This window comes from Bradyrhizobium brasilense (genome assembly GCF_029714345.1).
GTDB lineage: Bacteria > Pseudomonadota > Alphaproteobacteria > Rhizobiales > Xanthobacteraceae > Bradyrhizobium > Bradyrhizobium australafricanum.
Window position 1 is genome coordinate 4,906,902 of sequence record NZ_CP121669.1, and the last position, 56,129, is coordinate 4,963,030.

Below are 56,129 nucleotides of genomic sequence, written 5' to 3' on the forward strand. Positions count from 1 at the left end.
GCCTGAAAACACCAATGGAGCCACTCAGAGCGGCGCGATGGACACCACGGGGATGGATGTGAAGCGGGCCAACAAATCCGAGATGAAGAACACGGCAAAGGGCGCGGCAAAAAGGGACGACGCCAAAAAGTAGGTTCCCACGACCGAACGTCCGGGAAGCTGCGACCTTAAAAAACGACCTTAAAAAAAGACGCGACCATCAAAAAAAGGAAGGAACGAGTCTCTCGTTCCGCCGTTAGCTTGGCGAGCGGTACAACGAGGGAGAAATCCACCGGAAATATCAGCTCAACAAGCCCCGTCAGCTTACTTCGGTAACTGGCGGGGTTTTGTTTTGTGGAGGCGCCCATGTACGCCCTGTTCCGCGGCAAGACGCAGCTCGGAAGATCGTTCGCGACGGAAATGGAAGTTTGGGAGGCGGCGCTGATCGACGGCCTTGTCGAGGATGTTCCGGTCGCAGACGAACTGGGTGGCCAGATCCTGCCTGCCGGCTATCGCGTCGAGCGGGTCGATGAATACGAGGCGCAGCCCGATTGGAAACCCGGACGTTCCGGACGCCGATCGGCCAGCCAGCGGACCCCAGCCGGCCGGAACCGCGTTGAACAGCGCAACGGCACATCACGCGTGGTGCCGACAGTTCACCTCCCTGTCGGCTTTGAAAGATCCCGCCAATCCCCCTCGCGGGGTCTTTCTTTTGAACCTTTCGCGCGGCGCGAAGACATAAGGGGCGCTGGGGGATTTCAGGGCCCAGCATCCGGCGCAGCGCTGTGGGACGAACATACTCCGTCTACGCGGCGCTGTTGCATTTTACAAATTCAACCTTAAGTTTGGTGCCCAACAGTTGACGGCTCACGCCCTGAGAGATCCCCAGTCCGTCAGCTGGGAAAGCCCCGCATCCAGCCTGCGGGGCTTTCTATTTTCCGGACCCAGGAACCTTCCGCGCGCAGCGACATTGTATGCCCGGTTGCCGGCACGATCTCCCCAAGGCCGGTCGGCATCAACCTCGCGAGCCCACTCGCGGGGTTTTGCGCTTTAAAGGCCGTCCAACCTCGCGCGTCCTTGATTGGCCGTGATCGCCAATCGGTGCGATAGAGGCCGCGCCTCCAAGGCTCGACCACAAGCCCCGTCCCAGAAATTTTGCTGGGCGGGGCTTGCTTGGATCCGCTGCCGCGCAAGCGTGTCGCGGCACGTCCCTTCCATACCTGGCTGCGCGATCGCGCGGCGCAACGGGAGCCAGCGCTCGCGAAGGCGTGAGCATGCAAAGGCGAAATGCGATCGGCAAAACTCGCGCAAACCCCTGCCCCGCGTCGCGTTTTGCTGCTATTCCTTGCCCCGTCTCGCCCGAGCCCAAACAAAATCTCTGAATCTGCAGGAGGATAAGAAAATGCGCTATCTGCACACCATGCTGCGCGTCCGCAATCTCGATGTCGCGATGAAATTCTATCAGGACGCGCTGGGGCTGAAGGAAGTGCGCCGCATCGACAATGAGAAGGGCCGCTTCACGCTGGTGTTTCTCTGCGCGGAGGAAGACCTCCATCTGCTCAAGTCCCTGCCGCAGACCCGCGGTGCTCCGCTGGTCGAGCTGACCTACAATTGGGATGAGGAGAAATACGGCGAGGACCGCCATTTCGGCCATCTCGCCTACGAGGTCGACGACATCTACGCGACCTGCGCGAAGCTGATGAAGATGGGCGTCACCATCAATCGTCCGCCGCGCGACGGCAACATGGCGTTCGTGCGTTCGCCCGACCTGCACTCGATCGAGATCCTGCAAAAGGGCGAGCCGAAAGCCCCGGCCGAGCCGTGGGCATCGATGCCGAACACCGGCCATTGGTAAACACCGCGCCCGCACCTACGTTCCTGTCGGCGTTTCGCCCTTGCTGAAGCGCCGAGCGATCACGAGGAACGCGACACGATCGTTGACGTTGCTCCCTCACAAGCATGCGAGGAGACAACGATGGGAAGAGGAATTTTGCTTTGGCTGTTGGGTGTGCCGATCCCGGTGATCATCGTGTTGTGGTTGTTGTTCGGTCACTGACGGCGTCTTGATGCATAGCGATCAGCGAGGCTCTGCCGCTATGCGGCGGAGCCTCTTTTTTTGCTCTCGGTACAATTCACCCCGCGCTTTTCTCCGACGCTTCAGCTATGAACGCGCGCAAAGCACAACAGCGGGAAGAAACGCGTGATGGACAGCAAGCCGCAACTGACGATCTGGGGTCGGGCCAACTCGGTCAACGTGCAGAAGGTGCTCTGGTGTCTCGCCGAGCTCGACCTCCCCTATCAGCGCATCGATGCCGGCATGCAGTTCGGCAAGAACGATCAGCCCGACTATCTCGCGATGAATCCGAATGGCCGCGTCCCGACGCTGGTCGACGGTGACTTTGTGCTGTGGGAATCCAATTCGGTGATGCGCTATCTCTGCATGGCCTATGGTCATGGCGCGCCGCTCTATCCGCAAGCGCCGACAGCGCGCGCCGCCGTCGACCGCTGGCTCGACTGGACGCTGTCGACGCTGCAGCCGGTCGACCGGCCGGTGTTCTGGGGCCTGGTGCGCACGCCTCCGGAGAAGCGCGACATGGTCCAGATCCAGAAGGACGCCGATGCCGAGGGCGTGGCGTGGCGCGTCGTCGAGGCGCAGCTTGCAAGGCGCCGCTTCATCGAGGGCGATCAGTTCACGATCGCCGACGTCGCGCTCGGCGCCTTTGCGCGGCGCTGGCTCGGCGTCGAGGGCGTCACCAAGCCGAAGCTGCCGCATCTCGAACGCTGGTTCGGTGAGATCGCGGGGCGGCCGGCCTTCGTGCGGTTCATCGCGCCGCCGATGTCGTGAGCGCGGGCGGCAAGCCGCTCAACGCCCGCCGCTGGACATCCCGCCACCGACGCTGACGGCGCCACCGAGCTTCACGCAGGTGTCGGAGCCCTCCACCTTGACGAAGCCGGGTCCGTACGACGCGCATGGATTGCTCCGCGTCGCGGATTTCGACGGCAAGGTTTTGCCGGCGTCGGTGGGCGTCTGGAAATTGCGGCGGTCGCCCTGCTGCGCGAACGCGGCGGCGGGAAGCAGGACGGCGATGATGGCAATGCAGGTCTTGCGCATCCGGCCTTTTATCCCACGCCACCGGACGAGGCTAGCTCATGATGCGATCGGGAAGGATCGCAGCATGAGCTAGCTCTTTTCTTGAGCATGATCTGTTCGGAAAACCGGATCCACTTTTTCGGATCGTGCTCTACCGCACGAACTTGACGCCGAACGTCCTGCCCTCGCGCCACACCACTTCGCAGGCGCGCCCGGTGCGGGCGTCGCGCGAGAACGCCAGCCGCAGCTTTGCCGGCAGCGTGTTGTTGTCCTCGACCGTGATCTTGGCGCCCGACGAGGACATGTCCTCGACCACGCAGGGCCGCGCGGCGAATCCGCCGTCGAGCGTGATCCAGCCGGATTGCCGCAGCGATTTGCGCGTTTCGCGCTTCTTGGTCCCTGAAGCCATCACATGATCCCGAGCCCAGCCGTATCGCCGTTGGCTTTACAAAGGGTTGCCAAAGAAGGGCAGATTGCAGCGATCTCGGGATTGTTCACATCTACATCTGCCAGCGCGGCACGGCAAAGCGCCCCCCTGACTGTGATCGTGCTCGCTGCTCCAGGCGGCTCCCAATGCCCAGGAACCTCAGCAAGTCGTCACCAGCCGAAGCACCGAGCGCCGACGTGCACAGATTGTGGGCGGCCATCTGCGCAAGTTTGTCGGCAATCTTGCCGAGCGCGTTCGGGCCTGCAGTCTTGAGCGCGTCCATTGCGGAAGCGCCGTTGCAAATCCGGGTTTCAAAGTCGGTTAGGACTCCGCGAGTGACATCCTGGCTGACTTGGCTGATCTGCAGCATGGTTTGTACCAAGCGGAGCGCGCGGCTGCCTGGCTGCTGCCAAGTGCTGCGGTGTCGTCGTTGCCGTAAATGCCCGCCAGCGTTCGCGCGATACTCACATCGTCGCTCATCAAGAAAGCGGTCCTGGCACCGAACTTTCCATTTGCTGGGGCTCAGTTCGATATTTGCAATACGGTAGTGTGCCACCTTCAAAGGAAAAACAATGGACGGTCTCTCGCCAACCACCATTCGGCAACTTTACGAACACGCTCTCGACGCGCCTGGTCCAAAGACGTGGTAGATCACGCGCCTCGCGATGTACAAAGCGCTGCATCGCGCTCTATCAGAGTATGACGGAAACGAAAAAACGTGCCTCGCGATATCCGGATCGAAAGGACTCGGTCTTGTGGAGAATGGGGCAACCGCGAGGTGATCGGCTTGATGGCATCCCCGCTTCGGATGAAACCCATCCCGGACGACCCGGCCAATCCAATTTACCAATTGGCATTACGAAATGAGCCGAGCTGGCCGATCGTCGTTTGGATTATTTCCAGGCGAAATTGATCCAGCAATTCGCACAGTCGCGCAGCAGCCCGAAAAAGTCATCGGTCTGCCCTGACGTCATGCTCCGAGCAGCGCCAATCTTGTAAGCCCCAATCAAGAAGCAGTTGCGGCAATTGCCGGTCTGACGGCAGAGCAAAGACCAGCGCCAGTTCACCCTGGACCGTTCCGGCCCCAAGCGCGGCGATCGCTCGCGCTTGGGGATCACTTCCCGAAGTTGCTGATAGAACTGTCGTCGCGAGATCGACCGGGTGATGCGCCGAAAATGTCAATCTGGACGCTTAAATGTCTGATCTTGTGGAGTGTTCACTTTGGCCGTGATGGCGCTCCCTAGCGGAATCGAACCGCTCTCTCCACCGTGAAAGGGTGGCGTCCTAACCGATAGACGAAGGGAGCAAAACTCCCGGCAAATCAATACGTTAGACGTGAGATGCGCCGGACTGGCCACAGCCCTCAAGCCGCGACCGGCGAACGTATAGTGGCGATTGGCCGGGCGGGCAAGCGTTCAGAACGCTTTTCCCGGGTTGCCGCTGGGATCACCGGAAGGACATCACCTGCAGGACAATCCGGCCTCGATCGAGGTCCAGAAGCCGCAATGCGTCGGCACATGCGCATGCGCCCGCGAGCCCCCGACGTGAATCAGGATTGCGGCGGCAAGCGCGACGACGACGACGGGAACAATGAATCTTCGGATCGACATGGGCCTGCGCATCGACCGACATCGTGGCCTAACTAAGGCCTGCGAGCCGGCTCGATGTCCAGCAACAGCGCTCAGCGCCAGCCGCTAGTGATTGCTGGCGACGTCCTGACGATTATTCGGCTGCGCCGCCACAGGCGTCCGCTTGATGCAGGTGCTGCAGATCACGAGCTTGCGCGCCAGCCGGTCGTCGGCATCCGCTTCCGACAGTTGCGCAGGCGATGTCTCCGCCACCGCGGGCGACGCATTCCGCGCATGGCGCCGCGGCTGCGGGAGATTGGGGTCCTGTCCAGCACCGTCCCAGGCCAGCGGACCTGTCCCCGGCGGGGGCGTGGTCATGCTGTATTGCTGCGAGACCTGCGCGCAGGCGCCGACAGCGATCGGAAGAAACAGCACAGCGGCCTTGCGAGCCCAGTTCCGGAATGCAGACATGATCACACTCTCACGCTATTCGTACTGCGACCTAAGAGCAGAACCGCTAAGAAATCGTTTGCCCTGATTGTTCCGTCGCATCCAACCGCGTCGGCATCAAGACGGGATTGAGGCGCCAAGGCGCACATCAAGACGTAAAATCAAGACGGCAATCCGGAGTCCAATCATGCCAGGCATCAACGGTCGCTTCGACGGCAAGCGCGTGCTCGCCGATCTCAACGCGCTGCGCGCGATCGGCGCCTACAAGACCGGCGTGCACAAGCCGACATTCTCGGAACCGCATCTGCGCTCGCTCGACTGGCTCGCGACGCGTTTGCCCGACGCCGATCTCACCGCAACGATCGACGGCATCGGCAATGTGCTCGGCTCCAGCGCGAAGGCGGGGCCAAAGCTGCTCGCCGGCTCGCATCTGGAGAGCCAGAACCATGCGGGCTGGCTCGATGGGCCGCTCGGCGTGATCTACGCGCTCGAGGCGGCGCGCGTCATCAACACCGATCCGGACGCGAACGGCGCGGTCGAGGTCGCCGCGTGGTGCGACGAGGAAGGACATTTCGGCAGTTTCCTCGGTAGCCGGTCGTTTGTCGGCGCGGTGACCGAAGGCGACATCGACGCAGCCCGCGACCGCTCCAGCGATCGCACCATGCGCGATGCATTGCGCGACGCAGGCTTCGCCGGCCGCCCGCGCCTCAATGCCGAGGCCGGCCGCCATATCGGCTATCTCGAAGCGCATATCGAGCAAGGCGACACGCTGGAAAGCAGCGGGCTCAAGATCGGCGTCGTCACCTCGATCGTCGGCATCTGGCAGTATCGCATCACGTTCAACGGCGAGCAGAACCACGCCGGCACCACGCGGATGGCGGTGCGCAGGGACGCCGGCCTTGCGCTGGCGCGGTTCTGCGTCGCGATCGACGACAGCTTCCCTGCCCTGTCGGGACCGCGCACGGTGTGGACCACCGGCCGCATCACGCTCGACCCAGGCGCACCGAGCATCATTCCAGGCGGCGCCGAGATGCTATTCCAGATTCGTGACGACAATCCCGAGGTGATCGCACGTCTCGAGGAGCAGCTGCATCGCCTGGCGGCCGAGGCCACCGCTCAGGGCCGTTGCGGCGTGAAGGTTGAGCGCATCCGCACCGGGGTGCCCGCGATGATGACGCCTGCATTCCAGGATGCGATCGAAGCCGCGAGCGCAACTTGCGCCGGCGGCAAATCGATCCGCATGCCGAGCGGCGCCGGCCATGACGCCCAGGTCCTCGCCACCATCATGCCGGCGGCGATGCTGTTCGTGCCGTCGATCGGCGGCATCAGCCATCACTGGAGCGAGAACACTGACGACGCCGATATCGTCACGGGCGCCGAGGTGTTTGTCGAAACCTGCCGGCGCCTGCTCGCAGGTTAGAGCACCTTCAGGTCGGGCCGCCCCGGTTGCCCGACTTCAGCGAAGCCAACGCGTGCGAGTCCTGCACGGTGCTTCTCCTCGCGGTGAAGAAGACGTACAGCAAGCAGATGTCGATCAGGATCGTGCCGGCCATGACGCTGTAGGCCCACGGGCTTTCCATCAGCTTCACTTCGATCAATACGCGCGACAGGCCGAATCCCACGACCCACGCGTCAAAGCTCATGCAGATCCGGCGAAACGTCTCGGCGTCCAGCCGCCGGATCAGCCAGGCACCGAGCGGTATGCCGAGGACAACGCAGGGAACGAGCACGAACAAGAGGCTCCGGCTCTCGTCGATGAACAGACCGAGCTTGTAGTACGCGATTGCAGTCAGGCTGGACTCCGTCACCCGAACCAGTGCGAGACCGGCCCGAAATTCATCTTTGACGAGGCCCTGATTGTTGAAGAGGATCGCCAGCGGCGGGCCCGAAATGGTCGTGACCGAGTACAAGATCCCGAGCATCGTTCCGAAAGGCAAACCGACCAGCCATTTCGACTGGATCGGCCTCCGCCAACCGGCCGCCTGCAGCAGAATGAGCGGCAGAATGATCGAGTAGGTGGCGAACTTGGTCCAGCCGGGCTGAAGCGACGTCAGCGCAAAGGCTCCGACCGCGATGCCGGGCAGCATGCCGATGAGAATAGGCAGCACGCGCCGCCACACGGCCGGAACGCCGCTCAGGTTGATGCACAGGACATACAGATTGACGAAGACTTCGACGATGACCACCGCGGGATTGAGGACGCGGTTGGTGTAGAAGACGAGTGCGACCGGCACCGTGAGCGACGAAAACCCGTAACCAAGCGCGCCATTTACAAACGCCGCAAACAGCGCGATCACGGCAAGAACGATCACAGCAGAATCAATCGAAAGCATCTCTGGCTTTTACCGGATCAGTCGCCTTGCCCACGGCATTATAACCCAACGAAGGGGACGCGGTGCCGAAAGCTGATCGGACCCACAGGTCGCGATCCCGGAATCGTCGGGCTACCAAAGCCCCTGGAACGCCATGGACCTGGCGCCCGACAGGAACCTGTCCGGGAGCCGCCCTCGGCCCCTTAGCTGATCAAGGCCCGCAACGGCACCTTTCCAACCCGCTTTCGTAAGGCACCGTGGCATATTGGTCACGAGAACGGCATCAGACCGATTTGCAATCCGCTGAACTTGCTGCCATTTCTTCGGCACGCATCGCTTTGGTGCCATTAAAGGGGCCCGTCCGGCTCATGTTGTTGCTTGAGTCGCTTCCAACCGTCATCGGCGCCGCCGCCATTGCCCCCGCATTGCTGGTGTTGTGGCTGGTCATCGCCGCCGACGAGCGGCCCGGACCGCCGGTTCAGGTGTGGCTCGCCTTCGTGCTCGGCGCGGCCAGCATCTCGCTGCTCGGCCTGGCGCGAATTCCGTTCAATGCGCTGCTCGCCATTCCCGACAATCCCTGGGCGACGCAGGCGGTGCGTGCAGCTTTCGGAGTCGCGGCACCGGAGGAGATCGTCAAGGTGCTCGTCATCGTCGTCATCTCGACGCGGCGCCGCGCCTTCGCCGATCCGATGGATACGGTGGTCTATGGCGCGGCCGCCGGACTTGGGTTTGCCGCCTATGAGAACCTCGCCTATCTGGTCCAGCACAAGGACATGTGGCGCGCGCTCGCGGCATTGCGCAGCGTGCTCACGGTGCCGTTCCACGGCGCGCTCGGCATCATCGCCGGCGCCTATCTTGCGATCGCGCGCTCCGGCGGCGCGCTCGGCGCTTACCGGGGTCACCGCGACTGGGCGCGCATGACGAATTGGGCGCTGGTGCTGGTCGCGCCGGTCGCGCTGCACGCGGCGTTCGATTTTCCGCTACTCGCGCTCCAGCGCATCCCCGATCTCGGCTCGACCACGCGGCTGCTGCTCGGCTCGGCCAGCGTGCTGATCGGCTTCTCCTCGATCGGCTTTGCAATCCGCCTGGTGCGACGCCTCGGCAAGCATCATGCGCCGCGCACCGACGTTGCGCGCGAGCGGCTCAGCCAGTTGCGGCGGATGTGGGCGCTGCTGCTGATCGGCGGCGGCGCCGGCTTTGCCGGTGTCTCCTTCCTGCTCACCTCGCTGCATCATTGGTACGTCAATCCCGAGCGCAATGCGTCGTTCATCCTGGTCCCGATCGGCTTCACCTCGATCCTGATCGGACTGGCGCTGCTCATCGCGACCACCGCCGTCTACTTCCTCGGCCGCAACCGGATGCGGACCGCCTCGGAGGGCTTTCCGTCCGCTCCCGGTCAAAGCTAGCGCCCCGGCCGGCACCGCTCCCCTTGCAAAACAACCTCGGCGGGTTCAGGGAGAGACACAGAACAGGCGCGAGAGGACGATGGGGCACAACTACAAGAATTATCGGCCGGATATCGACGGCCTGCGGGCCGTTGCCGTCTCGTTGGTCGTGCTCGGCCACGCGTTCCCGCAATATGTTCCCGGGGGTTTCGTCGGGGTCGACATCTTCTTCGTCATTTCCGGCTACCTGATCACCGGGATCATCTATGGCGACATTCAGAACGGGAGCTTCAGCCTTGCGACGTTCTATGCGCGTCGCATTCGCAGGATTTTTCCCGCTCTGATCGTCGTCTTGATCGCCGCCGTCATCGCCGGATGGCAACTTCTGATGCCGAGCGAGTTGGTGGCCCTCGGAAAGGAGATTGCGGCAGGCGCGGGTTTCTCGGCAAACCTGCTGTTCTATTCGGAGGGTGGCTATTTCGATGCGGCCGCGCAAACGAAGCCGCTGCTCCATCTCTGGTCGCTCGGCATCGAGGAACAGTTCTATCTTGTCTGGCCTTTGCTGCTGTGGGCGCTGATGCGATGGCGGATCGCCGCCGCCGCCCCCCTTGCCCTGATCTTCATCGCATCGCTTGTCGCAAATATCCTGGTCGTTCGAACCAACCCTGAAGCCGCATTCTACCAGCCGTTCACGCGGGCGTGGGAGCTCGCGGCCGGAGCATTGGTGGCCGTCTGCCTGCCCAGCGGATTCTCCGCGGCACGCGACCTTCTCGGATGGTCCGCGCTCGCAGTGATCGCGGCGGTAACCGCGTTCTATTCGCCCTCCATGACCTACCCCGGGATCGCAGCGGTGGCGCCGGTCGCCGCAGCCGCCGCCCTCATCATGTCAGGTCGCAATCGATTTCTCTCGACCCGTACCGCGGTCGCGATCGGGCTGATCAGCTATCCGCTCTACCTCTGGCATTGGCCGATCCTGGTTTTTGCGGCGAGCTTCAAAGGTCGTCCCCTGACTTTGGCCGAGAACGGGCTGGCCGTTGGGGCCAGCTTCATTCTGGCCTGGGCAACCTATCGCTACGTCGAGCGCCCGATCAGGTTCGGGCAGTGGCGGGTGGCGCCGGTCCTTGCGGCATCGATGGTGGCCGTTGCATCGGTGGGAGCGTTAGCGATCGTCGACGGCTTTGCCTTTCGGCTTCCGGCGATCGTTCGCGAAGCCGGCGCCATGACCGTATCCAGGGACTTCCTGAGATACGGCGAATGCCATATCTCCGCTTCCGCCGATCCCGCATTTGATCCGAGTTGCGTTGACGCCAGCAAGCGCCCGCTTGTTTTCGTATGGGGCGATTCGACCGCCGGCATGCTTGCCGCCGGGCTGCGGCAAGTCCAGGGCGATCAATTCGGGTTAGCCCAGTTCACCGTCAATTCCTGCCCGCCGCTCTTCACCGCGCAGGCCGAGACCATTCCGTTTTGTGTTCAAACCAACCGCCACATCGTTGCTGCGGTTACCCGCTCGCACCCCGATGTCGTGCTCCTGCACCTGGTGTGGAGCAGAGAACCCACCGCCGACGATCTCCGCCCGACGATTGCCGCCCTTAGACAGGCCGGCGCCGTCCGCGTCATCCTGGTCGGCCCTGTCCCGGTCTGGACCGACACGGTGCCCCATCTGACGGTGCAATATTTCCTGCGTCATCATGCGTTGATCCCGGAACGCAGCCGCGACGTGCGATCGACCAAGCAGGCTGACGACAGGGTTGGGCAGATCGCCGCCGATCTCGGGATCGAATATCTGTCGCTCTATGACGAACTGTGCAACGCGGACGGATGTCTGACCAGGGTCGGGACCAGCGCAAACGACCTGGTATCGGCCGACTTCCTGCATCTGTCGCCGCGCGCCTCGCGATATCTGGCGGCCAGGCTTGTGCCAAGGATTCTGGCGGTCGAAAATCGCCATGCGGAAAGATGAGCGCACAGCTATTGCCGCCGCAACTGACGGGCTGACCATTTATAACCGGTTAGGATAGACTGCACACGCGCAGATCCGGAGAGCCGCGATGACCCTGTCCAACGACCTCGACAAGCTGCGATCGGAAATGCAGGCCGCGGTGAAGGCGCACTGGAAGGCGTTCCTGTTCGAAGGCATCCTGCTCGTGATCCTCGGCATCGCCGCGATGATCGTGCCGACCTTCGCGAGCCTCGCCGTCACCATCTTCCTCGGCTGGATGTTCCTGATCTCAGGCATCGGCGGGCTGATCGTGACGTTCTGGGCGCGCAACATGCCGGGCTTCTGGTGGTCGCTGATTTCGGCCGCGCTCGCCGTGCTGGCCGGCATGGTGCTGCTCGCCCGTCCGATGCAGGGCGTGCTGACGCTGACCATCGTGGTCGGCGCCTATTTCGTCGCCGAGGGCGTCGCCACCGTCATGTACGCGCTGGAGCACCGCCGCGAATTGTCGGGACGCTGGTCGTGGCTGCTGATCGCCGGCCTGATGGACATCGTGATCGCCTTCTTCATCATCGCGGGCTTGCCGGAATCCGCGGGATGGGCGATTGGCCTCCTCGTCGGCCTCAATCTGATGTTCGGCGGGGCGACCCTGATTGGCATGGCGTTGGCGGCGCGCAACACCTGACGCCGAACCGCGGGGGGCTTGCATTTGGGGGGTGACAGCCCCAAATCCCTGCGCTATAGAGCCGCCCCATGATCACCGTCGCCACCAGCTATTTTTGGTACTTTAGCTACGACAGCTCGCTGGCGGCAGGAGGATCGCGCTCAATCTGAAGAATTGCAGCAAACGTCCAAAACAAGCCGCCAGACCTGGCGGCTTTTTTGTGTGCCGGCAGGTCCCGAAATCCAAAGGAGCCAGCCGTGTTGAGTACGACAGACGATCTTCGCATCAAGGAATTGAAAGAGCTCAGTACGCCGGAAGAGGTGATGCGGGAGGTCCCGCGCACCCTGACGGCGACCCGGGTGGTGATGGGCGCCCGCAACGCCGTCCACGCGATCCTGAACGGCACCGATGACCGCCTGCTGGTCGTCGTCGGCCCCTGCTCCATCCACGATCCCGCGGCGGCCGTCGATTACGCCGAGCGCCTCGCCAGCCTGCGCGAACAGCTCGCCGACCGCCTCGAGATCGTGATGCGGGTCTATTTCGAGAAGCCGCGCACCACCGTCGGCTGGAAGGGGCTGATCAACGATCCCGATCTCGACGGCAGCTTCGACATCAACAAGGGCCTGCGGCTCGCCCGCAACGTGCTGTCGGCGGTGAACAATCTCGGCCTGCCGGCCGGCACCGAATTCCTCGACATGACGACGCCGCAATACATCGCTGACCTGGTCTCCTGGGCCGCGATCGGCGCGCGCACCACCGAGAGCCAGATCCATCGCGAGCTGGCTTCCGGCCTGTCCTGCCCGGTCGGCTTCAAGAACAGCACCGACGGCGGTGTGCGGATCGCGGCGGACGCGGTGAAGTCGGCCTCGCACCCGCATCATTTCATGGCGGTCACCAAGGGCGGCCGTTCGGCGATCGCCGCCACCAGCGGCAACGAAGACTGCCACGTCATCCTGCGTGGCGGCCGGGCGCCGAATTATGATGCCGCGAGCGTCGATGCTGCCGCCGCCGAGCTCGGCCGCGCCGGTGTCGCGGCGCGGCTGATGGTCGACACCAGCCACGCCAACAGCAGCAAGAAGCCGGAGAACCAGCCGGCGGTTGCCGCCGACATCGCGCGCCAGGTCGCAGGCGGCGAACAGCGCATCATCGGCGTGATGATCGAGAGCAATCTTGTTGCGGGACGCCAGGACGTCGTGCCGGGCAAGGCGCTGACCTACGGCCAGAGCATCACGGACGGCTGCGTCGACCTCGGGACGACGGCTGACGTGTTGAAGCAGCTGGCCGATGCCGTCGACGCAAGGCGCAGCGTGCGGCGTGACGGCCTGCAGGAGCGTTCGGCCTGATTCGGCCGAACGGATTGAGCGTTGCCGGCGGGGCGGATATCGCGCCTCGCCGGTCAGCTGCGTGGGTTAGCAACCGCGGCAGATGCTCTTGATCTTCCTGTCGAGCGCCGCGTCTTCCTTGTTGGCCTGACTGTTCGGATCGCTGATATTCTTCTCGTTGCCAACGTCGCCGCGGCGCGGCTGACGATGTCCGATCGGCGCCTCCGGGACCGTCCCGCCCTTCTGCATGGAGGACGATCCACCCTGTTGCTGCGCCCAGGCTTGGGAGATGCCAAGCTGGGGCGCTCCGGCCGCAACCATCATCAGAGCCATCAACAAAACTGTCTTCCGCATCTCGCGTCTCCGCTTCTCAACCCTATCGCGCCCGTTCCGGCACCTCGACGGTAGCACAGTTGCGTCGCCCCTGCGCTGCGCAATCCTGTACCTTCCGTATATCGGCCATCGTGCCAAGGAGCCAGATTCCCGCGGCGACCAGCACCACAAAGAAGCCGAACATCACAGCATTTTCGATGCTGCGTTTGCCCCCGTCCTCGGGCGGCTCCTGCTGTCCGTCCCCGGCCCCGCTCATCGCCGCCTCAGGATTGCGGCGGGTAAAGATGAACGTCGCCACAATAATCGACGATACGGTAGCGCCGTTCCATCGGATCTTCACGTTCGCGGGAAGCCGGCTGCGACAAATAGCTCGGGCCGATCGGCGCCTTGCCGTGGCCGCCGGGGATGTCGAGCACATAATCCGGCTGACAAAGTCCGGACACACGCCCGCGCAACGCCCGCATCAGTTCCTGCCCGGCTTCGATCGTGGTGCGCAAATGCGCTGTGCCGGGCGCAAGGTCACCGTGATGCAGATAATAGGGTTTGATCCGGCACTCGACGAAGCCGCGCATCAGCGCCTCGAGCGTCGCAGCGTCATCATTGACGCCGTGCAGCAGGACGGACTGGCTCACCAGGGGAACGCCGGCGTCGGCAAGGCGCGCGCACGCTTCGCGGGCATTGTTGCTCAGCTCACGCGGATGGTTGGCATGGATCGCAATCCAGGTCGTCGCGCCTTCGACCCGCAGTGCCGCGATCATCTCGGGATTGATACGGCCCGGATCGGCGATCGGAACACGGGTGTGGAGGCGGACGATCTTCACATGATCGATGTCGGCGAGATCGGCCATGATCTCGGTCAGCCTGCGCGGCGACAGCATCAGGGGATCGCCGCCGGTCAGGATGACTTCCCAGATCTCCGGATGGCTGCGGATGTAATCCAGCGCCGCACGGTAGGCGTCATCGGACAAGGCCGAGGCTTTTCCCGGCCCGACCATTTCGCGCCGGAAACAGAACCGGCAATACACAGCGCAGACATGGACGAGCTTGAACAACACCCTATCGGGATAGCGATGCACGATTCCGGCGACCGGCGAATGCGCATCGTCGCCGATCGGATCGGCGTTCTCGCCCGGCTGCTCGACGAGTTCGTCGGCGCTCGGGATGAACTGCCGCGCGATCGGGTCGGCGGGATCGGCCGGGTCAATCAGCACGGCGAGTTCCGGCGTCACCGCGACCGCGTAGCGCGCAGCGACCCGCTCGAGCTCGGCAAGTGCTGCGACCGGCGCGAGCCCGGCATCGACCAGCTCGCGCGGCTGTCGCAGCGTCGACGCCAGTTTTGGATCGATCCTGTTCATGTCTCTCCCGCAGGCGGCGTCCAGACCACCTGATCAATTCGTGGCGCGCCGCTCGCCAGCATCACCAGCCGGTCGAAGCCGAGCGCGACCCCGCTGGCCTCCGGCATCTGGCTGACCGCGGCAAGGAAGTCGTCGTCGAGCGGATAGCGCTCGCCATAGCGGCGGGCCTTCTCGTCCATCGCTGCGGTGAAACGATGGCGCTGTTCGGCCGCGTCGGTCAGCTCGCCGAAGCCGTTGGCGAGCTCGACGCCGCAGGCATAGACCTCGAAACGCTCGGCGACCCGCGGATCGCCGGCCTTGGTGCGCGCCAGCGCGGCCTCTGGCGACGGATATTCGAACAGCACCGTCAGACGGCCCTGTCCCAGATGAGGCTCGATATGCTCGACCAGCACCTTGCTGAAGATATCGGACCAGGTGTCGTCATCTGCAACCCGCACCCGCGCTGCTGCAGCCGCCGCAAGCGCCTCACGGTCGCCTTCGCCGCCTGAGATCGTCGCCAGGAGGTCGATGCCGGCGAAGCGCTCGAAACCCGCCGCGACCGTCAGCAGCTCCGGCTCGGCAAACGGATCGGCCGTCCTGCCGCGGAATGAAAACCGCCCGATCCCGGTCGCCTGCGCCGCATGGGCGATCACCACGATCGTGTCGGCCATGATGGCGTCATAGCCGGCATTGGCGCGGTACCATTCCAGCATCGTGAATTCGGGCAGATGCAGGTCGCCGCGCTCGCGGTCGCGGAACACCCGCGCGAACTCGTAAATCTTCGGCTCGCCGGCCGCGAGCAGCTTCTTGCAGGCGAACTCCGGCGAGGTGCGCAGATAGCGCGGCGCATGTGAGCCATCGGCCTGCCTGAGCTCGGTGCGGGGAGCGTGCAGATGGGTCTCGTTGCCCGGCGAGATCTGCAGGATCGCGGTCTCGACCTCGGCAAACCCCTGCTCCTCGAACCAAGCGCGCACCGCTCGCGTGATCGCGGTCCGCGCCTGCAGGAACGGCCTGCGGTCGGCATAGCGCTGCGGCGTCCACCAGGGCGACGGCCGGTCATGAGCTGTCATCGCCAGAGCATCCTCATGGATTCAACATCAACGAGCCGCCATCCACACTCAAGAGTCCCGCGCAACCGATTGATTCCACACAAATTCATAAGCCTACAAAGCCCGAGCCTCCGCGGAACGCAGCGAGGCTGATCCCTTCTTGTCGAAAGACGCGCACCTTGTCCATGCGCGCGCGTGGCTGAACCTGAACGACGGCTCGCGCGTCCCATCGGCAGATTCGCTGAAACGGATGAGCCCATGGCCGAAAAATAGGGCCGATCGGGACGGCCGGGACGGTTGGCAACCTTGCGAATTCGGCCGCAAAAGACTGGCATCTCAAGGACAAATCAGTATGTTGCAGCCCGAAATCGCCGCCATGGCCTAGGGGCTGCCGATCCGGTTGGCGCCGCCCTTAGGCTCTCAAATTCAGGAAAACACCTTTGAAAGTCATCGCCAGTTCCATCCGCAAGGGCAACGTCATCGAGCAGGACGGCAAGCTCTATGTGGTCCTTTCCGCCGAGAACATTCATCCCGGCAAGGGCACCCCGGTCAGCCAGATCGAAATGCGCCGCATCGGCGACGGCGTGAAGGTCTCGGAGCGCTACAAGACCACCGACCAGGTCGAGAAGGCCACCGTCGAGGACCACAACTACAACTACCTCTATGAGGATGGCGACGGCTTCCACTTCATGAACAACGACAACTACGACCAGGTCCAGGTCTCCAAGGAGATCGTCGGCTCGTCCGCGCCGTATCTGCAGGAGAACATGACCGTGAAGCTCTCGATGCACGAGGGCAACCCGGTCGCGATCCAGCTGCCGCAGCGCGTGACGCTGGAAGTGGTCGAGACCGAGCCCGTGACCAAGGGCCAGACCGCCTCCTCGTCCTACAAGCCGGCCATGCTGTCCAACGGCCTGCGCACCGGCGTGCCGCCGCACATCACCACGGGCACGCGCATCGTGGTCATGACCGAAGACGGTTCCTACGTCGAACGCGCCAAGGACTGAGCGCTTGAGGCGCGGTGGGATTTGAAATGAATCGTCACCGCGCCTCAACTTGTTGGTTAAGCGTCAACTTTACCGAAAACCGCTACACACTTTTCCGGAACTTGCTTTAGTCTTACGGGCGATCAGACATGAGCCCGGGGTGTGCAGTGAACAGGAAGGTGGTCAGCTTCGTCAGTTGCTGGCTGGCAGCCCTGCTCTCGCCTCTTCCCGGCGCCCATGCCGACGAATTCCGAACGCCATCGATCTCGGCCATGCGAGTCGAATGGCGCGCCGTGCTCGACCAGCTGCGGCAGGAGATCGGCAGCCGCCCGGCCATCGCCGCCGACTTCACTTTCGCAGGCCAGCGCCGCGTGCCCGCCACCGATCCGCGGGCGACGCCTGCGCTGGTGCAGTTGAACGCGGTGACAGCGCCGCTGTTTCCCGGCATTGCGCAGAGCCCGATCCCGGTGCTGCTGCCGCTCGACCCCGCAAGCTATCTCGAAGCGCGGCAAAACGGTGCGCCGGACAGCCTGTCGATCGCGCGCTACCAGGCCGACTTCCGCGCGGTCGATTTCTTCCATGCCGGTGCATCGGGCTACGATGCCGTGTTCTCGCTCGACCCCGGCGCCGGCGACGGCCTGCCGCCGCGGACATTTGCCAAGCCGGTCGAGGTGCAGATTTCCGGCTCGATCCTCGTCTACGACCTCGCCGACCGGCTCGGCGGCAAGGGCGAGCCGGTCAGGACGCTGGCCGCGCAGTTTCCGGACCTGCGCCGCTTCATTCGCGAGGGCTATGTCCGCTACGCCTTCACTCGCTTCGGGATTCCCTATGTCGTATCGATCCAGTGCCTCGACAGCGCGCCGCGGCCGAAGCGGCTGGCCTGCCGCGAGGCCTATCCGGTCGCCGAGCGGTTTCTGAAGGCCCTGCGCATCGCCGGCGGCCAACCGTCACGGCCGCGCAGCGACGTCGCCTCCGACATCGCCGAGCGCCCAGCCGCGCAATCCGCCGACTTCACCTACCACCCGAGCGGCGACATCGTCGCGGGCAGCGGCGGCCGCAGGCAACAAGGCGGCCACGCCGACTTCACCGTCTATTCACAGATCCGCTTTCCGCTCGAGAAGGCGCCGGCTTTCGCCCACTCGCAATCCTTCGCCAAGCGCAAGCCCGGCGCGGCCATCGACACGTATCCCTGGCAAGACAATTTCTGCGAGGCGCGCAGCTTCGAGGTCGGCCAATGCGCCAGCGGCTACGGCCATCAGGGCCAGGACATCCGCCCCGGCGCATGTCCTGTCGACAGCAACAATGGCTGCGACCCCAAGCAGCAGGCGGTCGTTGCGGTGCGCGACAGTATCGTGATCCGCTCGGCGCAGCAGCAGGCCGCCACGTTGCAGGTCAACACCCGCACCGAGCATGTCCGCTTCCGCTACATGCACATGAACCCGTCAGTGATGGATGCCGACGGCCTGCTCAACGGGCGCCGCGTCAGCGAGGGCGAGAAGATCGGCGTGGTCTCGAATTATCTCGACCACCCCAACGGCACATCGCGGCATCTGCATTTCGACGTCCAGCTGTTCACGCGCGACGGCTGGCTGTGGGTCAATCCCTACACCACGCTGGTGTCGGCCTATGAGCGGCTGATCCGCGGCCGCGGCCGCGAGATCGGACCGGAGCCCGGGCTTGCAGCCGCCGTGGCCCATGCCCTGCCCGACGACGTCGTGCACCGCATCGACACCCAGGAAGGCGGCGGCAATTAGAGTGTTGTCGAGCGAACGGGACACCGGTTCGGGGCGCACTGCCAAAATATCGAAAACAACCCCATGCAAAGTAGCCGGCGGCTGCCGTCGTTCGACACGACAACTTGACACGTCGGGCAAATCAGCGGCATTATTCCATTATTCCATTATTCCGAAATTGTGCAAACGCCCCGCAGGTTCCATTCGGAATCGCATCGATGCGCGCCATGTCACGGCGACAATTGCCAGCTTGAATGATCATGATGGAAGCAGCAAACCGCGGGAACCTGTCCCGCTTTGACCGTCGGACTCAAGTCTGTATCAGATGCCCATTCAGGCTGGACCATAACCAAGCATGCTCTCGACCTTCAGCTGGTTCTTTCTGTCGGTGAAAGGCCGCATCAGCCGGCAGGAATTCGGCCTGGGATTTTTTGGCCTCGTGCTGGTCGACATGCTCGTCATTCGCATCGGCGTAAGGCTCGACCCCGGTCCACGGTATTACGACAGCAGCCCGCCCGCCGACGAATTGTCCGTCCTGCGCTTGCTGCTCATGCTGTCATTGTGGCCGTTCGCCGCGATCCTGGTGAAGCGGCTGCACGACCTCAACGTCTCGGGTTGGTGGGCGCTGACGATCCTCGCCGTTCCCCACCTCGCCGCGGCGCTGCACGTCAAATACTGGATCCCCTATCTGGCGCTAATCGCAACGCTGAGCGTGCTGCCGGGATCGAAAGGCGACAACCGGTTCGGCCGCGACCCGTTGGCGCGCGCCGGCATCTAGCGCCCTCCGCCGTGGTTGCGATCAGTCGATCTCCATCGCAGCCAACGTCTCCCTGACCCGCCTCTGAGCGTCCGCGGGCAGCGGCAATATCGGACGTGGAGGCTCAGCCGTGCAGACCCCTCTGAGATTGGCAAGTGCGTAGACAACACGCAGACTGGAATATGTCCTGAACAGATCCCAAATCGGCTGCAGACGCGCGTTGAGCTCTCGCGCCCGAGCCGCATCGCCGCTCGTCGCGGCGCGAACGATGTCCACGCAGACCTTCGGGAAGATTCCTGCGACAACGCTGTACCAGGTATCTCCGCCCGCCAGCAGCGCCTCGGTGCAATTCCAGTCGGCGCTGTAACCCAACGCAACGCCGTCCGGAACCACAGCCCGCAATTCCCTGAGATGGCCCGCCACGGTCGAAGCATCCAGCGCCGGACTTTTCACCGCGACGATTCCCTCGACCCGGCTCAGACGGCCGATGAGAGCCGGCGTGAATTGAAAATGAGTCGTTCCGGGATTGTCGTAGATGCAGATCGGCAACCCGCTCTCGCGGGCCACGGTTTGGAAGTGCTCAAAGACCTCGTCATCGGTCAGCGGCGTATAGGAAACCGCTGCCAACAGCCCTGCCGTCGCGCCGGCATCACGCGCATCTTGAGCCAGCCGCACCGCATCGTCGGTGCGCAGTGCGCCGATGCCAACCAGTATTGGTGTGTTGCCGTCTGCCAGGGCGGTGGCCGCCTGCACGGCGCGCCGCCGCTCATCGCGGCTGAAATACGGATATGAGCCGGTACTTCCGAGCAGCCCGACCGAATCCACCTTCGCCGCAATCAAGGGGTCGAGCAAGGCGCGGAGCGCACCCACGTCGACCTGCCCATCCCGGTTCGAAGGCGTTATCGGGAAGGCAGAGAGCCCCTTCAGACTGATCATCGATTTATCCCTCGTCGGCAATCATCGCCGCAACGTGTCGTGCAATCAATCGACACGCCCCGTTGCGCGCAAGGTCCAGTTTCACGCGAACTGGGCACCAAACTGGTCCAGTGCGCACGTCTTGCGGAACGAGCGCCCACCGATCGCTATTCGAGCATCGTGGTCAGCTGCGCGCCCTCGTCGGCCACGAACACCGCGATCAGTTCCGCCGGCTCCGTGGTGCTCGCATTAGCCGAGACCATGTGGGTCGAGCCCGGTGGCTCGAAGAAGGACTGGCCGACCTTGAAGGTCTCGACCGGCCCGCCGCCAAGCTGGGAGCGGATTTCACCCTTGGTGATGTAGGCCGTCACCGAACCGGAATGGCGGTGCGGCGGCGTGAAGCCGCCGGGACCATAGAACACACGCACCACCGTGACACGCTTGCCCGCCACATTGGGCAGCGCGTGCGAGGTGATGACCTCGACCTTGTCGAGCGGCGACGCCGCATTGGCGCTGGCGCACAGCGGAGCGATGACGGAGGAGATCGCGTCCATCGGGGTCGGCACTGCCTTGCCGATCACGAAGGCGGCGGCCAGTCCCGCGATCACGGCCAGCGCGACCGGCCGCGCGAATGGAAGGGATGGTGTCATCGCCATCGAGGTCATTGTTTTGCTCCCTGTCAGTTGCCGTTTGATCCGTCTCGACGTTACGAAGCCGCCGCGTCCGCACGCTGCCGGCGCGGCGGCGGCGTCCAGCGATAGGCCGCGCCGAACCGGTTCCAGACATTGATCGATGCGATCGCCGAGGTGAGGTAAGTCAGCTCCTGCTCGGAGAATTCGGCGGTGGCCTCGGCATAGACCTCGTCGCTGACGCCGTTCGGCAGGGTCGTCAGCGCTTCGGTCCAAGCCAGCGCGGCGCGCTCGCGCGGCGTGAACTGCGGCGCCTCGCGCCACACCACGACGAGGTTCAGCTTGTCGGCGGGCACGCCGAGGCTCTCGCCCTGCAGGATGTGATACTGCACGCAGAACGCACAGCCGTTGATCTGCGAGGCGCGCAGCTTGACGAGTTCGAGCAGCTGCTTGTCGAGGCCGGCCTTCGCCGCGAACTGGCCGAGCGCGCGCACCGCGGCGAAGACGTCGGGCGCGAGCTTCTCGAAGTCGGTGTATTCCTTGCGGGCATGTGACATTGGCCTGGCCTCATGTTATCAGTGTACTGATATATTATCAGAGCTCTGATATCATCGGCAAGATGCGGACATCGGCAAAGGCGGCAGCACGCGACATGGCGGCAATGCAGAAACGAGGCAAATCCGGCACCGCCGAGCGGCGTCCGGTCAGAAAAGCCGCCGGCCGAAGGGCCGCAGCGAATGCGGGATCGAGCACTGGCGACGTCCTGCTCGCCCCTTCCGTTCCGGCGCCGGGCGAAGGCAAGCGCGGCGAGCAGGGCTATCTCGCCTATCTGCTGCGTCAGGCCCACGCGGCCTCGCGGCTGTCGATGGAGCGCCAGCTGGGACGGCTCGGCGTCACCTCGCCGCAATTCGTCGTGCTGACGATGTTGAAAGCCTATCCGGGGCTCTCAGGCGCCGATCTGGCTCGCGTCGCGCTGCTGACGCCGCAGACCGTGAGCGTAATCATCCGCAACCTCGAGCGCGACGGCGCGATCGGCAAGACGCCGCACCCGGTCCACGGCCGCGTGTTGCAATGGACCCTGACCAGCCATGGAACCGCGCTGCTGGAGAAATGCCGGCAGATCGCCCAGGCCCAGGAACGCCGGCTCGCCGCCGGCCTCGATGCCAGGTCGGAACAGATGGTGCGCCGCTGGCTGTCAAAAATCGCCACAGATTTGCAGGATAGCTAGAGCATGCCCCGGAAAGGTGGGAACCGGTTTTCCGATGAGGTCATGCTTAAAACAATGGCTCCTGCGGCGGCGTGGCTTTTGGCTCACCCGATCGGCGCCGCTAGACTAGCCCGATGAAACAGCCTGATTCTCCGAAATCCCCTGCCCGCCGCGCCGTCCTGAAGGCCGGGCTCGCGGCCGGCGTGGTGCTCGTCAATCCGCTCGGCGCACTCGCGGCCGCCCCTCCGGGCTTCGACCAGTGGCGTGACAATTTTCGCGCCCGCGCGCTCGCAAAAGGCATTTCGGAGGCAACCTGGAATCGCTGCATGGGGCGGATCGAGCCCGACATGAGCGTGTTCAGGCAGATGCGCAACCAGCCTGAATTCCACGAGCAGATCTGGCAGTACATCAACCGCCGCGTCTCCGACTGGCGGGTCATTCACGGCAAGGAGGCGCTGAAGAAGAACGAGGCGCTGTTCGGCCGGATCGAACGCGATTTCGGCGTCGAGCGCGGCACGCTGCTCGCGCTGTGGGGCGTCGAATCCGCCTATGGCGATCCGCTGGTGCAGCAGAACCACATGACGCCGGTGTTTCCCTCGCTGGCTGCGCTCGCCTGGAACGAGCCGCGTCGCAAGGCCTATTGGGAGACCGAGCTGATCAACGCGATGAAGATCGTGCAGCGCGGCTGGAGCACGCCCCAGGAGATGAACGGCTCCTGGGCCGGCGCGATGGGTCATTCACAGTGGATGCCGGAAGTCTGGCTCAATGTCGGCTTCGACTATGACGGCGACGGCAAGGTCTCGCCGTTCGGCCGGCCCGACGATGCGCTGGGCTCGACCGCAAAGTATCTCGTCAAACGCGGCAAGTGGCACCGCGGCGAGCATTGGGGCTACGAGGTCCGCGCGCCCGGCGGCGGCGCCGGCGGCAGCCGCACCTATGCGGCCTGGGCCAGCGCCGGCGTCGTCAGAGCCGACGGCCAGCCGTTTCCGCAGCCGAACGCATCTGCGCAACTGTGGATCCCGGTCGCGGGTGGCCCGGCCTTCCTGCTCGGTCCGAACTTCAATTCGGTGAAGAGCTACAACCCGTCGATGAACTACGCGCTGGCGATCTGCCATCTCGGCGACCGCTGCCTCGGCGGGCCGCCCTTCATCCAGCCCTTCCCGGGCTCGGAGCGCGCGCTGACACTGGCCGAGGTGCAGGAGATGCAGACGCGGCTGACCAAGGCCGGCTTCGACACCGGCGGCACCGACGGCCGCGTCGGCAACGACACCATGAAGGCGATCAAGGATTTTCAGATCAAGATGGGCCTGTTGCCCGCCGACGGCTACGGCGGGCTCAAGGTGCTGGCGCGGTTACGGCAAGGCGGCTAGCCATCATGCGATCCGCGTAGCCCGGGTGAGCGAAAGCGATACCCGGGGACGCATTTCCCGCATATCGCTCCGCTCATGCGGGCTACGACAGTTCGCTCCTACCGGCTCGCAGGCTGCCGCACCACGCCGCCGGCATTCATGCCGCCGTCGATCACAAGCTCGCTGCCCGTGACGTAACGCGATGCGTCCGAAGCGAGATACAGCACGCCCTGGGCGATCTCGATGGCCTGGCCGGCGCGACCGAGCGGCGTGGCGAACCTTGCCCGTTCCTCCGGATCGATCGGCGCGTTCTGGCCGGCACCGGTCGCGCCGGTCGGGATCTTGCCCCAGATCGGCGTGTCGATGATGCCGGGATGCACCGAGTTGACGCGGATGCCGTCGTTGACCTGCGCGCACTCCATCGCGATCGACTTGGCAAACAAGCGGACCGCGCCCTTCGTGGCGCTGTAGCCGGAAAGGGTCGCCGCACCACGCAGGCCGGCCAGCGACGACATCATGATGATGGAGCCGCCGCCATGCTTGCGCATCAGCGGCAGCGAGTGCTTCACCGACAGGAATACGCCATCGATATTGATGGCGGTCTGGCGGCGCCAGTCGTCGAGCGACATCTCGACAATCGAGGGCGCTCCGATGCCGACGCCGGCATTCGAGACCATGATATCGAGGCGGCCATGGCGCTTGCCGATCTCACTGATGATTTCGATCCAGCGCTCCTCGCTGGTAACGTCCTGCGGCAAGAAGGTCACGTTCCGCCCGGCCTTGGTGAGCCGCGCGGCGAGCTCGGGTCCCCTCAACTCATCGATATCGGTCGCAATAACGGTCGCGCCTTCCTGCGCGAACAATTCGACGATGGCCTCGCCAATGCCCGATGCGCCGCCGGTCACCAGCGCGACCTTGCCTTCAACCTGTCCTGACATGTCCTCTCCAAACGTTTCTTATCGGATCACCGTCGGGCCCTGATCCGGCACCGCGACGTCGAGGACACGGAATTGCACACGTTCGGTGCCTTGCCAACGGTCGACCGCAAGAGAGCCCGCCACGTGCAATTGTTGGCCGCGATTTTGCGTCAAGGCGCTGCCGAGCTTCTGTCCGACGGAACGGAATGCGATACCGTTGACGATGGACCCGTCGCCGGACTTGAAGCGCAGCCGCAGATGCGCCTGCCCGACCTCGTCCGCATAGACCAACTGATGTGACGGCAGCGCGATCACCGGTTCCGGATTGGCGCTGCCGAACGGGCCAGCGCGATTGAGCGTCGCAGCGAATTCCGGCGTCACCGCGCGCGCGGTCACGGCGCCGTCGACGAACAGCTCGTTCTCGTGCCGCGAATTGGCGACGTCGGCCGCCAGCGCGCTCTCCATGTAAGCGCGGAATTCGGCGAGCTTCTCCTTGCGCAGCGTGACGCCGGCCGCCATCGCGTGCCCGCCGCCCTTCATCAAAAGGCCGTCGTGCACCGCCTGCCGCACCGCCTTGCCGAGATCGACGCCGCCGATCGAGCGGCCCGATCCGGTGCCGATGCCGCCGGGCTCCAACGCGATCGCGAACGCAGGACGCGCGAACTTCTCCTTCAGCCGCGCCGCAACCAGCCCGACCACGCCGGGATGCCAGCCTTCCGCCGCGGTGACGATGACAGCGCCCTTGTCCTCGAGCCCGAGCGAAGCCAGCGCCTCGGCCTCGGCCTGCGCCTCGGCCGCCTGCTCGATCACGCGCCGTTCGGCATTGAGGCGATCGAGCTCGGCCGCGATCCGCGCAGCTTTTGAGATATCGCCTTCGAGCAATAGCCGCACGCCGAGATCGGCGCGCCCGATCCGGCCGCCGGCATTGATGCGCGGTCCCAGCATGAAGCCGAGATGCCAGGCCTCCGGCGGGCCGTTCAGGCGCGCGACATCCATCAGCGCGGTGTGGCCGACATGGTCGCGGCGGCGCATCGCGATCAGGCCCTTGGCGACGAAGGCCCGGTTGAGCCCGATCAGCGGCGCGACGTCGGCAACGGTGCCGAGCGCGACGTGATGCAGCACGCTGAGCAGGTCGGGCTCCGGCATCTCGCCGGTCCAGAAGCCGCGCTGGCGCAGTTCGCGATTCACCGCGACCAAGGTCACCAGCACGAGGCCGACCGCTGCGAGATGGCCGAGCCCCGAGAGATCGTCGGGCCGGTTCGGATTCACCAGTGCGTCGACCTCGGGCAACACATCGCCGGTCTGGTGATGATCGATCACGACGACCGACATCCCGAGCTTCCTGGCTTCCGCCAGCGGCTCGATGCTGGTGGTGCCGCAATCGACCGTGACCAGCAGCGTCGCGCCCTTCGCCGCCAGCGCACGCACGGCGTCGACGTTCGGCCCGTAGCCTTCGAAAATGCGGTCGGGAATGTGGATCAGCGGGTCCAGCCCGCAATGGCGCAGATGCCAGGTCAGCAGCGCGGCCGAGGTCGCACCGTCGACGTCGTAGTCGCCGAAGATCGCAACCTTCTCGCCGCGCACCGCGGCATCCGCGATGCGCTTGGCCGCGTGCTCCATCTCGGTGACCGTGTGAGGATCCGGCATCAGCTTGCGGATGGTCGGGTCGAGGAAGTCGGGAACCTCGTCGATCCCGACGTCGCGCCCCGCCAGCACGCGCGCCAGCATTTCCGGCAATTGATAGCGCTGCACGATCGCGAGCGCCCGCGCCGCCCCGCGCGCATCCAGCCGGTCGCGCCAGAGTTTTCCGGTCAGCGACCGCGTCACGCCGAGGAACGCCTGTGGCGCCTCGACGGGCAGTGCGGATGCGTGCAGCGTCATGAGCCCTTCCCAATCAGGCAGGAATCGTAACGCTTCGATGATTTGTGGACCAGTTCTAGCAGCCCATTCGGCTGGCGATTTCCCCGAAATCCTTGGCCACGATGTCCCACTCGCCGGTGGCCTCGAAATCGTACTTTTGCAGCGGACCGTATTCGGTCGGACGCGCCACGAAGGCGGTCTTCAGGCCGAGCTTCTGCGCGTGCTTCAGGTCGTAATTGTGCGCGGCGACCATCATCACCTGCTCCGGCGGCAGGCAGAGCAGCTTCGCGGCGCCGAGATAGGTCTCCGGATCGGGCTTGTAGTGCTCGAACAGTTCGGCCGACATCACGAGGTCCCAGGGGAGGCCTGCGAACTTCGCCATGTTGGTGAGCAGCGCGACGTTGCCGTTGGAGAGCGGCGAGATGATGTATTTGGTCTTCAGCCGGGCCAGACCGGCGACGCTGTCGGGCCACGCGTGCAGGCGATGCCAGCCCAGCGTCAGATGCTGCAGATCCGCCTCGCTCAGCCCCTTGATGTCGAATTGCGCAACCAGTTTTTCCAGCGAGCGGCGGTGCAAGACGTCCAGGATGACGTAGCCGTTCTGCGGGTTCTTGCGCACCTCGTCCATCGAGGCCGCATAGACCGCGCGCCAGCCGTCGACCAGCGCCGTCCAATCGGCCTTGATACCGCGCGTCTCGCCCCATCTGGTGAAGTCGTTGATCAGGCTGGTGCGCCAGTCGACCACGGTCCCGAACACGTCGAACACCAGCGCCTTGACCCCGGACAGATCGGACATGCGCGTCTCCCTGTTTTTTGTTGTTTGTTTAGCGCGTCGTTCCGGGATGGTGCGCAGCACCAGACCCGGAACCTCGAGATTCCGGTTCTGGTCCTTCGGACGCCCCGGAATGACAGCGGATATTAATCCAGGTGGAATTTCTCGAGCTGCCGATGCTCGGCCTTGATGTAGCGCACGGTGCCGGTGACCGAGCGCATCACGACCGTCTCGGTCTCGATCACGTCCTTCTTGAACTTCACGCCGGTCAGCAGCGAGCCGGTGGTGACGCCGGTAGCGGCGAACAGGCAGTCGCCCTTGGCCATGTCCTCGATGCCGTAGATCATCTTCGGATCGGTGACGCCCATCTTGTGCGCGCGCTCGCGCTTCTCCTCGGTGTCGAGGATCAGGCGGCACTGCATCTGGCCGCCGATGCAGCGCAGCGCGACTGCCGCGAGCACGCCCTCGGGGGCGCCGCCGGTGCCGATATACATGTCGACGCCGGTCTCATCGGGTTTGGCGCAGTGAATGACGCCGGCGACGTCGCCGTCGGTGATCAGCTGCACGGCAGCGCCGGTCGAACGCACGCTGTTGATGATGTCGGCATGGCGCGGACGATCGAGCACCAGCACGTTGATGGCGGTCGGGTCGACGCCCTTGGCCTTGGCGAGCCGGCGGACATTGTCGGCCGGCGGCGCGTCGAGCTCGATCACGTTCTTGGCGTAGCCCGGGCCGATCGCAATCTTCTGCATGTAGACGTCGGGCGCGTGCAGGAGCGTGCCGCCGTCGGCCATCGCCATGGTAGCGATCGAGCCCGGCATGTTCTTGGCGCACAACGTGGTGCCCTCGAGCGGGTCGACCGCGATGTCGACCTTGGGGCCGGCATTGAGGCCGACCTTCTCACCGATGAACAGCATCGGCGCCTCGTCGCGCTCGCCCTCGCCGATTACGACCGTGCCCTCGATCGGCAGCTTGTTGAGCTCGCGCCGCATCGCGTCGACCGCGGCCTTGTCGGCGGCCTTCTCCTGGCCGTGGCCGCGCAGCCGCGCGGCCGACACGGCAGCGCGCTCCGTCACGCGCACGATTTCGAGCGTCAGGATGCGCTCGAGCAGCATCTGCGGCGGAACGGAAATATGGGTCGACATCGGCGTACTCCTTAAGCCTCTGGGACAGGCCAGCCTGCCCGCATCAATCGTCTCACGCCCGACCCGTTCAGGCCATGCGCTAGTTTTTCTCGATCCGGATCACCTGCGGCCGGCCGCTGATGACCTTATCGCGCTGCACTGCGGCCAGCGCACGATGCACGGCATCCTCGCTGGTCGCATAGGTAATCAGAATGACCGGGACCGGTGAAGGTTTTTTGGCCGCACCGTTCACATCGACGCCATCGGGGTGCCGTTGCACGATGGATTCCAGAGATATCTTCTGTTCCGCCAGCCGGGTGGCGATTGTTGCGGCAGTGCCTGCAAGATCGCGCGCCATCAGGCGGATATAATAGCCACCCTCATGGCGTTCCATCGGCGCCTTGGTGGTGTCGCGCAACCGCTCCACCGGACGGCCGAACGGCTTGGCGCGGATGCCGCGGGCGACGTCAGCGATGTCGGCGACCACGGCCGAAGCGGTCGCGCCGCCGCCGGCGCCGGGTCCCACCAGCGTAATCGGCGGAATCCCCTCGCCGTCGATCGCGACCGCATTGGTGACGCCCATCACCTGCGCGATCGAGGATGATTTCGGCACCATGGTCGGATGCACGCGCTGCTCAATGCCCTTTGCCGTGCGCACCGCGACGCCGAGCAGCTTGACGCGGTAACCGAGTTCCGCGGCGGCCTTGAGGTCTTCCGGCGTGATCGAGGAGATGCCTTCGACGTAAACCGCGCTTTCCGCAACCTTGGTTCCGAAGGCGAGGCTGGCCAGGATCGCGAGCTTCTGCGCGGTGTCATGACCATCGACGTCGAACGACGGGTTGGCTTCGGCATAGCCGAGACGCTGGGCGTCCTTCAGACACTCCTCGAACGACAGGCCCTCCTGCTCCATCCGGGTCAGGATGTAATTGCAGGTGCCGTTGAGGATGCCGTAGACGCGGTTGACGCTGGTGCCGGCGAGGCCCTCGCGCAGCGTCTTGATGACCGGGATCGCCGCACCGACCGCCGCCTCGAAATTCAGCGCGCCGCCGTGCTTCTCGGCAGCCGCGGCGAGACGCAGTCCATGCTTGGCGATCAGCGCCTTGTTGGCGGTGACGACCGACTTGCCGGCCTTCAGCGCGGTCTCGATCGCGGACAGCGCGGGATCGCCGGCGCCGCCCATCAATTCGACGAAGCAGTCGATATCGGGATCCTCGGCGAGCGCCTCGGGGCTCTTCGCCCAGGCGATGCCACGCAGGTCGAGGCCGCGCTTCTTGGCTTTCGAGCGCGCCGTGACTGCGACGACGCGAACGCCGCGGCCGCTGCGCTCGGCCAGCGCCCGTCCTTGCGTTTCGATGAGGCGGACGACATCGGCACCGACGGTGCCGAGCCCCGCTATGCCCACGTTCAGGGGTGCGACCATGGATTTAAGGGACCTGGAGATTAAGCAACCTGGAAGGATTAGCGTCGGTTGGCGAGAGGAACGACGTTGTGCAACGTTTCGATGCCGCTTTCAAGGAAGCGGCGCACGCCGCGCGCGGCCTGCCGGATGCGCTGCTCGTTCTCCACCATCGCGATGCGGACATAGCCCTCGCCATGCTCGCCGAACGCCACGCCGGGCGACACCACGACGCCGGATTTCTCCACCATGAGGGTCGCGAACTGCATGCTGCCGACCGCCTCGAACGCCTTGGGCAGCGGCGCCCAAGCGAACATCGAGGCCTGCGGCGGCGGAATGTCCCAACCGGCGCGGCCAAATGACTCGACCAGCGCATCGCGGCGCTTGCGGTAGGTGTCGCGCATCTCGCGGATGCAGTCGTCGGGACCGTTCAGCGCCGCGGTCGCCGCCACCTGGACCGGCGTGAAGGCACCGTAATCGAGATAGGATTTGACCCGCGCCAGCGCCGCGATGATCCGCTCATTGCCGACCGCAAAGCCCATGCGCCAGCCGGCCATCGAGAACGTCTTCGACATCGAGGTGAACTCGACGGTGACGTCGATCGCACCGGGCACCTGCAGCACCGATGGCGGCGGATTGCTCTCGTCGAAATAAACTTCGGCGTAGGCGAGATCGGACAGGATGAAGATGTCGTGCTTCTTCGCGAACGCGACGAGGTCCTTGTAGAAGTCGAGGTCCGCGACATAGGCGGTCGGGTTCGACGGGTAGCAGACGATCAGCGCGATCGGCTTCGGAATCGAATGGATGATCGCCCGCTCGACCGCCTCGAAGAACTGCGGCGTCGGCTCCGAGGGCACCGAGCGGATCACGCCGCCCGCCATCAGGAAGCCGAAGGCATGGATCGGGTAGCTCGGATTGGGGCACAGCACGACGTCGCCGGGCGCCGTGATCGCCTGCGCGACGTTGGCAAACCCCTCCTTCGAGCCGAGCGTCGCAACCACCTGGGTGTCGGGGTTGAGCTTGACGCCGAAGCGGCGCGCATAATACGCGGCCTGGGCCTTGCGCAGGCCGTTGATGCCGCGCGAGGCCGAGTAGCGGTCGGTCCGCGGCTTGCCCAGCGTCTCCTTGAGCTTCTCGATCACATGCGGCGGGGTCGGCAGGTCCGGGTTCCCCATGCCCATGTCGATGATGTCGGCCCCGGCGTTGCGCGCGGCCGCCTTGGCCTGGTTGACCTTCTCAAAGACGTAAGGCGGCAGACGGCGAATGCGGTAAAAATCTTCCATGGGACCCTTGCTCCGACAACCGCGATGCCAGAATCGACCCCCTTGGTGCAGTTTGCGGAAGCCGGCTCGGCCTCTGACAGAAATCGCACTGAATCAATGACTTAGAGCGAATTCAGGCGCACGATCTGGGGGCTGCGGCCGGATCTGCGGTTGAACTGGGTTTCTTTTAGCACGGACACCGGGCGGCGCCAGCGCTGATCGGCCGTTCGTCGGGCGCTACTTCCCGCTTTGGGCGGCCGTCGAGGCCTGGCGCGCGCGCGCGGCAATCAGCTCCTGCTCGATCTTGGCCTGGTCCGCCGGCTTGATCGTCGGATCGGCGCGGTCGGGCGGAAGATCATGGACCGGCAGGTAGCCGCCGGCGTCCTTCTCCCGCGCCGGCGCATCGGCCGGCATCGTCATATCGGCGATCGTGCTCGAGCACCCGCTCAGCGCCACCAACGACGCGAGCAGCACTGCGGCCGCGAGCCCCCTGTTCATTCGATCGATCGGCATGCGCCGAATTGTCCCCAACAAGCTAGCGCGCACGTCGCACGTTGCCGACACGGGTCGCACTGGTACGAGCCTTGCAGCGTCCCCGCTGCGTTAATTTCGACTTTAGCGTTTCAAACCATTGTCGCCCGAAACGCTTAAAGCGGGAACACCAAAAGCGACCCCTGAGGCTTCAATATGACGGAACAAAGATTTTTTCTCGCACCGCAACAGAGCGAAATGCTGGATTTTGACTGATTTGCGTTGCCGCACCGCGCGATGACGCCCTCCAAACGACGCGATATTGTACCTCAGATGAGCAACGTTAGTACCCACACCCAGGCCACCCCGAAATTCAACGCCGAAGCCTTCGCCATGAACATCGCGCGGGCGATGGAGAGCAGCGGCCAGGCGCTGGCTGCCTATCTCAAGCCGCGCCAGACCGGAGAAGTCCGCGACAAGCCGCCGAATGAGCTCGGTGAGGTCATCAAGACCTTCAGCGTGATCGCCGAATACTGGCTGTCCGACAAGGAGCGCGCCTCGTCGCTGCAGATGCAGCTCGGCAAGGACTATCTCGATCTCTGGGGCTCGGCGGTGCGCCGCATGGCCGGTGAGGCCGATGCCAAGCCGGCGATCGCCCCGGCCCCGCGCGACAAGCGCTTCCAGGATCCGGAATGGAAGTCGAACCAGTTCTTCGACTTCATCCTGCAGCTCTATTTGCTGACCTCGAAATGGGCGCAGCAGCTGGTCCATGACGCCGACGGGATCGATCCCCACACCCGCAAGAAGGCCGAATTCTACGTCCAGCAGATCACCAACGCGCTGGCGCCGTCGAATTTCGTGCTGACCAATCCGGAGGTGCTGCGCGCCACCGTCGAGACCAACGGCGACAATCTGGTGCGCGGCATGAAGATGCTGGCCGAGGATATCGAGGCCGGCCACGGCACGCTGCGGATCCGCCAGTCCGACTCGAGCAATCTCGAGGTCGGCGTCAACATGGCGACGACGCCGGGCAAGGTGATCTTCCAGAACGAACTGATGCAGCTGATCCAGTATTCGCCGGCGACCGAGAACGTGCTGCGCACGCCGCTGCTGATCGTGCCGCCCTGGATCAACAAGTTCTACATCCTCGATCTGCGCCCCGAGAAATCCTACATCAAATGGTGCGTCGACCAGGGCATCACGGTGTTCGTGATCTCCTGGGTCAATCCGGACAGGGAGCTCGGCAAGAAGACTTGGGCCGACTACATGACCGAAGGCCCGCTGACGGCGATGGACGTCATCGAGAAGGTCACCGGCGAGATGAAGGTGCATACCGCCGGCTATTGCGTCGGCGGCACCCTGCTCGCCTCGACGCTCGCCTATCTCGCCGAGAAGCGCCGCCAGCGCGTGACATCGGCGACGTTCTTTGCCGCGCAGGTCGACTTCACTCATGCCGGCGATCTCCTGGTGTTCGTCGACGAAGACCAGATCTCGGCGCTCGAACGCGACATGCAGGAATCCGGCGTGCTCGAGGGCAGCAAGATGGCGATGGCCTTCAACATGCTGCGCTCGAACGACCTGATCTGGTCGTATGTCGTGAACAATTATCTGAAGGGCCAGACGCCCTCCTCGTTCGACCTGCTGCACTGGAATTCAGACGCGACGCGGATGCCGTCGTCGAACCACTCCTACTACCTGCGCAACTGCTATCTGGAGAACCGCCTGTCGACCGGCACCATGGTGCTGGACAACACGCTGCTCGATCTGTCGAAGGTGAAGGTGCCGGTCTACAACCTCGCCGCCCGCGAGGATCACATCGCGCCGGCGGAATCGGTGCTCTACGGTTCGCAGTTCTTCGGCGGCCCGGTGAGATATGTGCTGTCCGGCTCCGGTCATATCGCCGGCGTGGTCAATCCGCCCGCGTCGAAGAAGTACCAGTACTGGACCAACGACAACATCAAGGACATGAAGCTCGCCGACTGGCTGAAGGGCGCCGAGGAGCACAAGGGCTCGTGGTGGCCCGACTGGCGCGGCTGGCTGGAAAGCCATGATCCGGAGACGGTCCCGGCGCGCATGGTCGGCTCCAGCGGGACGCCGGTGCTCGAGGATGCCCCGGGCAGCTTTGTCCGCGTCCGTGCGTAGCGCGCGCTCTTCCGCTCAGCTATAAATGGACGGTCCCGGCGGTCGGGAATCGAATTCACGTGAGGGGGAGACGATGACGCGCGAACTGTTTTGGCTGTCGCTGACAGTGATCCTGACCGGACTGCTGTGGGTTCCCTACTCGATCAACCGCACGCAGGTGCGCGGCCTCTCCGGCGCCATGGCCAACCCGTCGCGCAACGACAAGCCGCAAGCGGAATGGGCCAACCGGCTGATGTTCGCCCACGACAACGCGATCGAAAACCTCGCGATCTTCGCGCCGCTGGTGTTGATCCTGAACGCCGCCGACTATTCCACCAAATGGACCGTGCTGGCCTGCGCCGTCTATTTCTGGGCCCGCGTCGCGCACCTGATCGTCTACACGCTCGGCATCCCGGTGTTCCGCACATTGGCCTTCACCGTCGGCTTCCTTGCACAGGCCGTGCTGGCGCTCGCGATCTTCAAGATCGTCTGACGACAATCGGCGCCGGCAATCGTGCCGGCGCTACTCCTCGGCCTTCCGCACGACGATATGCAGCATCGTCGCCGGCGCCGCATCGAAGCTCTTGATCTCGCTGGTGTCGGACGAGACTTGCGTCCACGCCCCTGACGCGGCGTAGGTGGCAGCGAGCCAGTCTGCCGCGGGATAATTGTAGTAGCGGCCGATGCTGTCGCGGCCATCGCCATGGCCGATCTTGTAGCTCGCGTAGAAAACGCCACCGGGTTTCAGCGCCCGATGGATGCGGCCGATGATGCCCGCCAATTCGTCGCGCGGCACGTGCAGCAGGCAGGCGCTGGCCCAGACGCCGTCATAGGCTTCGCGGTCCTCGAGCTCATCGAACAGCATCGCCTCGACGGGATGATTGATGCGGCGCGCCGCGGCCTCGGCCATCTCGGGCGACCCGTCGGTCGCACGCAACACGAAGCCTTCGGCGAGCATGACAGCGGCATGATTGCCGGCGCCGCAGCCGAGTTCGAGGATCGCGCCGCCCGGCGGCAGCAGCTTCAGAAAGCCGATCAGCCGGGTGGACGGGGCTTTCGCCCACCCGGCATAGGCCTCGGCATTGCGCCGATAGAACTGCAGCGTGGCGTCGTCCACGATCCGCGTCGCCGTCAGCTGTCGGCCAGCCCGAGCATCAGCCGCATGTTCTGGACCGCGGCACCCGAGGCGCCCTTGCCCAGATTGTCGAGCCGCGCGACCAGCACCGCCTGGTGGTGCTTGTCGCTGGCGAAGACATAAAGCTCGAGCTGGTTGGTCTCGTTGAGCGCCTCCGGCTCGAGCCGCCCGCCCTTGGCGGCCTCGTTCTGCAGCGGCATCACCGAGACATATTTGCTGCCGGCGTACCATTTCGCCAGAACCGCTTGCAGATCGGTACCATCAGGCTTGCCCGGCAGCGCGTCGAGTTGCAGCGGCACCGAGACCAGCATGCCCTGCCGGTAGTTGCCGACCGACGGGATGAAGATCGGCCTTCGCGTCAGGTGCGAATAGAGCTGCATCTCCGGCACGTGCTTGTGCTCGAAGCCGAGGCCGTAGAGTTCGAAGGCCGGCGCCGAGCCGTCCTCGAAGCTGGCGATCATCGACTTGCCGCCGCCCGAATAGCCGCTCACCGCGTTGACGGTGACGGGATAATCCGCCGGCAGCACGCCGGCATCGACGATCGGCCGCAGCAGCGCGATCGCGCCGGTCGGATAGCAACCCGGATTGGAGACCTTCTTCGCGTTACGGATCTTGTCGGCCTGGTCGGGCGCGAGCTCAGGAAAACCGTAGGCCCAGTCGGGCGCAACGCGATAGGCCGTCGAGGCGTCGAGCACTTTCGGAGCGGCATTGCCCATCGTGTCGATCAACGCCACGGTCTCCTTGGCGGCCTCGTCAGGCAGGCAGAGGATCACGAGATCCACCTCCTCCATCAGCGCGCGCTTGGCACCGGCGTCCTTCCGCTTGTCCTCGGCGATATGCTTCACCGCGACGTCGCCGATCGAGAGCAGCCGCTCCTGGATGCCGAGGCCGGTCGTGCCGGACGCGCCATCGACGAACACGGTGGCCTTGGTCGCGCCGCTCCTAGATTTCGGTTGGTTGGTGTCGGTGAGGGTCATGGCACGTTCCTTTCGAGCTCGTTCGTTTCGTTTAACACATCTGGCCGCGCCTGCGCCGCCAACGGGGACGGGCAGTTATCCCTAGATTGAGCGCCCCTCGCCAGCGACAACAACCCCTGCTCATGGAAACAGCGCGATCTGCTCCAGCCCGGTGGTTTCAGGCAAGCCGAACATCAGGTTCATGTTCTGGATCGCCTGTCCGGCCGAACCCTTCACAAGATTATCGAGCGTCGAGAGCACGATGGCGCGGTTCTTGATCCGGTCGGCGACGACGCCGATCTGAACGTAATTCGAACCACGCACGTTCTGCGTCTGTGGCAGCACACCCTTCTTCGTCACATATACGAACGGCTCGTTGGCGTAGGCCCTTTCCAGCTCGGCGCGCAAATCGTCCGGCGTAGCCCCGTTGAGCTTGACATAGGATGTGCAGAACTCACCCCGCGCCATCGGAATGAGATGCGGGGTGAAGTTCACCGTCACAGCCGAGCCAGCGGCCGCGCCAATCTCCTGCTCAATCTCCGCCGAGTGTCGATGGCTTCCGATCGAATAGGGCGACAACCCTTCGCCGGCCTCGCTGAACAGCGTGTTCTGCTTCAGTCCGCGTCCGGCGCCGGTGACGCCCGACTTTGCGTCGATGATGATGTCGTCGACGTCAATCAGCTTTGCCTTCGCCAGCGGAACAAGCGCCAGCAGCACCGCCGTCGGATAGCAGCCGGGACAGGCTACCAGCCGCGCGGCCGTGACCTCCTCCCGGTAGAGTTCGGTCAGCCCATAGACCGCCTCGTCCTGCAATTCGAGCGCCCGGTGCTCATGGCCGTACCATTGCGCATAGCTGTCTTTGTTGCGCAGCCGGAAATCCGCGGACATATCGAGGATCTTGATTCTGGGATTGGCTTTCAGCACCGCGGCGATGATCTCTTGGGTCGTCCCGTGCGGCAGTCCGCAGAACACGGCATCGAGCCGCGTCCAGTCGACCTTTTCCCATTCCACGAGTTTTGGCAGGTCGAGCATGAAGAAGTGAAGAAACACCTCGCTCATCGTCTTGCCGGCATGGGTGTTAGCGGTAAGCGCGGTGATTTCGGCATTCGGGTGCCTCGCCAACAGGCGCACCGCGTCGGCGCCGGTGTAGCCGGACGCGCCCAAAATTCCGATTTTCTTCTTCGTCATTGCTCGCTCCTCGGAAGCGTAGTCATCTCGGTCTGTATCATCGCGAAAGCGTGCGGGCGCACCTCGCGCATCAAGGCCGCGATGTCTTGGGCACCGGCTTCGGCCTGCAAAGCGAGCGTGTTGCCGACCGCTGCGAAATCGGTTTCAGACTTGTGCTGGTTCAGCTTGAAGCTGCCCTCCACCTCTTCCACCATCATCTCGAGACCCACGATGGCCTTCTTCATGGTTTCCAGCCTCGCGGCGGTCATCTTGCCCGACACCCACGGCTTTTTCGGCAGCAGCCGGTCCTCGAACTTGGCGCTCAGTGCGTCGATCTGAACGGCAAGCTCGTCATCCGACAACGTCCGCACCGGCCCGGTCAGATGCACCGCCTGATAGAGCCAGGTCGGCACCTGATCGGGTGACACGTACCAGTCCGGCGAAACATAGGCGTCGGCGCCGGTAACGGCCAGCAGCCAAGGTGACCCGCCCGCCAGCTTTACCAGCGGATTGTGACGGGCAACATGAAACAGCGCCCGCGGCGTCCCGTCGGCGGTATAGGTCAAATAGAACGGCAGCGCGGAGGCGATCGGCTTGGCGCCGTCCCACGCGCAGGCCATGCCGAAACCGCGCGCTTCCGCGAAGGCAAGGCTCGCGGCGCGGTCAGGCTTGAACGGCGGCGGCGTATACATGATTGATGCTCCTGCATGACGAAGGAGCCGCCAGATCGAACCGCGTGTCTTTTTCAGGAGAGCGCCGCGGGATCAGGTCCGGCGGCAGAGGCGATGGTCTTAAACGCGAGCGACCGCCCATACCGCGATAATGCGGCGGCGGCGGGCAATGATGATGGTCGCGGCGTTGATCATGGGCGCGGCTATAAGGCCGCGCCCCCTTGACGTCAAGAAAAACCGTTCAGATCGCCGGATTCCACGGTGCCGGCACGACGCGATAGCCGCTGCCGTCCTTCACCACATGGCCGAGGCCCGGGAACGGATAGTGGAAGCCCTGCACCTGGAGCCGCTCGGCAACCACCATGTCGTAAATGCGCCGGCGGGTCTTCTCCGCCACGTCGCCGTCCTGGTCGAAGAACGCATGCCAGCCGGGGTTGGTCGCGAACAGGTTCGGATTGTTGGTGACGTCGGACTGGATGAAGACCTTGTCCGGGCCCGAGGCCAGCACGTAGGAGGTGTGGCCCGGCGTGTGGCCGACGGTCTCGACCGAGGTCAGGCCCGGCGCGATCTCCTTGCCCCACTCGTAGGGCGTGACCTTCTTCTTTAGGCCGACTTCGAAGATATTGCGGTTGTTCTTGAACAGGCCCTGCATGCGGCCGGCCGGTGCCCGGCTCATCTCGCCGTCGTCCATCCAGAACTTCCATTCGGTCGCCGGCACCAGCACCTCGGCATTCGGGAACGCCGGCGTGCCTTCGGCGGTCAAGAGGCCGTTCACGTGGTCGCCGTGGAAGTGCGAGATCACGACCATGTCGACATTCTTGGGATCGAAGCCGGCGGCGACGAAATTGTCGGCGAACAGGCCATTGGCGCCCTTCGTGCTGGCCTTCGCCAGCGCGCCATTGCCGGTGTCGATCACCACCAGCTTGCCGCCGGTGTTGAGCACCAGCGGTGCGAACCAGATCGTCATCATGTCGCGCGGCATGAACGCCTTCTCCAGCGCCGCGTTGACGTCGTCCCGCTTCGCATTGGGGATGAAGGAGTCTTCCAGCTTGAAGACGTTCTTGCCGTCGGACACCACGGTGACGAGGATGTCGCCGACCTTGTAGCGATAGAAGCTCGGCGCCTGCTTGTCGGCCGCGGGCGCTGCGGCAGCCGAAGGAACGGTCGATAGCAACGGTGCGGCGGCGATGCCGGCAGCGCCGGCAAGAGCATGACGTCGTGTCAAGTCCATGTGTTGTCCTTCCCAGTGAGACTGCGCCCGATGAATTCGCGCCCGGTGGGCGCGGTTGTATCAGCGTTTCGATACTCGCGCGATGCCGACAGCGCGAGCGGTTACCCTCCCGCCTAACCCCTGCAGGTCGGCCTTATTCCGGAGCTTGCTACACCACCCGCCACACCCACTCGATGGCATGGGCAATGACGTCGCCGAACAGCAGCAGTGCCGCCGACCAGACCAGCGCGGAGACGAAATTGGCGATCTGGAATTGCCAGTACGACATCTCGAAAATGCCGGCCGCAAGCGGCACCGAGGCGCGCAGTGGACCGAAGAAGCGGCCGATGAAGATGCTGGGCACGCCCCAGCTCTTCACGAAGGCCTCGCCCCGCGGCAGGATCTCCGGGTAGCGCGACAGCGGCCACATCTGCGCGACCTGCTCCTTGTAGCGATAGCCGAACCAGTAGGAGACCCAGTCGCCGAGCGCGGCACCGACGCCGCCCGCGATCCAGATCGGCCAGAAGCTGATCCCGCTGACGCCGATCAGGGCGCCGATCGCGACCAGCGCACCCCAGGCCGGAACCAGCAATGAAATGAAGGCGAGCGATTCAGCGAACGCCAGCAGCATGACGATCGGAGCGGCCCAGGCCTGGTGGTGCCGCACGAATTCGGCCAGGGCCCGCGCAAGGTCTTCCATTTCGTCGTGTGCCTTCCCGCTCCGTTGAACCTCGAATGAACCTTTCTAGCCGCACGCAGCCTAAGAACAGGTAAGCCAGCCGATTGCGTGACATCAAGTCACAAAGGCGGGGATCGAGCGTGATTTCCCGTAAGGCCCCTGAGGTCCAGGTTGGCATCTCCCTCACAAGAAAAAGGAATTACTGGATGATCGGATCGCTGATGATGTGCGTGAGCGTTCTCGTCCTGCTGTTCGGAATGCTCGCGGGCATCGCCATGGGTATCCAGCACGACTTCACGTTGGGACCGGCGCATGCGCATCTCAATCTGGTCGGCGGCGTGCTGCTGTTCCTGTTTGGCCTCTACTACCGGCTGGTGCCGGAAGCGGGCAGCATGCTGCTCGCCAGAATCCAGGGCTGGCTGCATATCGTCGGCGGCGTCCTGTTCCCGGCCGGCGTGGCCGCCGTGCTGCTGAAGGGACCGTCGTTCGAGGCGGCGCCGATCGTCGGGTCACTGCTGGTGGTCGCCGCCATGGCCCTGTTCACGGTCGTTGTATTCCGCACCTCGCAGGCGTAATCGCGGTTTCCTATCTATGGGGATGGCCGGGCTCCAGGGCGCGGCCGTCCCCATTGGCAGCCCATCCGTGGCATAGTCAGAGCAACCGATTCGCCGCGCCGTGACCGGCGCGCCACTTGAAGAACCATGGCCAAATCATTGAAGTCGAACGCCAAAAGTAAATCTGCCGACGATCTGTTCGGAGCCCCGGAACCGAAGGGACGCGCCCCGGCGAAGGCTGCTTCGCGATCCGCTGGAAGCGCCGAAGCCGGCTATACGGCGGCTGACATCGAGGTGCTGGAAGGGCTGGAACCGGTCCGCCGGCGGCCCGGCATGTATATCGGCGGCACCGACGAGAAGGCCCTGCACCACCTGTTCGCCGAGGTGATCGACAACTGCATGGATGAGGCGCTGGCGGGCCACGCCACCTTCATCGACGTGGAGCTGACCGCCGACGGCTTCCTGACCGTGACCGACAATGGCCGCGGCATTCCGGTCGACCCGCATCCGAAATTCCCGAAGAAGTCGGCGCTCGAAGTCATCATGTGCACGCTGCACTCGGGCGGCAAGTTCGACTCCAAGGTCTATGAGACCTCGGGCGGCCTGCACGGTGTCGGTGTCTCCGTGGTCAACGCCCTCTCCTCGCGGCTCGAGGTCGAGGTTGCGCGCAGCGGGCAGTTGCATCGCATGACCTTCGAGCGCGGCCATCCCAAGGGCAAACTCGAAGACCTCGGCAAGGTCAACAACCGCCGCGGCACGCGGATCCGCTTCAAGCCGGACACCGACATTTTCGGCGCCAAGGCGGCATTCAAGCCGCAACGTCTGTTCAAGATGACGCGCTCGAAGGCCTATCTGTTCGGCGGCGTCGAGATTCGCTGGCACTGCGACCAGGAGCTCTTGAAGGGCGTCGAGGACGTCCCGGCGGAAGCCAAGTTCCACTTCCCCGGCGGCTTGAAGGATTATCTGGCCGCGGCGATCCACGCCGACACGCTGGTGCATCAGGATATCTTCTCCGGCAAATCCGGCCGCAGCGGCGCGCATGGCGCCTGCGAATGGGCGGTGGCCTGGACGGCCGATGCCGACGGCTTCCTGTCGTCCTACACCAACACGGTGCCGACGCCCGATGGCGGTACGCATGAATCCGGCCTGCGCAGCGCATTGTTGCGCGGCCTCAAGGACCACGCCGAACGCGCGGGCCAGGGCAAGCGCGCGGCGTCGATCACCTCGGAAGACGTGATGGTGGGCGCGGCCGTCATGCTCTCGGTGTTCGTGCGCGAGCCTGAATTCCAGGGCCAAACGAAGGACCGCCTCGCCACCGCCGAAGCGCAGCGCATCGTCGAACAGGCGATGAAGGACCCGTTCGACCACTGGCTGTCAGGCAATCCGAACCAGGCCAACCGGCTGCTCGATTTCGTGATCGATCGCGCCGAGGAGCGGCTGCGCCGCCGCCAGGAAAAGGAGACCGCGCGCAAGACCGCCGGCAAGAAACTGCGTCTGCCCGGCAAGCTCGCCGATTGCTCCGACGCCGGCACCGAAGGTTCTGAGCTCTTCATCGTCGAAGGTGACTCGGCCGGCGGCAGCGCCAAGCAGGCGCGCGACCGCAAGACGCAGGCCGTGCTGCCGCTGCGCGGCAAGATCCTCAACGTCGCCTCTGCCGGCAAGGACAAGCTGACCGCCAACGCGCAGCTCTCCGACCTCGTGCAGGCGATCGGCTGCGGCACGCTCGCGCATTACCGCGAAGAGGATCTGCGCTACCAGCGCATCATCATCATGACCGACGCCGACGTCGACGGGGCGCACATCGCCTCGCTCCTGATCACCTTCTTCTACCGGCAGATGCCGCGGCTGATCGACGAAGGGCATCTCTATCTGGCGGTTCCGCCACTCTACAAACTGAAGCACGGCACCAAGTCGATCTACGCCCGCGACGACGCGCACAAGGACGAGCTGCTGAAGAGCGAGTTCAACGCCAACGCCAAGGTCGAGGTGAACCGCTTCAAAGGCCTCGGCGAGATGATGCCGGCGCAGCTGAAGGAAACCACGATGGATCCGGCCAAGCGCACGCTGCTGCGCGTGGTGCTGCTGGCCGACGATCGCGAGGGCACCGCCGACTCGGTCGAGCGGCTGATGGGCACCAAGGCCGAAGCCCGCTTTGCCTTCATTTCCGACAAGGCCGAATTCGCCAGCGACGACCTGCTCGACGTCTAGGCTCAACCGACTGATCTGAAATGAGTTTCCGGCCGCCCCCCGGATTGGGGCGGCCGTTGCCATTTTGCCCGTTTGGAGAGCCCCAGTGGCTTCGTTTTCGGCCGGATGTGTCTCACCAGCAACAGCATTTCCGGCGGAACCACGTATAGTCCGACCATGAGTTTCGGGAATCGGTGCCAGCGCACTCCCCTGAGCGACCTGATCGAACGCTAGTCGAGGATTTGGATATGAAGAAGATTTTGCTCGCTCTGACTGCGGTTGCTGCGATGACGGCATCGGCGTCGGCTGCCGATCTGGCCGCCCGCCCCTACACCAAGGCTCCTGCCCCGGTTCCGGTCGCTCCGAACTGGACCGGCTTCTACATCTTCGGCGGCGGCGGCGGCGGCGTCTGGGATGCTGACACGGGCGTCCAGTCGACCGTCACGGGCGCGCCGATCCTCGGCTTCAACCAGCGCCAGGGCGGCGATGGCTGGTACGGCACCGTCGGCGCCGGTTACGACTGGCAGACCGCCAACAGCTGGGTCATCGGCGTGTTCGCCGACGGCCAGTTCGGCAGCCTGAAGGGCACCATCCAGGATCAGGGTCCGTTCGTCGCCGGCAACATCAAGAACGACTACAGCTGGGCGGCTGGTGCGCGCCTCGGCTACCTGATCGCGCCGAACGTCCTGTCCTACGTCAACGCCGGTTACTCCAGCTCGCACTGGAAGGGCACCACGCTGTTCAACACCGCGAGCGCGCTTCCCTCGGGTCTGCACACCAACGACTTCGATCGCGGCGGCTGGTTCGTCGGCGGCGGCGTCGAGAACAACCTGAACATCTTCGGCATCACCGCGCCGGGCTGGTTCATGAAGACCGAGTATCGCGCCGCTTACTACGACAACAAGAACATCTCGGAGCTGGTCGACGGCACCAACCTCTCGAACGGCCGCGACATCACCTTCAAGCCGCTTGTCCAGACCATCAGCACCTCGCTGGTCTACCGCTTCAACTGGACCGGTCCGGTTGTTGCCAAGTACTGAGCTGCGTACTGATCCCTGCTGAGATAGCAGAGCAAAAGCCCCGGCGTTGTCCGGGGCTTTTTTGTTGCCCGAACGTCATCGAAATCGCCCCACGCGCAAGCCCGCCGGCGCAGGGCGGACCGGCGGTGGCCGATCTGGTCAGCGCCGTGACGATCGGGCACTCTCGCGCCCGGTTCAAACCTCAGCGGACAACAACAATGAAAAACGGACAGTTTGATCTCTCGGGCCGGGTCGCCATCGTCACCGGTGGCAATGGCGGCATCGGGCTTGGCATGGCGCGCGGCCTGGCGGACGCCGGCGCGGTGGTTGCCGTGGTCGGCCGCAACGAGGCGAAGTCGAAGGCCGCCGTCGAGGATCTCGGCAAGCGCGGCGCCAAGGCGATCGCGGTGGCAACCGACGTGACCGACAAGGCCGCCGTCGCGGCCATGGTCGAACGGGTCGTTCGCGAGTTCGGCCGGATCGACATTCTCGTCAACAACGCCGGCATGAGCATCCGCAAGCCTCCGCACGAGCTCGAGCTGGAGGAATGGAGCAAGGTGATCGACACCAACCTCACCAGCGCGTTCATGTGCTCGAAGGCGGCCTATCCGGCGCTCAAGGCGTCGGGCCACGGCAAGATCATCAATATCGGCTCGATGATGTCGATCTTCGGTGCGAGCTTCGCCGCGGCCTATGCCGCGAGCAAGGGCGGCATCGTGCAGTACACCCGCGCCTGCGCCAACGCCTGGGCTCCCGACAACATCCAGGTCAACGCCATCCTGCCCGGCTGGATCGATACCGACCTCACCAAAGGCGCGCGCCAGCAGGTGGCCGGGCTGCACGAGCGTGTCCTTGCGCGCACGCCGGCGGCACGCTGGGGGGCGATCGACGACTTCGCAGGCATCGCTGTGTTCCTGGCATCGCCCGCGTCGGACTTCGTCACCGGCACTGCGATCCCCGTCGACGGCGGCTATTCGGTGATGGTCTGAAAACACGGGCTCTCTTCCGGTCGCGCGGCGCGCAGTTCAGCCCGCGGCCGGCGAATGCACGTGCTCCGGCCGCACCCCGACGGCGACCAGACGTGCGGTGAGCCCCTGCAGCCAGGGCATTGCCGTGATCAACCGCAGCGCCAACGGCACCGGCTGATCGCCGGCCTTCAGCGCCGCGCTGATGATGTTGTTCTGCGCGATCACCTGCATGCGCTGTGTCACGCGCACCGGGAATTCGCGGCGCCGGCGCACCGCATCGAGCTCGTCTTCCGACGGCACGCCGTGAACGAGCTTCGCCGCCAGGATGTTGGCGGTCGCGACGGCATCCTGCACCGCGAGGTTGACGCCGACGCCGCCGATCGGCGACATCGCATGCGCGGCGTCGCCGATGCACAGCAGGCCGGGACGGGTCCAGCGTGTCAGGCGATTGATCGCGACCGTGAGCAGCTTGACGTCGTCAAAGCTCTTCACATCGGCAATGCCGGCCTTGAGGATCGGCGCCAGCCGCAGCACGTCGTCGAGCAGCGCCGGCAATCCCCTCGCCTTCACCGCCTCGTATTGGCCCTTGGCGATCACATAGGCGCACTGCCAGTAGTCGCCGCGATCGAACGTCACCATCATCTTGCCGTGCTCGACGCGGGCGAACAAATTCTCGGTCTCGTCCGGACGCCGCCCGACGCGAAACCACAACACATCCATCGGCGCGCCGATCTCCTCGACATCGAGGCCGGCGCGCTCGCGCACGATCGAATGACGTCCGTCGCAGCCGATGGTCAGATCCGCCTCGATCTCGATCGGGCCGTCGGGTGTGTTCGCGTGCACGCCTGCGACCGCATCGCCGCGCCGGATCAGATCGGTCGCCTCGGCCTTCATCAGCACCTTCAGCGAGGGGAAGCGCCTGCCGCTCTCGCGCAGGTAATTGAGGAAGTCCCACTGCGGCATCATCGCGATGAAGGGGTATTTGACGCTGAGGCGACGGAGGTCGGCGATCCGCACCGAGGTGCCGCCGAACATGCCGTCGAGCGTCTGGATGTCCTGATGCGGCAGCTTCAGGAAGCCGTCGATCAGGCCGAGTTCGTCCATCACCTGCAGGGTCGACGGATGCACGGTGTCGCCGCGGAAATCGCGGAAGAAGTCGGCGTGCTTCTCCAGCACCACGACATCGACCCCGGCGCGTCCGAGCAGATAGCCAAGCATCATGCCGGCCGGTCCGCCACCGACCACGCAGCAGCGCGCCCTGATCTGACGCGTGTTCGGCCCTGCCGGATTGCCTGCATCCATGATGCCGTCCTCACCGCTGCCTCGCCCCTCAGAACCCGATTGTAACGCGGATCGGGCGACAAGGATGCAAGGCTATCGCCTGAAGGTCTTGATTTCCGACACGCTGCCGTCGCGATAGGTCAGCTCGACCGAGACCGCCCTGGTCTGCGGCGCAAGCTTCAGATAGGGCTGCGCGTCAGACGGAATCGCGCTGGGATCGCGCGAATTGCAGGATGGCATCTTCAGGACCTTGTCCGGCACCGCGGTGTCGATGCCGATGCGCACCTCGCGGATCGCGCAGCGATACGACATCAGGTGCGTATAGTAGACCAGCAGCCCGTTGAACTCGCGGAATGACAGCCAGCTGGTCGCGGTCATGTCGAGGATCTTGCGCTGGTCGCGGATCAGCGCGGCGTCGGGATCGAACTTGATCGGGAACGGCCCCTGCATCATGCCTTGCGTATCGACATAGCGAATCTCGATCGTGGCGGCCGGCGCATCGGCCGGCAGCTCGACCGACGGATTGGGCATCCGCTTGCGCGTGCGCGGATCGAGCGTGTCGATGAAGCCGGTTTCGCGGAAATCGCCGCTGTCGCCGATCCGCCAGGAAATCCCGAGCGTCGGATCGGCGATCGAGAACACCACGGTCCAGCCGCCATTGTGCCGCGAGAAGCTCGCGATCGGCGCGTTGATCGAATCCTCCTTCGGCAGCTTCGGCACCGCGACCGGCGGCAGCGCGGCCACCTGCTGCGGCGGCGCGGACGGCTTGGCGGCCTCGGCCTGCCCCTTCGCGATCCCGCTTAGGAAGACATCGTCGACCATCTGGTCGAAATAGACCGGGATCTGCTTGTGCTTCACGGTCTCGGCCATCTCGCTGACCAGGCGCCGCGTGCGCTGCGCGACCTGCACGAGATTCTCGCCGGGCTGCAGCAGCTCCTTGGCGAAGGTCCGCGTGAATACCGAATTGGGATTGGCATCATCGTTCGAAAGACGGTCGAGCGCGGTCTGGCGCGGCCCCGCCGAGAACACCGAGAACACGCCCTCCGGCAGTTGCGTCATCGGCGCGAGGCCACCGCCGCCGGCGACCGCGCGCGTGCCGGCGCGCTCGAACGGATTGTTGCGGCAGGCGTCGAACACCAGGATCGAGGTGCGCGCCTTCTTGTTCTGCAAGCGCTCGACGATGCGGTCGGCGAGAACAGAAGCGTCGCGCACCAATTCCTCCTGGCCTTCGGTGGCGGCCGGCACGTCGGTCGGCAGCAGGAAATTCTGGCCGGCGATCTCGAAGCCGTGGCCGGCATAGAAGAAGAACGCGGTATCGCCGGGTTCGACGGCGCGGTCGAACGCGAGCAGCGTCTCGGAGAACGCCTGCCGGTTGAGGTTCTCGGCCACCATGACGCTGAAGCCGAGCTGCTTCAGCGTGTCGCCCATGGTGCGGGCGTCGTTGACCGCCTTCTGCAGCCTGGGCACGTTCCTGTAATCATTGTTGCCGATCACCAGCGCGACGCGCTTTTCGGCCTGGGCGGGTGCAGCCGATGCGACAAATGCAGCCGCCCAAAGGATCGCCGAAAGTCTCGAAAGCCAGCTCTTCATCCCGTTTTCCCGCCTGCACGACAAGTGCGCCGCCCGTGCGACCGCCGCCTAATAGTCGAACCAGCCGTTAGGCCGGTTCAAGGCCGGCCGCGGACGGCCATTCCGGCCGGCCGCGCCAGGCCGAAATGAGGGGTCCGATTTGTCTTAGGTCAAGTTTCTTTTTACGGCCCGCGTGATAGATTCGAAGCTCCATCCGGCTCGAGCTCTCCGCACGTCGCAACGGCTTTTCCGTGCACACATGGTCTACTGATCAAGTCGATCCCAAGGATCGCTTCGACTATTGGCGCGAGGTCCGCGCCAAGGGGCTGTTCGGCGTCACCGCCGAGCTGGAAGCCGACCGGCGCCGCGACTTCTTCGGCGAGTTCTCGCTGCGCAAGCTCGGCGATGCCGGGCTGGTCGAGCTGCGCGCCTCGCCGTACCGTGTCGAACGGCGCACCGGCGACATCGCCGACGCGGCCAGCGACAGCCTGTGCATCTATCAGCAGCTTGGCGGCGGCGGCTGGTTCGGCGGCGCGCGGCTCGATGAATTTGCCGTTCGCGACGGCATGTTCGCGACCAGCTACTCGGACCTGCCCTATCGCACTGTCCCCCTGCACGACGACGGCTTCCACCTGCGCATCATCAAGGTCCCGGTGGCGAACATCGTCCCGCCGGGCGCCGAGCTCGGCGAACTCGTCCCCAGGCCGGTGCAGGATGAGACCGCGCTGCGGGCCCTGCTGGAAGCATGCTTCCGCGACCTCATCGAGAGCAATGATGCCGCGGCGGTGGGCACGGCGCCGACGGTGCAGGCGCTGGCCCATATCGCGCTGATCGAGCGCGGCATCATGCGGCCGAAGAGCCGCCTCGCGCAGCAGGCCTTGCGAACCGCCCATTTGTCGCTGGCCCGTCGCCTGATCCGGCGCCATCTGGCGCGTGCAGCGCTGTCGCCAACCCTGATTGCCGGCCTGCTCGGCATTTCGGTCCGTCATTTGCACATCCTGTTCGAGGAGACCGAGATGAGTTTCTCGGAGACCGTCACCGCGCTCCGGCTCGAACAAAGCCGCCGCCTGCTCCGCGAGCAGCCCAGGCAGACGATCGCCGAGGTCGCCTTTGCCTGCGGATTCGAGAGCCTTGCGACGTTCTACCGCCTCTTCAATGCATCCGAATCCATGACGCCGGGCGACTACCGCGCGCAGACGGCCTGAGCGCCTGTCCGGACCGGCCAAGACACCGGCCGCGCCCCCTTCAGCTCCTTGAACCTCACATCGCCGCGCGATCCGGCTTTCGCTGAACCGAAGTGATCAGCCTGCGCGCATTGAGAAGATATTTTCCGGCCATTTCGCCAGAACCACTGCGGCGCTCCGCCCGGGTTCGGCACCGCAAATTTCCTTACCGGCGACGCGCGCTCTCATGCAGAGCGAGGGATCAGTCACGATGCGCGGTAAGCACGGGGATCACAGCCAGGAAACGCCAGCTACAGGCGCGACGCGCATTTCTCTCGATGCCGCGGACCTGCGAGCGGATCAAATCCCGGCATCTGAGCCAGCCCGTCAGGGCTCAGCGGCGACCGGCAATCACGGCTGGACGCCGCTGCTAGAAGCTTGCCTCGCCGACTTCAAGGAAGCGACGGAGGCCGGTGATACCGCTTGCATTCCTGCGCTGGTCAAGATCGTGGCGGACCTTGCGCTGATCGAGCGCGGTGTGATCAGGCCGGGCAGCCGCCGGGCGCAGCAGGCGCTGCGCGTCGGCCGGCTCAGCCTCGCGCGCCGCCTGATCACGCGCCATCTTGCCAGGCCAAGCCTGTCGCCAGGGATGATCGCCGGCATGCTCGGCGTCTCGGTCCGCTACCTGCACGTCCTGTTCGAGGCGACCGGGGCAAGCTTTTCGCAGACCGTCACCGCCCAGCGCCTGAGCGAGAGCCGAAGGCTGCTTTGCGAGAAGCCGCCGCGGCCGATCGCCGACATCGCCCTCACCTGCGGGTTCGGCAGCCTCGCCACCTTCTACCGGATATTCGGCGATTCCGAAGGCCTGACGCCCGGCGGATTCAGGATGAAAAACAGCGCGGAAGCCCCCGCTGTGGCCTCGCCGTCCGGGGCGGGGGTCGTGATTCATTTGACCGCCAAATGACGAAAAGACGCGTATTTCAGTCAAAACGTTAAGCTTTTTCGGCCATCCGGCTGGTTCCAAGATTGACTTTACCGGTTTCGCCCCTATGTTGCGGGCAACGCGGCCCTCGGATCGAAACGCGATTCGTCAGGTTTGCCGTCCGTCGGCGTTAGTCAGAGCCCCCGAGCTTTATAGAAAAGCGAGCCGTTTCGGGGCCGAACGCGACAGCCTTTTACCTGCGATGCCGAACGGCGGTTTCGACCAGAGGCTCAATGTCTTTTTCCAATCTAGGCCTGTCCGATAAGGTCCTCGCCGCAGTTGCGGCCACCGGTTACACCAACCCCACTCCCATCCAGGAACAGGCAATCCCGCACGTTCTCGCTCGGCGCGACGTCCTCGGCATTGCCCAGACCGGCACCGGCAAGACCGCTGCCTTCGTTCTCCCGATGCTTACCCTGCTCGAGAAGGGCCGCGCCCGGGCACGGATGCCGCGCACCCTGATCCTCGAGCCGACCCGCGAGCTTGCCGCGCAGGTGAAGGAGCAGTTCGACAAATACGGCGCCGGTCAGAAATTGAACGTGGCGCTCCTTATCGGCGGCGTCTCGTTCGGCGACCAGGACTCCAAGCTGATGCGCGGCGTCGACGTCCTGATCGCAACGCCCGGCCGCCTGCTCGACCACACCGAACGCGGCGGATTGCTGCTCACCGGCGTCGAGCTGCTGGTGATCGACGAAGCCGATCGCATGCTCGACATGGGTTTCATCCCCGACATCGAACGCATCTGCAAGCTCGTCCCGTTCACGCGGCAGACCCTGTTCTTCACCGCGACGATGCCTCCGGAGATCAGCCGCATCACCGAGGCCTTCCTGCACAATCCTGCGCGGATCGAAGTCTCCAAGCCCGCGACCACCGCCGTCACCGTGACGCAATTGCAGGTCCCGGCCGGTCGCGAAGCGCATGACAAGCGCGAGATCCTCCGCCGCCTGCTGCGCGATGCCAAGGATCTCAACAACGCGATTATCTTCTGCAATCGCAAGCGCGAAGTCGCCGTCCTTCACAAGTCACTCCAGAAGCACGGCTTCAGCGTCGGTGCCCTGCACGGCGATATGGATCAATCCGCCCGCACCGCGGCCCTCGATCAATTCCGGAAGGGCGAGATTCCGCTGCTCGTCGCCTCCGACGTCGCCGCCCGTGGTCTCGACATTCCCGCGGTGAGCCACGTCTTCAATTTCGACGTACCGCACCACCCCGACGACTATGTCCACCGCATTGGCCGTACTGGCCGCGCCGGACGCACCGGTACTGCGATCTCCATCGTCACCTCGCTCGATAGCAAGTCGATGACCGCGATCGAGAAGCTGATCGGCCAGCCGATCCCGCGCGCTGAGGGCGACTACACCGTTCACAGCGAAGCCTCCGACGAGGACGCCGCGCCGCGCCGCTCGCGTGGCCGCGAAGGTTCGCGCGATGGTGCCCGCGGCGGCCGCAAGCCGCGCCGTGAGCGCGAAGCGCGCCACGGTGAGCGCGAAGCGCGCCACGGTGAGCGCGAGCCGCGCGAAGCGCGTCAGGAGCGGGAGCCCCGCGAGGAGCGCGCAGCGAAGCCGGAGCGTGAACCGCGCCACGGCCGCAATTCGGCTCCGCAGGCCGCTCCATCGCACGTGCCGTCGATCGGGCGTGCCGAGCCACGGCGGCCGCAGCGCGAGGTGGACCACGAGCCCGCTGATCATTCGCACCTGCCCGCCTTCCTGCTGCGACCTGTGCGCGCACGCGCGTAAGGCCTGCTCTGACGCCGCCGCGCCAGCGGCGGTATTCCGGACAATTCTCTTGCCGCCCGCGACCGGCGCACGCGCTGATCCTCAGCGTTTGAAGCAAATGCGCGCAGTTTGCGCCTCGCACCAAAGCGCGATGAGATTTGCGTGAAGCGTCATCGCGCCTTAGCTCGTTGTTTGAGCATGATCTTTTCGGAAAACCGCTGCGCACTTTTCCGGATCATGCTCTGGCGAGCAAACGAAAAGCGCCCGAAAGTGGCGCTCAAGGCGGACAAACATCGGGCGCGCCGCACGGTCGTTGCAGCCGGCTTCCCCGTAGTTCCACTGTTTACCTTGCCTTCACTCTCGTCCCGTACCCTCGCCCCAATAGTTTAGTCATTGCTGCCGGGTTTAATCGGCATTGCGTGCATTGAGGACGTGACAGTGGTCAAGCTGCTGGACGAACACGAACGTACGTTGGCCTTTGCCGAAGTCGCGCTTGGCCAGATCCGCTCGCTTCGCCAGACCGCAGTCCCCCGCAACTATGAAATCTGGTACGTCTACGCGACCGGATACAACGCGCCGCTCAACAAGGTCATCAACGAGACGCTGGCGCGCAGCGGCAAGCTCTCTGAATCCGATCTCGAGCAGATCTACGAAACCTACCTTTCGCACATCAAGACCTCGGACCGCATCGACAAGGTCGGCGCGCGCGTCATCGGCGAGATCGACGCCGTCATGAAGCTGATCACCGATGCGCTCGGCGTGTCCGCGACCTATGACGCCAGCCTCGTCGGCGCCAGCGATAAGCTTGCGAGCGCGACCACCCGCGATCACATCAAGGCAATCGTCGATAGCCTGGCGAAATCGACGCGCGAGATGCGCGAGACCAATCAGGCATTGGAGAACCGGCTCGCGCTGTCGAAGTCGGAGATCAGCGACCTGCAGCACAGCCTCGAGGCGATCCGTGCCGAGAGCCTGACCGATCCGCTCACCGGCCTCGGCAACCGGAAATATTTCGACCGCTCGATCGACATGGCGGTGCAGGCCGCGCTGGCCAGCGGCGAGCCGCTGTCGCTCCTGATGTTCGACATCGACCACTTCAAATCGTTCAACGACTCCTACGGCCATCTCACCGGCGACCAGGTGCTGCGGCTGGTGGCGCAGTCGCTGAAGCAGAACATCAAGGGCCAGGACATCACCGCCCGCTATGGCGGCGAGGAATTCGCCGTGGTGCTTCCCAACACGGCGCTGCGGCAGGCGCTGACGGTCGCCGACCACATCCGCCGCGCCGTGATGGCCAAGGAGCTGAAGAAGAAGTCGACCGGCGAGATCCTCGGCCGCGTCACGATCTCGGTTGGCGTCTCCATGCTGAAGCCGACTGACGACACCGACTCGCTGATCGAGCGCGCCGACGCCTGCCTCTATGCCGCCAAGCGCGCCGGCCGCAACCGTGTGATCTGCGAGGCCGATCCGGAATACAGCACCGAGATCCAGACCCGCGTGGCGTGACTTCCCTCACGTCCTCCACAGTCATTGCGAGCGAAGCGAAGCAATCCACCTGCCGCATATGCGGATCCATGGATTGCTTCGCTTCGCTCGCAATGACGTGGATGGATTGGCTGCCTCAGGATGCGGATCGCTTCTTTGCCGATCGCTTCTTCTTGGCCGATGGCCTCTTCGCGACCGCCTTTTCTGCCGTAGCTTTCTTGCCTGCAGTCTTCTTCGCAGGCGCCTTCGACTTTCGCGCAGCCGCTCGTTTCCTCGGCCGCTTGCGCAGCGCGGCGCGCTGGGCGGCGCCGAGTGCCGACCGTGCCCAGACCGCGAGTTCTTCCGAATCATCGAACAGCCGTGCCGGCAGCTGCCAGTAGGAGTTCACCGTGACGGTCTTCGATCGCGTCTGATACTGGAATGGCCCGCAGCCCTCCGCCTCGAATTGCGGAATGGTCTGATCGTCGGCGCGGAAATAAAGCCCGGCACGCAGGGCCAGCGCGAAATTGGTGCCGTCAGCAGAGATACCGTAGCCGGAGAACATCCGGCGCAGCGTGACCGGGCCGAAATCGGCGAACAGGTCGGTGAGGAATTCGCGGTCCATGTGCCAATCGCCCCCGTTCTATCGCCTCATGGTAAGGAGCACGTCTCCATCCATGTCATTGCGAGCGTAGCGAAGCAATCCATCGCGCAACAAGCGGAAACATGGATTGCTTCGCTACGCTCGCAATGACGGGCAACACAGGTGCCGATCACACAACAATCGATATGCGGACGTCTCTAGACCGTGGCCGGCTTGAGCTGCACCGATTCGCCGCAACCGCAGGCGGAGACCTGGTTCGGGTTGTTGAACACGAACTGGGCCTGCATTTTGTCGGCCACATAGTCCATCTCGGTTCCAAGCAGGAACAGCACGGCCTTCGGATCGACCAGGATCTTCACGCCCTTGTCCTCGACCACTTCATCGGTCGGACGGATTTCGTGAGCGTATTCGACGGTATAGGACTGTCCGGCGCAGCCGCCATTCTTGATGCCGACGCGCAGCCCGACGATCTCGGAATCCGCGCGCTTGGTCAGCTCGGTGATCCGCTCCGCGGCGGCATCGGTCAGTTTCATGACCTGCGGGCGTGGCCGCTTCGGCTTGGCTGGGGTTGGTGAAGCTTGCGTCATGTCACTCATGTGGTCAGTCCCAGCGGCAAATCAATTGCCGATCTTCTTGAGCCTAAGTCCAATCCGTAAAGGTTCTTGATCAGAACCCTTACCTCTTGTTCTGACGCGTTTTCTTCACGCGAACCGGCATCCACTTCGCTCGAAAACGCTGCGACGCATCACCACATATTGAGGACGAGGCGTGCCTCGTCCGACATCCGGTCCGGCGTCCAGGCCGGATCCCACACCAGATTGACGTTGACGACGCCGACGCCGGGAACGCTGGCGACCGCGTTCTCCACCATCTGCGGCAGCTCGCCGGCGGCCGGGCAGTTCGGCGTGGTCAGCGTCATCATGATGTCGACCGAGCGATCATCCTTGAGATCGACCTTGTAGATCAGGCCGAGTTCGTAGATGTCGGCCGGGATTTCCGGGTCGAACACCGTCTTCAGCGCCGCGACGATCTCGCCGCTCATGCGCTCGGTCTCCTCCGCCGGCAGCGCCGAGGTGGTTTCCATGGTGGCCGTCTTGACTTCGGCTGTATCGGTCATGCGAACAATTCCCGCGCCTTGATCAGCGCCTGCGCCAGATGGTCGACTTCTTCCCTGGTATTATACATCCCGAAGGATGCACGGCAGGTGGCCGTGACGTTGAACCGCTCTAAAAGCGGCATCACGCAATGCGTGCCGGCGCGCACCGCAATGCCCTGACGATCGATCACGGTCGCGACATCGTGGGGATGAGCGCCCTTCATTTCGAACGAGATCACCGGGCCCTTGTTGCGCGCGGTTCCGATCACCCGCAGCGAGTTGATCTCGCGCAGGCGCTCCTGCGCGTAGGTGAGCAGCTCATGCTCATGCGCAGCGATACGCTCCTTGCCGATCGAATTGACATAGTCGATCGCAGTCCCCAGCCCGATCGCCTCGACGATCGGCGGCGTCCCGGCTTCGAACTTGTGCGGCGGATCGCCATAGGTGACCCAGTCCTTGGCCACCTCACGGATCATCTCGCCGCCGCCGTTGAACGGCCGCATCGCCACCAGATGCTCGTGCTTGGCATAGAGCGCGCCGATGCCGGTCGGTCCGTACACCTTGTGGCCGGTGAAGGCGTAGAAATCGCAATCGAGGTCCTGGACGTCGATCGGCAGGTGCACCGCACCTTGCGCGCCGTCGACCAGCACCGGGATGCCGCGGTCGTGCGCCAGCCGGATCACGTCCTTGACCGGAACCAGCGTGCCGAGCGCGTTCGACATCTGGGTGATCGCGACGATCTTGGTGCGCGGGGTCAGGAGTTTCTCGAACTCCTCGATCAGGAAGTTGCCCTCGTCGTCGACCGGTGCCCACTTGATCACGGCACCATGGCGCTCCCTGAGGAAGTGCCACGGCACGATGTTGGAGTGGTGCTCCATGATCGAGAGGACGATCTCGTCGCCCTTCTTGATGTTCACCCCGCCCCAGGACGACGCAACCAAGTTGATCGCCTCGGTGACGTTGCGGGTGAAGACGATCTCTTCATTGCGGCGGGCGTTGATGAACTGCGCGACCTTGCCGCGGGCGCCCTCATAGGCCTCCGTCGCGGCATTGGCGAGGTAATGCAGGCCGCGATGCACGTTGGCGTATTCGCTCTTGTAGGCCTCGGTCATGCGGTCGAGCACCGCATTCGGCTTCTGCGCCGAGGCCGCGTTGTCGAGATAGACCAGCGGCTTGCCGTAGATCTGCATGGCGAGCGCCGGGAAATCCTGCCGCACCAGCGCGACGTCGTAACTGCCGTTGGCGACCGCCTTGTGCATGCTCACGCCCTCGCCTGAAGCCAGCGCTGCGCGGTAGCAATTGCGACCTCGCGCAACGCGTCGCTGGCGATAGTCTCGATCGCCTCGCCGACGAAGGCCTGGATCAGGAGCGCCTGCGCTTCCTTCTCGGGCAGTCCGCGGGCGCGCATGTAGAACAGCAGGCTCTCGTCGAGCGCGCCGGTGGTCGCACCGTGACCGCAGGTGACGTCGTCAGCGAAGATCTCGAGCTCGGGCTTGTTGTCGGCTTCCGCGTCGTCTGACAACAGCAGCGCACGGGTCATCATCTTGGCGTCGGTCTTCTGCGCGTCGGGGCGGACGATGATGCGGCCCTGGAACACCGAATGGGCGCGGTCGTCGACAACGGCGCGGAAGATCTCGCGGCTCGCGCAGTGCGGCACCGCGTGATCCACGAACAACGTGGTGTCGGCGTGCTGCTTGCCGTTGATCAGATTGACGCCGTTGGTCTCGACCGTCGAGCCCTCGCCGGCGCAGGTCACCGTCAGCTGATAGCGGCTCACATGACCGCCCGAGGTCAGGCCGAAGGTGTTGAAATGGGCATGCGCGCCGAGCGACACCGTCGCCGAGGAAATATTGAAGGCATCGACGCTGTCTTCGACCAGGCGCACGTGATCGAACCGTGAATTGTCACCGATCGCAACAACCAGTCCGTCATGGGTCTGATAGGCCTTGGCGCCGTCGGCGGCGAGATAGCTCTCCACCAGCGTCACGCCGGTATCGCGGCCGAGCCGGAGCAGCGACCGCGTGAACGTCGAGGCCGGCGCGGTGCCGGATGCGACATGCACGATATGCAGCGGCTGGGTCAGCACCGCGCCGTTGGCGACGTCGATGACGACACCGTCGGTCGCCATCGCGCCATTCAGCGCGATCATGGGGTTGGCGGCATCGGACGCGAGAGCCTGTGTCGCGACGATCTCGTCGCCGGCTTCCAGCGCAACGCGCAGCGGATTGATCGAGAGCCCTTTCTCCAGATCCTTCCAATCGGAGAGATCAGGCGCGAACGCGCCGTCGACCAGCACCAGGCGCCGGACGCCTTCGATCGCGCGGGCCTCTACGACGGCCCTGGCGCGGCTCAGCGCGGCA

General features: G+C 64.5%; 57 protein-coding genes and 1 tRNA gene (2 of these 58 cut by a window edge). 24 read left to right on the top strand and 34 right to left on the bottom strand.

What is annotated here, in order from left to right:
• The 4 genes from QA635_RS23115 to QA635_RS23130 all read left to right on the top strand — a co-directional run.
• A protein-coding gene (locus tag QA635_RS23115; RefSeq protein WP_283061629.1) for a hypothetical protein crosses the window boundary here: on the top strand, positions 1-133 show its 3' portion. Its footprint begins 95 nt before the window's first position; 133 of the gene's 228 nt are visible here — the last part of the coding sequence; its start codon lies off the left edge, out of view; it ends in the stop codon at positions 131-133.
• 212 nt (positions 134-345) lie between these two features.
• Positions 346-822 carry a hypothetical protein gene (locus tag QA635_RS23120; protein ID WP_283061630.1) on the top strand — a complete coding sequence of 159 codons (477 nt, stop codon included), beginning with the start codon at positions 346-348 and terminating at the stop codon, positions 820-822.
• A gap of 559 nt (positions 823-1,381) precedes the next feature.
• On the top strand, positions 1,382-1,834 hold the full coding sequence (locus QA635_RS23125) for a VOC family protein (RefSeq protein ID WP_283061631.1): 453 nt from the start codon (positions 1,382-1,384) through the stop codon (positions 1,832-1,834).
• Between the two features lie 348 nt (positions 1,835-2,182).
• Positions 2,183-2,824 (top strand): glutathione S-transferase family protein, encoded by a 642-nt coding sequence (locus QA635_RS23130; RefSeq protein ID WP_283071766.1) that lies wholly within the window; start codon positions 2,183-2,185, stop codon positions 2,822-2,824.
• 18 nt (positions 2,825-2,842) lie between these two features.
• Here QA635_RS23130 and QA635_RS23135 read toward each other — a convergent pair whose 3' ends face one another.
• The 6 genes from QA635_RS23135 to QA635_RS23160 all read right to left on the bottom strand — a co-directional run bounded on the left by QA635_RS23135 (position 2,843) and on the right by QA635_RS23160 (position 5,536).
• Positions 2,843-3,091, bottom strand: coding sequence for a hypothetical protein (locus tag QA635_RS23135; RefSeq protein ID WP_092083430.1), 249 nt, complete (start codon positions 3,089-3,091; stop codon positions 2,843-2,845).
• A gap of 130 nt (positions 3,092-3,221) precedes the next feature.
• Complete coding sequence (locus tag QA635_RS23140; protein WP_283061632.1) at positions 3,222-3,479, bottom strand: PilZ domain-containing protein; 258 nt, start codon at positions 3,477-3,479, stop codon at positions 3,222-3,224.
• 91 nt (positions 3,480-3,570) lie between these two features.
• Complete coding sequence (locus QA635_RS23145; RefSeq protein WP_283061633.1) at positions 3,571-3,867, bottom strand: hypothetical protein; 297 nt, start codon at positions 3,865-3,867, stop codon at positions 3,571-3,573.
• Positions 3,868-4,728: 861 nt separating this feature from the next.
• A tRNA-Glu gene (locus QA635_RS23150) sits at positions 4,729-4,803 on the bottom strand.
• 154 nt (positions 4,804-4,957) lie between these two features.
• Positions 4,958-5,107, bottom strand: a complete 150-nt coding sequence (locus tag QA635_RS23155; RefSeq protein WP_016844593.1) for a hypothetical protein — start codon at positions 5,105-5,107, stop codon at positions 4,958-4,960.
• A gap of 84 nt (positions 5,108-5,191) precedes the next feature.
• Positions 5,192-5,536 carry a hypothetical protein gene (locus tag QA635_RS23160; RefSeq protein ID WP_156436340.1) on the bottom strand — a complete coding sequence of 115 codons (345 nt, stop codon included), beginning with the start codon at positions 5,534-5,536 and terminating at the stop codon, positions 5,192-5,194.
• 166 nt (positions 5,537-5,702) lie between these two features.
• On the opposite strand from QA635_RS23160, the gene QA635_RS23165 reads away from it, so the two are divergent.
• Positions 5,703-6,935: a Zn-dependent hydrolase gene (locus QA635_RS23165; protein ID WP_283061637.1), complete on the top strand. Its 1,233-nt coding sequence runs from the start codon at positions 5,703-5,705 to the stop codon at positions 6,933-6,935.
• A 7-nt stretch (positions 6,936-6,942) separates the two neighbouring features.
• Here QA635_RS23165 and QA635_RS23170 read toward each other — a convergent pair whose 3' ends face one another.
• Positions 6,943-7,827: a sulfite exporter TauE/SafE family protein gene (locus tag QA635_RS23170; RefSeq protein ID WP_283061638.1), complete on the bottom strand. Its 885-nt coding sequence runs from the start codon at positions 7,825-7,827 to the stop codon at positions 6,943-6,945.
• 368 nt (positions 7,828-8,195) lie between these two features.
• Between QA635_RS23170 and QA635_RS23175 the strand changes: the two genes are divergently transcribed.
• The 4 genes from QA635_RS23175 to QA635_RS23190 all read left to right on the top strand — a co-directional run bounded on the left by QA635_RS23175 (position 8,196) and on the right by QA635_RS23190 (position 13,155).
• Positions 8,196-9,233, top strand: coding sequence for a PrsW family glutamic-type intramembrane protease (locus tag QA635_RS23175; RefSeq protein ID WP_028342108.1), 1,038 nt, complete (start codon positions 8,196-8,198; stop codon positions 9,231-9,233).
• 148 nt (positions 9,234-9,381) lie between these two features.
• Positions 9,382-11,172 (top strand): acyltransferase family protein, encoded by a 1,791-nt coding sequence (locus tag QA635_RS23180; RefSeq protein ID WP_283071767.1) that lies wholly within the window; start codon positions 9,382-9,384, stop codon positions 11,170-11,172.
• An 88-nt stretch (positions 11,173-11,260) separates the two neighbouring features.
• A complete protein-coding gene (locus QA635_RS23185) occupies positions 11,261-11,833 on the top strand; it encodes an HdeD family acid-resistance protein (RefSeq protein WP_092083436.1) in 573 nt (190 codons plus the stop codon).
• A gap of 236 nt (positions 11,834-12,069) precedes the next feature.
• Positions 12,070-13,155, top strand: a complete 1,086-nt coding sequence (locus tag QA635_RS23190; protein ID WP_283061639.1) for a 3-deoxy-7-phosphoheptulonate synthase — start codon at positions 12,070-12,072, stop codon at positions 13,153-13,155.
• Positions 13,156-13,221: 66 nt separating this feature from the next.
• Here the strand turns inward: QA635_RS23190 and QA635_RS23195 are convergent, their stop codons facing one another.
• Genes QA635_RS23195 through epmA form a run of 4 tightly spaced genes read right to left on the bottom strand, consistent with a single transcriptional unit; the run spans position 13,222 to position 15,871 of the window.
• Positions 13,222-13,467 (bottom strand): hypothetical protein, encoded by a 246-nt coding sequence (locus tag QA635_RS23195; RefSeq protein WP_283071768.1) that lies wholly within the window; start codon positions 13,465-13,467, stop codon positions 13,222-13,224.
• Positions 13,468-13,510: 43 nt separating this feature from the next.
• Complete coding sequence (locus QA635_RS23200) at positions 13,511-13,765, bottom strand: hypothetical protein (RefSeq protein WP_283061640.1); 255 nt, start codon at positions 13,763-13,765, stop codon at positions 13,511-13,513.
• Positions 13,731-14,822: a lysine-2,3-aminomutase-like protein gene (locus QA635_RS23205; RefSeq protein WP_283061642.1), complete on the bottom strand. Its 1,092-nt coding sequence runs from the start codon at positions 14,820-14,822 to the stop codon at positions 13,731-13,733. Before QA635_RS23205 ends, QA635_RS23200 begins: the two co-directional genes overlap by 35 nt.
• Positions 14,819-15,871: an EF-P lysine aminoacylase EpmA gene (gene epmA / locus QA635_RS23210; RefSeq protein WP_283061643.1), complete on the bottom strand. Its 1,053-nt coding sequence runs from the start codon at positions 15,869-15,871 to the stop codon at positions 14,819-14,821. Before epmA ends, QA635_RS23205 begins: the two co-directional genes overlap by 4 nt.
• Positions 15,872-16,290: 419 nt before the next feature.
• Here epmA and efp point away from each other — a divergent pair, with 419 nt between their 5' ends.
• The 3 genes from efp (at position 16,291) to QA635_RS23225 (ending at position 19,347) form a co-directional block, all read left to right on the top strand.
• Complete coding sequence (gene efp, locus QA635_RS23215; protein WP_016844580.1) at positions 16,291-16,857, top strand: elongation factor P; 567 nt, start codon at positions 16,291-16,293, stop codon at positions 16,855-16,857.
• A 128-nt stretch (positions 16,858-16,985) separates the two neighbouring features.
• On the top strand, positions 16,986-18,590 hold the full coding sequence (locus QA635_RS23220) for a M23 family metallopeptidase (protein ID WP_283061644.1): 1,605 nt from the start codon (positions 16,986-16,988) through the stop codon (positions 18,588-18,590).
• Between the two features lie 334 nt (positions 18,591-18,924).
• Positions 18,925-19,347 carry a DUF805 domain-containing protein gene (locus QA635_RS23225; RefSeq protein WP_283061645.1) on the top strand — a complete coding sequence of 141 codons (423 nt, stop codon included), beginning with the start codon at positions 18,925-18,927 and terminating at the stop codon, positions 19,345-19,347.
• 21 nt (positions 19,348-19,368) lie between these two features.
• On the opposite strand, the gene QA635_RS23230 is transcribed toward QA635_RS23225, so the two are convergent.
• The 3 genes from QA635_RS23230 to QA635_RS23240 all read right to left on the bottom strand — a co-directional run bounded on the left by QA635_RS23230 (position 19,369) and on the right by QA635_RS23240 (position 21,427).
• Complete coding sequence (locus tag QA635_RS23230; RefSeq protein ID WP_283061646.1) at positions 19,369-20,262, bottom strand: dihydrodipicolinate synthase family protein; 894 nt, start codon at positions 20,260-20,262, stop codon at positions 19,369-19,371.
• A gap of 146 nt (positions 20,263-20,408) precedes the next feature.
• Positions 20,409-20,906 carry a cupin domain-containing protein gene (locus QA635_RS23235; protein WP_283061648.1) on the bottom strand — a complete coding sequence of 166 codons (498 nt, stop codon included), beginning with the start codon at positions 20,904-20,906 and terminating at the stop codon, positions 20,409-20,411.
• A 41-nt stretch (positions 20,907-20,947) separates the two neighbouring features.
• Entirely contained in the window at positions 20,948-21,427 is a 480-nt protein-coding gene (locus QA635_RS23240; RefSeq protein WP_253608737.1) for a carboxymuconolactone decarboxylase family protein, read from the bottom strand.
• Between the two features lie 95 nt (positions 21,428-21,522).
• Here QA635_RS23240 and QA635_RS23245 point away from each other — a divergent pair, with 95 nt between their 5' ends.
• Together QA635_RS23245 and QA635_RS23250 are read left to right on the top strand one after the other, a co-directional pair.
• Positions 21,523-22,098 carry a MarR family winged helix-turn-helix transcriptional regulator gene (locus QA635_RS23245; RefSeq protein ID WP_283061650.1) on the top strand — a complete coding sequence of 192 codons (576 nt, stop codon included), beginning with the start codon at positions 21,523-21,525 and terminating at the stop codon, positions 22,096-22,098.
• A gap of 113 nt (positions 22,099-22,211) precedes the next feature.
• Entirely contained in the window at positions 22,212-23,447 is a 1,236-nt protein-coding gene (locus tag QA635_RS23250) for a lytic murein transglycosylase (RefSeq protein WP_283061651.1), read from the top strand.
• Positions 23,448-23,545: 98 nt separating this feature from the next.
• Here the strand turns inward: QA635_RS23250 and QA635_RS23255 are convergent, their stop codons facing one another.
• The 7 genes from QA635_RS23255 to QA635_RS23285 form a co-directional block, all read right to left on the bottom strand.
• A complete protein-coding gene (locus QA635_RS23255) occupies positions 23,546-24,364 on the bottom strand; it encodes an SDR family NAD(P)-dependent oxidoreductase (RefSeq protein WP_283061652.1) in 819 nt (272 codons plus the stop codon).
• 18 nt (positions 24,365-24,382) lie between these two features.
• On the bottom strand, positions 24,383-26,224 hold the full coding sequence (gene recJ / locus QA635_RS23260) for a single-stranded-DNA-specific exonuclease RecJ (protein WP_283061653.1): 1,842 nt from the start codon (positions 26,222-26,224) through the stop codon (positions 24,383-24,385).
• Positions 26,225-26,279: 55 nt separating this feature from the next.
• Positions 26,280-26,999 (bottom strand): haloacid dehalogenase type II, encoded by a 720-nt coding sequence (locus tag QA635_RS23265; RefSeq protein WP_283061655.1) that lies wholly within the window; start codon positions 26,997-26,999, stop codon positions 26,280-26,282.
• Positions 27,000-27,121: 122 nt separating this feature from the next.
• Positions 27,122-28,120 (bottom strand): class II fructose-bisphosphatase, encoded by a 999-nt coding sequence (gene glpX / locus QA635_RS23270; protein ID WP_050420275.1) that lies wholly within the window; start codon positions 28,118-28,120, stop codon positions 27,122-27,124.
• Between the two features lie 79 nt (positions 28,121-28,199).
• Positions 28,200-29,519 (bottom strand): homoserine dehydrogenase, encoded by a 1,320-nt coding sequence (locus QA635_RS23275; RefSeq protein ID WP_057018585.1) that lies wholly within the window; start codon positions 29,517-29,519, stop codon positions 28,200-28,202.
• 38 nt (positions 29,520-29,557) lie between these two features.
• Entirely contained in the window at positions 29,558-30,778 is a 1,221-nt protein-coding gene (locus QA635_RS23280) for an LL-diaminopimelate aminotransferase (protein ID WP_283061657.1), read from the bottom strand.
• Positions 30,779-30,994: 216 nt separating this feature from the next.
• Positions 30,995-31,270, bottom strand: coding sequence for a hypothetical protein (locus QA635_RS23285; protein ID WP_016842954.1), 276 nt, complete (start codon positions 31,268-31,270; stop codon positions 30,995-30,997).
• Between the two features lie 291 nt (positions 31,271-31,561).
• Here QA635_RS23285 and QA635_RS23290 point away from each other — a divergent pair, with 291 nt between their 5' ends.
• Both QA635_RS23290 and QA635_RS23295 read left to right on the top strand, forming a co-directional pair.
• Positions 31,562-33,370, top strand: a complete 1,809-nt coding sequence (locus QA635_RS23290) for a PHA/PHB synthase family protein (protein ID WP_283061658.1) — start codon at positions 31,562-31,564, stop codon at positions 33,368-33,370.
• 73 nt (positions 33,371-33,443) lie between these two features.
• Positions 33,444-33,842, top strand: a complete 399-nt coding sequence (locus QA635_RS23295; RefSeq protein WP_212058212.1) for an MAPEG family protein — start codon at positions 33,444-33,446, stop codon at positions 33,840-33,842.
• A gap of 30 nt (positions 33,843-33,872) precedes the next feature.
• Here QA635_RS23295 and QA635_RS23300 read toward each other — a convergent pair whose 3' ends face one another.
• From QA635_RS23300 to QA635_RS23325, 6 genes are all read right to left on the bottom strand, one after another.
• A complete protein-coding gene (locus QA635_RS23300) occupies positions 33,873-34,466 on the bottom strand; it encodes a class I SAM-dependent methyltransferase (protein WP_283061659.1) in 594 nt (197 codons plus the stop codon).
• Positions 34,467-34,480: 14 nt separating this feature from the next.
• Positions 34,481-35,461: an N-acetyl-gamma-glutamyl-phosphate reductase gene (gene argC, locus QA635_RS23305; RefSeq protein WP_283061660.1), complete on the bottom strand. Its 981-nt coding sequence runs from the start codon at positions 35,459-35,461 to the stop codon at positions 34,481-34,483.
• A 120-nt stretch (positions 35,462-35,581) separates the two neighbouring features.
• Positions 35,582-36,628, bottom strand: coding sequence for an N-acetyl-gamma-glutamyl-phosphate reductase (gene argC / locus QA635_RS23310; RefSeq protein WP_283061661.1), 1,047 nt, complete (start codon positions 36,626-36,628; stop codon positions 35,582-35,584).
• Positions 36,625-37,299, bottom strand: a complete 675-nt coding sequence (locus tag QA635_RS23315; protein ID WP_283061663.1) for an FMN-binding negative transcriptional regulator — start codon at positions 37,297-37,299, stop codon at positions 36,625-36,627. The genes argC (QA635_RS23310) and QA635_RS23315 overlap by 4 nt, the downstream gene beginning before the upstream one ends.
• A gap of 220 nt (positions 37,300-37,519) precedes the next feature.
• Positions 37,520-38,509: an MBL fold metallo-hydrolase gene (locus QA635_RS23320; protein ID WP_283061664.1), complete on the bottom strand. Its 990-nt coding sequence runs from the start codon at positions 38,507-38,509 to the stop codon at positions 37,520-37,522.
• A 148-nt stretch (positions 38,510-38,657) separates the two neighbouring features.
• The gene (locus tag QA635_RS23325; RefSeq protein WP_028332199.1) at positions 38,658-39,188 is read right to left on the bottom strand and encodes a DedA family protein; all 531 of its coding nucleotides are present in this window, start codon (positions 39,186-39,188) and stop codon (positions 38,658-38,660) included.
• Between the two features lie 203 nt (positions 39,189-39,391).
• Between QA635_RS23325 and QA635_RS23330 the strand changes: the two genes are divergently transcribed.
• From QA635_RS23330 to QA635_RS23345, 4 genes are all read left to right on the top strand, one after another.
• Positions 39,392-39,742, top strand: a complete 351-nt coding sequence (locus QA635_RS23330) for a hypothetical protein (RefSeq protein ID WP_283071769.1) — start codon at positions 39,392-39,394, stop codon at positions 39,740-39,742.
• A 126-nt stretch (positions 39,743-39,868) separates the two neighbouring features.
• Complete coding sequence (parE, locus tag QA635_RS23335) at positions 39,869-41,929, top strand: DNA topoisomerase IV subunit B (RefSeq protein ID WP_225161023.1); 2,061 nt, start codon at positions 39,869-39,871, stop codon at positions 41,927-41,929.
• Positions 41,930-42,156: 227 nt separating this feature from the next.
• Positions 42,157-42,948, top strand: a complete 792-nt coding sequence (locus QA635_RS23340) for an outer membrane protein (protein ID WP_283061665.1) — start codon at positions 42,157-42,159, stop codon at positions 42,946-42,948.
• A gap of 197 nt (positions 42,949-43,145) precedes the next feature.
• On the top strand, positions 43,146-43,916 hold the full coding sequence (locus QA635_RS23345) for a glucose 1-dehydrogenase (RefSeq protein ID WP_283061667.1): 771 nt from the start codon (positions 43,146-43,148) through the stop codon (positions 43,914-43,916).
• Between the two features lie 36 nt (positions 43,917-43,952).
• On the opposite strand, the gene QA635_RS23350 is transcribed toward QA635_RS23345, so the two are convergent.
• A complete protein-coding gene (locus QA635_RS23350; RefSeq protein WP_283061669.1) occupies positions 43,953-45,197 on the bottom strand; it encodes an FAD-dependent oxidoreductase in 1,245 nt (414 codons plus the stop codon).
• A gap of 72 nt (positions 45,198-45,269) precedes the next feature.
• The gene (locus tag QA635_RS23355; RefSeq protein WP_283061670.1) at positions 45,270-46,766 is read right to left on the bottom strand and encodes a caspase family protein; all 1,497 of its coding nucleotides are present in this window, start codon (positions 46,764-46,766) and stop codon (positions 45,270-45,272) included.
• Positions 46,767-46,996: 230 nt separating this feature from the next.
• On the opposite strand from QA635_RS23355, the gene QA635_RS23360 reads away from it, so the two are divergent.
• From QA635_RS23360 to QA635_RS23375, 4 genes are all read left to right on the top strand, one after another.
• Positions 46,997-47,950 carry a helix-turn-helix transcriptional regulator gene (locus QA635_RS23360; RefSeq protein ID WP_283061671.1) on the top strand — a complete coding sequence of 318 codons (954 nt, stop codon included), beginning with the start codon at positions 46,997-46,999 and terminating at the stop codon, positions 47,948-47,950.
• A 229-nt stretch (positions 47,951-48,179) separates the two neighbouring features.
• Positions 48,180-48,872: a helix-turn-helix transcriptional regulator gene (locus tag QA635_RS23365; protein ID WP_341850381.1), complete on the top strand. Its 693-nt coding sequence runs from the start codon at positions 48,180-48,182 to the stop codon at positions 48,870-48,872.
• A gap of 251 nt (positions 48,873-49,123) precedes the next feature.
• Entirely contained in the window at positions 49,124-50,626 is a 1,503-nt protein-coding gene (locus QA635_RS23370; RefSeq protein WP_283061672.1) for a DEAD/DEAH box helicase, read from the top strand.
• Positions 50,627-51,043: 417 nt separating this feature from the next.
• Positions 51,044-52,111: a GGDEF domain-containing protein gene (locus tag QA635_RS23375; RefSeq protein WP_038386764.1), complete on the top strand. Its 1,068-nt coding sequence runs from the start codon at positions 51,044-51,046 to the stop codon at positions 52,109-52,111.
• A 115-nt stretch (positions 52,112-52,226) separates the two neighbouring features.
• On the opposite strand, the gene QA635_RS23380 is transcribed toward QA635_RS23375, so the two are convergent.
• The 5 genes from QA635_RS23380 to sufD form a co-directional block, all read right to left on the bottom strand.
• Positions 52,227-52,694: a TfoX/Sxy family protein gene (locus QA635_RS23380; RefSeq protein WP_283061673.1), complete on the bottom strand. Its 468-nt coding sequence runs from the start codon at positions 52,692-52,694 to the stop codon at positions 52,227-52,229.
• Between the two features lie 176 nt (positions 52,695-52,870).
• Positions 52,871-53,260, bottom strand: a complete 390-nt coding sequence (locus QA635_RS23385; protein WP_050384272.1) for a HesB/IscA family protein — start codon at positions 53,258-53,260, stop codon at positions 52,871-52,873.
• Positions 53,261-53,418: 158 nt separating this feature from the next.
• Positions 53,419-53,790, bottom strand: a complete 372-nt coding sequence (locus tag QA635_RS23390) for an SUF system Fe-S cluster assembly protein (protein ID WP_016845787.1) — start codon at positions 53,788-53,790, stop codon at positions 53,419-53,421.
• Entirely contained in the window at positions 53,787-55,034 is a 1,248-nt protein-coding gene (locus tag QA635_RS23395; RefSeq protein WP_283061675.1) for a cysteine desulfurase, read from the bottom strand. The genes QA635_RS23390 and QA635_RS23395 overlap by 4 nt, the downstream gene beginning before the upstream one ends.
• Positions 55,031-56,129, bottom strand: the 3' portion of a protein-coding gene (gene sufD, locus QA635_RS23400; RefSeq protein WP_283061677.1) for a Fe-S cluster assembly protein SufD. It continues 224 nt past the right edge of the window; only the last 1,099 of its 1,323 coding nucleotides appear in the window; its start codon lies off the right edge, out of view; its stop codon occupies positions 55,031-55,033. Before sufD ends, QA635_RS23395 begins: the two co-directional genes overlap by 4 nt.

Coding starts and splice junctions, on each gene's coding strand:
- QA635_RS23385 (WP_050384272.1), bottom strand. CDS start 53,260: ATGACGCAAGCTTCACCAACCCCAGCCAAGCCGAAGCGGCCACGCCCG.
- argC (WP_283061661.1), bottom strand. CDS start 36,628: ATGACGAAGAAGAAAATCGGAATTTTGGGCGCGTCCGGCTACACCGGC.
- QA635_RS23145 (WP_283061633.1), bottom strand. CDS start 3,867: ATGCTGCAGATCAGCCAAGTCAGCCAGGATGTCACTCGCGGAGTCCTA.
- QA635_RS23355 (WP_283061670.1), bottom strand. CDS start 46,766: ATGAAGAGCTGGCTTTCGAGACTTTCGGCGATCCTTTGGGCGGCTGCA.
- QA635_RS23290 (WP_283061658.1), top strand. CDS start 31,562: ATGAGCAACGTTAGTACCCACACCCAGGCCACCCCGAAATTCAACGCC.
- QA635_RS23185 (WP_092083436.1), top strand. CDS start 11,261: ATGACCCTGTCCAACGACCTCGACAAGCTGCGATCGGAAATGCAGGCC.
- QA635_RS23135 (WP_092083430.1), bottom strand. CDS start 3,091: ATGCGCAAGACCTGCATTGCCATCATCGCCGTCCTGCTTCCCGCCGCC.
- parE (WP_225161023.1), top strand. CDS start 39,869: ATGGCCAAATCATTGAAGTCGAACGCCAAAAGTAAATCTGCCGACGAT.
- QA635_RS23130 (WP_283071766.1), top strand. CDS start 2,183: ATGGACAGCAAGCCGCAACTGACGATCTGGGGTCGGGCCAACTCGGTC.
- QA635_RS23225 (WP_283061645.1), top strand. CDS start 18,925: ATGCTCTCGACCTTCAGCTGGTTCTTTCTGTCGGTGAAAGGCCGCATC.
- QA635_RS23240 (WP_253608737.1), bottom strand. CDS start 21,427: ATGTCACATGCCCGCAAGGAATACACCGACTTCGAGAAGCTCGCGCCC.
- recJ (WP_283061653.1), bottom strand. CDS start 26,224: ATGACGCTGCACGCATCCGCACTGCCCGTCGAGGCGCCACAGGCGTTC.
- QA635_RS23220 (WP_283061644.1), top strand. CDS start 16,986: ATGAGCCCGGGGTGTGCAGTGAACAGGAAGGTGGTCAGCTTCGTCAGT.
- epmA (WP_283061643.1), bottom strand. CDS start 15,871: ATGACAGCTCATGACCGGCCGTCGCCCTGGTGGACGCCGCAGCGCTAT.
- QA635_RS23175 (WP_028342108.1), top strand. CDS start 8,196: ATGTTGTTGCTTGAGTCGCTTCCAACCGTCATCGGCGCCGCCGCCATT.
- QA635_RS23330 (WP_283071769.1), top strand. CDS start 39,392: ATGTGCGTGAGCGTTCTCGTCCTGCTGTTCGGAATGCTCGCGGGCATC.
- QA635_RS23350 (WP_283061669.1), bottom strand. CDS start 45,197: ATGGATGCAGGCAATCCGGCAGGGCCGAACACGCGTCAGATCAGGGCG.
- QA635_RS23275 (WP_057018585.1), bottom strand. CDS start 29,519: ATGGTCGCACCCCTGAACGTGGGCATAGCGGGGCTCGGCACCGTCGGT.
- QA635_RS23165 (WP_283061637.1), top strand. CDS start 5,703: ATGCCAGGCATCAACGGTCGCTTCGACGGCAAGCGCGTGCTCGCCGAT.
- QA635_RS23140 (WP_283061632.1), bottom strand. CDS start 3,479: ATGGCTTCAGGGACCAAGAAGCGCGAAACGCGCAAATCGCTGCGGCAA.
- QA635_RS23125 (WP_283061631.1), top strand. CDS start 1,382: ATGCGCTATCTGCACACCATGCTGCGCGTCCGCAATCTCGATGTCGCG.
- QA635_RS23230 (WP_283061646.1), bottom strand. CDS start 20,262: ATGATCAGTCTGAAGGGGCTCTCTGCCTTCCCGATAACGCCTTCGAAC.
- QA635_RS23120 (WP_283061630.1), top strand. CDS start 346: ATGTACGCCCTGTTCCGCGGCAAGACGCAGCTCGGAAGATCGTTCGCG.
- QA635_RS23320 (WP_283061664.1), bottom strand. CDS start 38,509: ATGGACTTGACACGACGTCATGCTCTTGCCGGCGCTGCCGGCATCGCC.
- QA635_RS23295 (WP_212058212.1), top strand. CDS start 33,444: ATGACGCGCGAACTGTTTTGGCTGTCGCTGACAGTGATCCTGACCGGA.
- QA635_RS23380 (WP_283061673.1), bottom strand. CDS start 52,694: ATGGACCGCGAATTCCTCACCGACCTGTTCGCCGATTTCGGCCCGGTC.
- argC (WP_283061660.1), bottom strand. CDS start 35,461: ATGACCCTCACCGACACCAACCAACCGAAATCTAGGAGCGGCGCGACC.
- QA635_RS23205 (WP_283061642.1), bottom strand. CDS start 14,822: ATGAACAGGATCGATCCAAAACTGGCGTCGACGCTGCGACAGCCGCGC.
- QA635_RS23265 (WP_283061655.1), bottom strand. CDS start 26,999: ATGTCCGATCTGTCCGGGGTCAAGGCGCTGGTGTTCGACGTGTTCGGG.
- QA635_RS23235 (WP_283061648.1), bottom strand. CDS start 20,906: ATGACCTCGATGGCGATGACACCATCCCTTCCATTCGCGCGGCCGGTC.
- QA635_RS23325 (WP_028332199.1), bottom strand. CDS start 39,188: ATGGAAGACCTTGCGCGGGCCCTGGCCGAATTCGTGCGGCACCACCAG.
- QA635_RS23195 (WP_283071768.1), bottom strand. CDS start 13,467: ATGGCTCTGATGATGGTTGCGGCCGGAGCGCCCCAGCTTGGCATCTCC.
- QA635_RS23340 (WP_283061665.1), top strand. CDS start 42,157: ATGAAGAAGATTTTGCTCGCTCTGACTGCGGTTGCTGCGATGACGGCA.
- QA635_RS23155 (WP_016844593.1), bottom strand. CDS start 5,107: ATGTCGATCCGAAGATTCATTGTTCCCGTCGTCGTCGTCGCGCTTGCC.
- QA635_RS23285 (WP_016842954.1), bottom strand. CDS start 31,270: ATGCCGATCGATCGAATGAACAGGGGGCTCGCGGCCGCAGTGCTGCTC.
- QA635_RS23280 (WP_283061657.1), bottom strand. CDS start 30,778: ATGGAAGATTTTTACCGCATTCGCCGTCTGCCGCCTTACGTCTTTGAG.
- QA635_RS23160 (WP_156436340.1), bottom strand. CDS start 5,536: ATGTCTGCATTCCGGAACTGGGCTCGCAAGGCCGCTGTGCTGTTTCTT.
- QA635_RS23370 (WP_283061672.1), top strand. CDS start 49,124: ATGTCTTTTTCCAATCTAGGCCTGTCCGATAAGGTCCTCGCCGCAGTT.
- QA635_RS23315 (WP_283061663.1), bottom strand. CDS start 37,299: ATGTATACGCCGCCGCCGTTCAAGCCTGACCGCGCCGCGAGCCTTGCC.
- QA635_RS23250 (WP_283061651.1), top strand. CDS start 22,212: ATGAAACAGCCTGATTCTCCGAAATCCCCTGCCCGCCGCGCCGTCCTG.
- QA635_RS23390 (WP_016845787.1), bottom strand. CDS start 53,790: ATGACCGATACAGCCGAAGTCAAGACGGCCACCATGGAAACCACCTCG.
- QA635_RS23365 (WP_341850381.1), top strand. CDS start 48,180: ATGCGCGGTAAGCACGGGGATCACAGCCAGGAAACGCCAGCTACAGGC.
- QA635_RS23345 (WP_283061667.1), top strand. CDS start 43,146: ATGAAAAACGGACAGTTTGATCTCTCGGGCCGGGTCGCCATCGTCACC.
- glpX (WP_050420275.1), bottom strand. CDS start 28,120: ATGTCGACCCATATTTCCGTTCCGCCGCAGATGCTGCTCGAGCGCATC.
- QA635_RS23255 (WP_283061652.1), bottom strand. CDS start 24,364: ATGTCAGGACAGGTTGAAGGCAAGGTCGCGCTGGTGACCGGCGGCGCA.
- QA635_RS23245 (WP_283061650.1), top strand. CDS start 21,523: ATGGCGGCAATGCAGAAACGAGGCAAATCCGGCACCGCCGAGCGGCGT.